The 57671-nt window shown below is 68.5% G+C and carries 43 protein-coding genes, 1 pseudogene and 1 other annotated feature (2 of these 45 cut by a window edge); of the genes and pseudogenes, 17 read left to right on the top strand and 27 right to left on the bottom strand.

The annotated features are described in order from the left end of the window. From ACUYTF_RS07180 to ACUYTF_RS07155, 6 genes are all read right to left on the bottom strand, one after another. Positions 1-895, bottom strand: the 5' portion of a protein-coding gene (locus ACUYTF_RS07180) for an LpqB family beta-propeller domain-containing protein (protein ID WP_449279557.1). It extends 773 nt beyond the left edge of the window; only the first 895 of its 1668 coding nucleotides appear in the window; it begins with the start codon at positions 893-895; its stop codon lies off the left edge, out of view. Between the two features lie 5 nt (positions 896-900). Next, on the bottom strand, positions 901-2697 hold the full coding sequence (mtrB, locus tag ACUYTF_RS07175; protein ID WP_449279556.1) for an MtrAB system histidine kinase MtrB: 1797 nt from the start codon (positions 2695-2697) through the stop codon (positions 901-903). A gap of 7 nt (positions 2698-2704) precedes the next feature. Beyond that, positions 2705-3388: an MtrAB system response regulator MtrA gene (gene mtrA / locus ACUYTF_RS07170; RefSeq protein ID WP_434141743.1), complete on the bottom strand. Its 684-nt coding sequence runs from the start codon at positions 3386-3388 to the stop codon at positions 2705-2707. A gap of 421 nt (positions 3389-3809) precedes the next feature. After that, on the bottom strand, positions 3810-4253 hold the full coding sequence (locus ACUYTF_RS07165) for a metallopeptidase family protein (protein WP_434141744.1): 444 nt from the start codon (positions 4251-4253) through the stop codon (positions 3810-3812). Positions 4254-4291: 38 nt separating this feature from the next. Beyond that, positions 4292-5695 carry a DUF5719 family protein gene (locus ACUYTF_RS07160; protein ID WP_449279555.1) on the bottom strand — a complete coding sequence of 468 codons (1404 nt, stop codon included), beginning with the start codon at positions 5693-5695 and terminating at the stop codon, positions 4292-4294. Next, the gene (locus tag ACUYTF_RS07155; RefSeq protein WP_449279554.1) at positions 5692-8787 is read right to left on the bottom strand and encodes a glycosyltransferase; all 3096 of its coding nucleotides are present in this window, start codon (positions 8785-8787) and stop codon (positions 5692-5694) included. Before ACUYTF_RS07155 ends, ACUYTF_RS07160 begins: the two co-directional genes overlap by 4 nt. 238 nt (positions 8788-9025) lie before the next feature. Between ACUYTF_RS07155 and ACUYTF_RS07150 the strand changes: the two genes are divergently transcribed. Then, complete coding sequence (locus ACUYTF_RS07150; protein ID WP_449279553.1) at positions 9026-10621, top strand: LuxR C-terminal-related transcriptional regulator; 1596 nt, start codon at positions 9026-9028, stop codon at positions 10619-10621. Between the two features lie 56 nt (positions 10622-10677). Here ACUYTF_RS07150 and ACUYTF_RS07145 read toward each other — a convergent pair whose 3' ends face one another. From ACUYTF_RS07145 to ACUYTF_RS07135, 3 genes are all read right to left on the bottom strand, one after another. Continuing rightward, the gene (locus ACUYTF_RS07145) at positions 10678-11556 is read right to left on the bottom strand and encodes a class C sortase (RefSeq protein WP_449279552.1); all 879 of its coding nucleotides are present in this window, start codon (positions 11554-11556) and stop codon (positions 10678-10680) included. A gap of 142 nt (positions 11557-11698) precedes the next feature. Continuing rightward, positions 11699-13252 carry a SpaH/EbpB family LPXTG-anchored major pilin gene (locus tag ACUYTF_RS07140; protein ID WP_449279551.1) on the bottom strand — a complete coding sequence of 518 codons (1554 nt, stop codon included), beginning with the start codon at positions 13250-13252 and terminating at the stop codon, positions 11699-11701. Positions 13253-13308: 56 nt separating this feature from the next. Next, positions 13309-15624: a prealbumin-like fold domain-containing protein gene (locus tag ACUYTF_RS07135; protein WP_449279550.1), complete on the bottom strand. Its 2316-nt coding sequence runs from the start codon at positions 15622-15624 to the stop codon at positions 13309-13311. Between the two features lie 682 nt (positions 15625-16306). On the opposite strand from ACUYTF_RS07135, the gene ACUYTF_RS07130 reads away from it, so the two are divergent. Continuing rightward, the gene (locus tag ACUYTF_RS07130; protein WP_449279549.1) at positions 16307-18847 is read left to right on the top strand and encodes a hypothetical protein; all 2541 of its coding nucleotides are present in this window, start codon (positions 16307-16309) and stop codon (positions 18845-18847) included. A 389-nt stretch (positions 18848-19236) separates the two neighbouring features. Here ACUYTF_RS07130 and ACUYTF_RS07125 read toward each other — a convergent pair. The 3 genes and pseudogenes from ACUYTF_RS07125 to manA form a co-directional block, all read right to left on the bottom strand. After that, positions 19237-20459, bottom strand: a pseudogene (locus ACUYTF_RS07125) (IS3 family transposase). Continuing rightward, positions 20086-20189, bottom strand: a sequence feature (AL1L pseudoknot). (Overlaps the previous pseudogene by 104 nt.) A 254-nt stretch (positions 20460-20713) precedes the next feature. Then, the gene (locus ACUYTF_RS07120; RefSeq protein WP_434142181.1) at positions 20714-21010 is read right to left on the bottom strand and encodes a WhiB family transcriptional regulator; all 297 of its coding nucleotides are present in this window, start codon (positions 21008-21010) and stop codon (positions 20714-20716) included. A 256-nt stretch (positions 21011-21266) separates the two neighbouring features. Beyond that, positions 21267-22577: a mannose-6-phosphate isomerase, class I gene (manA, locus tag ACUYTF_RS07115; protein ID WP_449279591.1), complete on the bottom strand. Its 1311-nt coding sequence runs from the start codon at positions 22575-22577 to the stop codon at positions 21267-21269. A gap of 44 nt (positions 22578-22621) precedes the next feature. Here manA and ACUYTF_RS07110 point away from each other — a divergent pair, with 44 nt between their 5' ends. The 3 genes from ACUYTF_RS07110 to ACUYTF_RS07100 all read left to right on the top strand — a co-directional run bounded on the left by ACUYTF_RS07110 (position 22622) and on the right by ACUYTF_RS07100 (position 25300). Further along, the gene (locus ACUYTF_RS07110; protein ID WP_449279548.1) at positions 22622-24037 is read left to right on the top strand and encodes an O-antigen ligase family protein; all 1416 of its coding nucleotides are present in this window, start codon (positions 22622-22624) and stop codon (positions 24035-24037) included. Further along, positions 24034-24399: a hypothetical protein gene (locus ACUYTF_RS07105; protein ID WP_449279547.1), complete on the top strand. Its 366-nt coding sequence runs from the start codon at positions 24034-24036 to the stop codon at positions 24397-24399. Before ACUYTF_RS07110 ends, ACUYTF_RS07105 begins: the two co-directional genes overlap by 4 nt. 169 nt (positions 24400-24568) lie before the next feature. Next, positions 24569-25300, top strand: a complete 732-nt coding sequence (locus ACUYTF_RS07100) for an META domain-containing protein (RefSeq protein WP_449279546.1) — start codon at positions 24569-24571, stop codon at positions 25298-25300. A 36-nt stretch (positions 25301-25336) separates the two neighbouring features. Here the strand turns inward: ACUYTF_RS07100 and ACUYTF_RS07095 are convergent, their stop codons facing one another. From ACUYTF_RS07095 to ACUYTF_RS07080, 4 genes are all read right to left on the bottom strand, one after another. Next, positions 25337-26560, bottom strand: coding sequence for a Fic family protein (locus ACUYTF_RS07095; RefSeq protein WP_449279545.1), 1224 nt, complete (start codon positions 26558-26560; stop codon positions 25337-25339). A gap of 542 nt (positions 26561-27102) precedes the next feature. Then, positions 27103-28959 (bottom strand): glycerophosphoryl diester phosphodiesterase membrane domain-containing protein, encoded by a 1857-nt coding sequence (locus ACUYTF_RS07090; protein ID WP_449279544.1) that lies wholly within the window; start codon positions 28957-28959, stop codon positions 27103-27105. A 91-nt stretch (positions 28960-29050) separates the two neighbouring features. Continuing rightward, a complete protein-coding gene (locus ACUYTF_RS07085) occupies positions 29051-30037 on the bottom strand; it encodes a glycosyltransferase family 2 protein (RefSeq protein WP_449279543.1) in 987 nt (328 codons plus the stop codon). Further along, positions 30034-31710, bottom strand: coding sequence for a DUF2142 domain-containing protein (locus tag ACUYTF_RS07080; RefSeq protein WP_449279542.1), 1677 nt, complete (start codon positions 31708-31710; stop codon positions 30034-30036). Before ACUYTF_RS07080 ends, ACUYTF_RS07085 begins: the two co-directional genes overlap by 4 nt. Positions 31711-31880: 170 nt before the next feature. On the opposite strand from ACUYTF_RS07080, the gene ACUYTF_RS07075 reads away from it, so the two are divergent. Together ACUYTF_RS07075 and ACUYTF_RS07070 are read left to right on the top strand one after the other, a co-directional pair. Next, on the top strand, positions 31881-33104 hold the full coding sequence (locus tag ACUYTF_RS07075) for a glycosyltransferase (RefSeq protein ID WP_449279541.1): 1224 nt from the start codon (positions 31881-31883) through the stop codon (positions 33102-33104). Continuing rightward, positions 33101-34366 (top strand): hypothetical protein, encoded by a 1266-nt coding sequence (locus ACUYTF_RS07070; protein WP_449279540.1) that lies wholly within the window; start codon positions 33101-33103, stop codon positions 34364-34366. Before ACUYTF_RS07075 ends, ACUYTF_RS07070 begins: the two co-directional genes overlap by 4 nt. 179 nt (positions 34367-34545) lie before the next feature. Here ACUYTF_RS07070 and ACUYTF_RS07065 read toward each other — a convergent pair whose 3' ends face one another. Then, the gene (locus ACUYTF_RS07065) at positions 34546-35706 is read right to left on the bottom strand and encodes an acyltransferase family protein (RefSeq protein ID WP_449279539.1); all 1161 of its coding nucleotides are present in this window, start codon (positions 35704-35706) and stop codon (positions 34546-34548) included. 91 nt (positions 35707-35797) lie between these two features. Here ACUYTF_RS07065 and ACUYTF_RS07060 point away from each other — a divergent pair, with 91 nt between their 5' ends. Beyond that, entirely contained in the window at positions 35798-36883 is a 1086-nt protein-coding gene (locus tag ACUYTF_RS07060) for a glycosyltransferase (protein ID WP_449279538.1), read from the top strand. 30 nt (positions 36884-36913) lie between these two features. Here ACUYTF_RS07060 and ACUYTF_RS07055 read toward each other — a convergent pair whose 3' ends face one another. Both ACUYTF_RS07055 and ACUYTF_RS07050 read right to left on the bottom strand, forming a co-directional pair. Then, positions 36914-38452 (bottom strand): LuxR C-terminal-related transcriptional regulator, encoded by a 1539-nt coding sequence (locus ACUYTF_RS07055; RefSeq protein WP_449279537.1) that lies wholly within the window; start codon positions 38450-38452, stop codon positions 36914-36916. Between the two features lie 91 nt (positions 38453-38543). Next, positions 38544-40022, bottom strand: a complete 1479-nt coding sequence (locus ACUYTF_RS07050; RefSeq protein WP_449279536.1) for a helix-turn-helix transcriptional regulator — start codon at positions 40020-40022, stop codon at positions 38544-38546. A 353-nt stretch (positions 40023-40375) separates the two neighbouring features. Between ACUYTF_RS07050 and ACUYTF_RS07045 the strand changes: the two genes are divergently transcribed. The 3 genes from ACUYTF_RS07045 to ACUYTF_RS07035 all read left to right on the top strand — a co-directional run bounded on the left by ACUYTF_RS07045 (position 40376) and on the right by ACUYTF_RS07035 (position 44735). After that, on the top strand, positions 40376-41647 hold the full coding sequence (locus ACUYTF_RS07045) for a cation:proton antiporter (protein ID WP_449279535.1): 1272 nt from the start codon (positions 40376-40378) through the stop codon (positions 41645-41647). 150 nt (positions 41648-41797) lie between these two features. Then, the gene (locus ACUYTF_RS07040; RefSeq protein WP_449279534.1) at positions 41798-43537 is read left to right on the top strand and encodes an alkaline phosphatase family protein; all 1740 of its coding nucleotides are present in this window, start codon (positions 41798-41800) and stop codon (positions 43535-43537) included. Between the two features lie 46 nt (positions 43538-43583). Next, positions 43584-44735 (top strand): glycosyltransferase, encoded by a 1152-nt coding sequence (locus tag ACUYTF_RS07035; RefSeq protein WP_449279533.1) that lies wholly within the window; start codon positions 43584-43586, stop codon positions 44733-44735. Between the two features lie 53 nt (positions 44736-44788). On the opposite strand, the gene ACUYTF_RS07030 is transcribed toward ACUYTF_RS07035, so the two are convergent. Both ACUYTF_RS07030 and ACUYTF_RS07025 read right to left on the bottom strand, forming a co-directional pair. Beyond that, entirely contained in the window at positions 44789-45460 is a 672-nt protein-coding gene (locus ACUYTF_RS07030) for a GCN5 family acetyltransferase (RefSeq protein WP_449279532.1), read from the bottom strand. 122 nt (positions 45461-45582) lie between these two features. Beyond that, entirely contained in the window at positions 45583-46323 is a 741-nt protein-coding gene (locus ACUYTF_RS07025) for an LmeA family phospholipid-binding protein (RefSeq protein ID WP_449279531.1), read from the bottom strand. A gap of 185 nt (positions 46324-46508) precedes the next feature. On the opposite strand from ACUYTF_RS07025, the gene ACUYTF_RS07020 reads away from it, so the two are divergent. Further along, a complete protein-coding gene (locus ACUYTF_RS07020) occupies positions 46509-47720 on the top strand; it encodes a glycosyltransferase (RefSeq protein ID WP_449279530.1) in 1212 nt (403 codons plus the stop codon). 33 nt (positions 47721-47753) lie between these two features. On the opposite strand, the gene ACUYTF_RS07015 is transcribed toward ACUYTF_RS07020, so the two are convergent. From ACUYTF_RS07015 to ACUYTF_RS07000, 4 genes are all read right to left on the bottom strand, one after another. Continuing rightward, on the bottom strand, positions 47754-48794 hold the full coding sequence (locus tag ACUYTF_RS07015) for a DUF4436 family protein (RefSeq protein WP_449279529.1): 1041 nt from the start codon (positions 48792-48794) through the stop codon (positions 47754-47756). 99 nt (positions 48795-48893) lie between these two features. Next, complete coding sequence (locus ACUYTF_RS07010; RefSeq protein WP_449279528.1) at positions 48894-50093, bottom strand: hypothetical protein; 1200 nt, start codon at positions 50091-50093, stop codon at positions 48894-48896. Between the two features lie 9 nt (positions 50094-50102). Further along, positions 50103-51896, bottom strand: a complete 1794-nt coding sequence (locus tag ACUYTF_RS07005) for an ATP-binding cassette domain-containing protein (protein ID WP_434141775.1) — start codon at positions 51894-51896, stop codon at positions 50103-50105. A 60-nt stretch (positions 51897-51956) separates the two neighbouring features. Beyond that, entirely contained in the window at positions 51957-53066 is a 1110-nt protein-coding gene (locus ACUYTF_RS07000; protein ID WP_449279527.1) for a DegT/DnrJ/EryC1/StrS family aminotransferase, read from the bottom strand. 44 nt (positions 53067-53110) lie between these two features. Between ACUYTF_RS07000 and ACUYTF_RS06995 the strand changes: the two genes are divergently transcribed. Both ACUYTF_RS06995 and ACUYTF_RS06990 read left to right on the top strand, forming a co-directional pair. Continuing rightward, positions 53111-53815 carry a glycosyltransferase family 2 protein gene (locus tag ACUYTF_RS06995; RefSeq protein ID WP_449279526.1) on the top strand — a complete coding sequence of 235 codons (705 nt, stop codon included), beginning with the start codon at positions 53111-53113 and terminating at the stop codon, positions 53813-53815. A gap of 10 nt (positions 53816-53825) precedes the next feature. Further along, positions 53826-54179 (top strand): DUF2304 domain-containing protein, encoded by a 354-nt coding sequence (locus ACUYTF_RS06990; RefSeq protein ID WP_208046016.1) that lies wholly within the window; start codon positions 53826-53828, stop codon positions 54177-54179. Between the two features lie 16 nt (positions 54180-54195). Here the strand turns inward: ACUYTF_RS06990 and ACUYTF_RS06985 are convergent, their stop codons facing one another. Next, positions 54196-54708 carry a DUF1990 family protein gene (locus tag ACUYTF_RS06985; RefSeq protein ID WP_449279525.1) on the bottom strand — a complete coding sequence of 171 codons (513 nt, stop codon included), beginning with the start codon at positions 54706-54708 and terminating at the stop codon, positions 54196-54198. 120 nt (positions 54709-54828) lie between these two features. On the opposite strand from ACUYTF_RS06985, the gene ACUYTF_RS06980 reads away from it, so the two are divergent. The 3 genes from ACUYTF_RS06980 to ACUYTF_RS06970 are packed head-to-tail and all read left to right on the top strand — an operon-like array spanning position 54829 to position 57247. Next, positions 54829-55827, top strand: coding sequence for a Gfo/Idh/MocA family oxidoreductase (locus tag ACUYTF_RS06980; RefSeq protein ID WP_449279524.1), 999 nt, complete (start codon positions 54829-54831; stop codon positions 55825-55827). Next, positions 55820-56542: a DapH/DapD/GlmU-related protein gene (locus tag ACUYTF_RS06975; protein ID WP_449279523.1), complete on the top strand. Its 723-nt coding sequence runs from the start codon at positions 55820-55822 to the stop codon at positions 56540-56542. The genes ACUYTF_RS06980 and ACUYTF_RS06975 overlap by 8 nt, the downstream gene beginning before the upstream one ends. A gap of 36 nt (positions 56543-56578) precedes the next feature. After that, positions 56579-57247 carry a hypothetical protein gene (locus ACUYTF_RS06970; RefSeq protein ID WP_449279522.1) on the top strand — a complete coding sequence of 223 codons (669 nt, stop codon included), beginning with the start codon at positions 56579-56581 and terminating at the stop codon, positions 57245-57247. A gap of 21 nt (positions 57248-57268) precedes the next feature. On the opposite strand, the gene ACUYTF_RS06965 is transcribed toward ACUYTF_RS06970, so the two are convergent. Beyond that, on the bottom strand, positions 57269-57671 hold the final stretch of the coding sequence (locus tag ACUYTF_RS06965; protein WP_449279521.1) for a glycosyltransferase. Its footprint extends 2081 nt past the window's final position; only the last 403 of its 2484 coding nucleotides appear in the window; its start codon lies off the right edge, out of view; its stop codon occupies positions 57269-57271.

Here is a 57671-nt window from a genome sequence, read left to right as displayed (position 1 = left end):
GCACCGACGGCTGTTCGGCCGCCCCGCCGACCTCGCGGATGGTGGCGCCGTTCGCCAGCACGTCGAAGCCGATGACCCCGGGCACCGATTTGAGGCTCTCGCGCAGCTGGGCGAACATCTCGGCCATCGCGTCGGGCCCCGCCTCGACCGCCTCGGCGGTGAGATCGATGCGGGCCCGACCGTCGAGCACGGTGACCGCCGAGGTGGCGAGCGCAGTGCCCGACGGGAAGCCGCTGTGCAGCACCTCGCCCATGCGCTCGCTCGGGCCCGCGAGCAGGCCGTTCACGATCTCGGTCGCGAGCGAGGCCCGGCTGAGGTACCAGCGCGTCTCGGGCACCATGAGCCCGGCCGAGGTCGCGAAATAGACCTGGTGAGGCGACCAGACCGCGGTGAACGTCGTGCGGTCGAGGATGATGCCCGCGGGCGCCGATGAGATGCGCCACTCGCCGTCGACCTGCTCGAATTCGAAGCGCATGTCGGTGCTCGGGCCGGGGCCGATCGGCAGCAGCTCCCCCTGCCCATCGACCTTCGCGATCGCCGACACCTCGAGCACCCCGCTCGACTCCCCCTCGGTCGAATAGAGACGTGCGCCCTCGTCGACGACGACGCCGAACGACGGGTCCCACTGCTCGCCGTATGCGGGGGTGAGAAACTCTCGGGCGACGGCGTAGTCGGCCTCGTTCGAGGAGGCGGCGAGCACGAAGCCGCGCACGATGTCCTCCTGGCTCGACTCCGCGACGGGCCCGAGCGGGTTGAACTGCACGAACTGCTCGGCCTGGCGCAGGTCGGCGAGTCCGGTCTCCACATCGCCCGAACCCGGAATGGCATTGCATCCCACCAGCCCGAGCGCGGCGACCGCGGCGAGCGCGGCGGCGAGCATCCGACGTCGTCCCATCGTCCTCAGCCCTCCTTCGGCGGTTTCGAATGCGGTTTCGAAGGCGATTGCGGTTTCGCGGGCGGCTGCGCTTTCGCGGGCGTCTTGACCTGCGACTTCGTGCCCTTCGGCACCCGTGAGGTCCAGAGCCTCGGCCGTCTGAGCCATCCGCCCGTGGCCTGCGGGTCGCCCTCCTCGGCGAGCACGTCGCCCGGCAGCAGCGGCAGCGGCGACATGAAGTCGGCGAGGCCTTCCTCGCGCGGCAGCGTGAGCCTGAAGACGGTGCCGACGCCGAGGCGCGACCAGGCATCGAGAATACCGCCGTGCACCGCCGCGTCCTCACGCGCGATGGCGAGGCCGAGGCCGGTGCCGCCGAGCGTGCGTTTGCGCGACGGGTCGGCGCGCCAGAATCGGTCGAACACGTGCTCGACCGATTCGGCGGCCATGCCGACGCCCCAGTCGCGCACGGTGACCGCGACGGCGCCCGCGTTCGAGTCGATCGTGACGACGATCGCCTCGCCCTCGCCGTGCTCGATCGCATTGCCGACGAGGTTCGAGATGATGCGGCGAATGCGGCGGGCGTCGACGTCGACGTCGACGTAGCCGCCGAGGGGCCGCACTTCGATAAGGCCCGGCGAGAGGGGCCGCAGGCCTTCGACGACCTCCTCCACGAGCGCGACGATCGAAGTGGGCTCGGTCTCGAGCGTGACCCGGCCGGCGTCGTAGCGCGAAATCTCGAGCAGGTCGGTCAAGAGCGACTCGAAGCGTTCGATCTGGGTACCGAGCACCTCGATGGCGCGCTGCTGGCCGGGCTCGAGTGCGTCGCTCGAGTTCTGCAGCACCTCGCTGACCAGGCGGATGGTGGTGAGCGGCGTGCGCAATTCGTGCGATACGTCCGAGACGAAGCGCTGCTGCATCTCCGAGAGCGTGTCGAGCTCTTCGATGCGGGCCTGCAGAGTGTCGGCCATCTCGTTGAAGCCTCGCGAGAGCACATCGAAGTGCTCGTCGTTCTGCAACGGCATGCGGGCATCGTTCTCGCCGGCGGCGAGACGGCTGCTCGTGCTCGCCGCGGCGCGGATCGGGCGGAAGACGATACGCGTCATGATCCACACGAGCACGCCGATGAACGCCATCATCGCGACGGCGGCGATGAAGAGGGTGCGCTGGATGAACGCGAGGTTCTCCTGCGTGTCGGCGAGGTTGTAGCCGATGAAGAGGTCGTAGACGCCGGCCCCGGCCGGCAGTGTGAGGCTCGACGCGACGATGATGCCCGGGGCGGGGTCGCCCTCCTCCGAGATGAACGTGACCGGCTGCCAGTACTGCGGGGCATCGCCGTCGATCAGGCTCGACGAGAGCTCGGGCGTGACCGCTTCGACGACCATGGGGCTCGTCGTCGAGGGCGGCGGCGCTTCGGGCAGGGCGACCTGACCGGCCTGGCGCCGCAGATAGACCATTTGGCTCGCCGACGTGTCCTGCACCGTGCGGCGCACGGAGCCGGCGAGGGTCGACAGGGCGCTGCGGTCCGACGCGTCGGAGGCGTCGATCAGCTGCTGCGCCGCGCGGGTGGCGCGAGCCGAATCCTGGAGCGCCTGATCCCTGCGCGCCGAATACAGGTCTTCGCCCACGCTCGTGAGAATGAAGACCCCCGACACGAGCACGACGAAGCCGGTCACGATGCCGGTGATGGTCATGGTGCGCACCATGAGCGAGGTGCGCCAGCGCCGACGGAACGGCCCCAGAACGGGCTGGGTGACCCGCAGCCACCGCAGGCGCAGCTTGCGGAGTGCGATGGAGAGCCGTGATCGGACGGCGGCGCGCGCCATACGCGGCCTAATCCGTCGGCGCGCCGGCGCGGTACCCGACGCCGCGCACGGTCGTCACGATCGTCGGGCGGTCGGGGTCGAGCTCGATCTTGGCGCGCAGGCGCTGCACGTGCACGTTCACGAGCCGCGTATCGGCCTTGTACTGGTAGCCCCACACCTTCTCGAGCAGCACCTCGCGGGTGAACACCTGCTGCGGTTTGCGGGCGAGGATCACGAGCAGGTCGAACTCGAGCGGCGTCAGGGCGATCGGCGCGTTGCCGCGGCGCACCTCGTGCGCGGAGACGTCGATCTCGAGGTCGCCGACGCGCAGGTTCTCGCTCGTCTCCTGCTGCGGCTCGCGCAGGCGGGCACGGATTCGGGCGGTGAGCTCGGCCGGGTTGAACGGCTTCACCACATAGTCATCGGCGCCGGCCTCGAGCCCGCGCACGACGTCGCGGGTGTCGGTGCGGGCCGTGAGCATGATGATGGGAGTGCCCGACTCGGCGCGGATGCGCTCGCACACCTCGATACCGTCGAGGCTCGGCAGCATGACGTCGAGCAGCACGAGGTCGGGCCGCATCTCGCGGAACGCTTCGACCGCTTCGGCGCCATCGGCCGAGTGGCGGGTTTCGAACCCCTCGGCCTGCAGCACCATGCCCAGCATCTCCGCTAGAGCCTTATCGTCGTCCACGACCAGAATTCGCGCACTCATGGTCCCATTATGGCCGTTCGGCTACGAGGTGGGCTGCATTGCGGCGCCGCGGCGCTGCGCGGCGGCTCGGAACCGGCCGACCGGCGTGCTCGACTACGCGTAATCCCGCACGGGCGGCGGCGCGGGCTCTGCGCTCGACGCCGAACTGAGCCTCGACGGTATCCTCGACGAGAGCGAGCGGGTGCTGCGCGTCTGACAGACCGTTTCTCGAAGCGAGCGTGCAGGCGATTCACCAGCGTGCAGGGTGCTCACCGTATTTCGGTTGCACGTTGGTGGATCGCCTATACGGTGGCGGGCGAATGGGCTCGCGGGAGAATAGGGTGACCGTCGAACACGGCCGCGCGAGCCGCGAGCCGCGAACGCGAGCCGCGCGAGCCCGCGAACGCGAACCGCGCGAGCCCACGACCCCGAACCGACGGGCTCAGAAGTGCTCGAAGCGCCCCGGCAGCAGATCCCACGGGTCGCGCCCGAGGTACTCGCAGACGGCGAGGTAGGCGCAGTGCTCGACGAAGTAGCGGCGGTGCTCCTCGTCGTCGACGTGCAGGCCTCGGGTGCGTTGGATCGGCAGGCGGTACAGCACGATCGTCTGCCCCGGGCGATCGACTGAGAACAGCATAGGGAACTCGCCCGTGCCGACCGTCGAGGGCACCGTCTGGAACCCGAAGTTCACGCCCTGCAACTCGTCGGGCAGCAGCGACTGCAGTAGCTCGACGGCACCGCGCGCGTACACCTCGAATCGGGTGACGCGGCCGTTCGGGTCGGGCAGTCCCGGCCCCGTGATCGACGAGCGGGCGTCGCGTCGGCCGTGCCGGCGCCCCCGATGGATCGGGGCGCGGCTCGTGGTCTTGCGGGGCCTGCCGAACATGGGTTCCAGTCTACTCGGGCGACCACTGCCGCCCCGTGCTAGCGGGTGTAGACCGTGAGGGACCCGTCGCGCTCGGCGGGCGCGAGGATCGGGTAGCCGTCGATGTCGCCGCCGGCGGTGTACCGGACGCCGGCGTGCACCGGCCTCGTGCTGGTGAGCGTGCCTCCGGCCGACGCGTCGACGGCGACAGCCGCCCCTGCCGCGACCTTCACGGTGCGCGTCTTGCCCGCGGCGGGCGCGAGCTCGACCTCGGCGTCTGCGTCGCCGGGGTTCGCGATGACGAGCTCGCCGCCGTCGACGACCGGCGCGGCGACCGTCGTGTCGGCCGCGATCACCGGGGCCGGCGCGAACCAGCCGAAGTCGTGATGGTCATCGGAGGTCGCGTGGCCGAGCGCACCGCCGACCACCGGCAAGTCCGATTCGACGACGATGGCGTCGACCTCGGCAGGCCACCGCGGCACGACGAACTCGGCTACGGCATCGCCGACGACCGACAGCGAGCCCAGGTCGATACGATCGCCCTTCTTCGTCAGGCCGAGAATGCGCGCCTCGCCGACATCGCCCTCTTCACCGAGCGGGTTGAGCAGGCGCACGTGCACGCCGAGCTCGCTCTCTTCGCCGACGTCGTTCGGGCCGTGATCGTGACCGTCATCGATGTGGGTGACGCCCGGGATAACGAGCGTGTTCGACGCTTCGATCTGCCGGGTCACTGTCGAGACGCCGAACGGGTCGAGGCCGACGATGCGGCCGATGCCGAGCGTCGCGGTGACCGGCGCACCGGTACTGACCACGTGCACGGCGAGGCTCGCTCGCTCGGGCGCGTAGCCGTTGATCGACACGATCTGCTCGGCGTGCGGCTGCACGAGCACCGCCTTGGTGCCGGCCGCTTCGACGCGCCCGTTCTCGTCGAAGAGCTCGATCTGCACGGTCGCGGGCACGTTGCCCGCGTTGCCGATGCTGAGGGTCGTCGAGACGCCCTCGCTCGTGTCGCCGCCGATCAGCCACTGCTCGTTCGTCGGCGTCGCGCACGCGCTCGCCACGGCTCCGACGGCGGTCTCGGTCGAGACGGCCTGCACCTGCGCTGCGCCGATCGCGGCACCGGCGGGCGCGGTGATCGCGGCCGGGGGCGCGTCGCCGCCTTCGCCTCGGGCGAGCGCCTCGACGGCGTCGGGCTCCCCTGAGATGACGGTCTCGGGCGCGCCGGTCGGAATCGCGGCCTCGGGACGGCTCGGGTCTGCGCCGAGCACGGAGTATGCACCCGCGCACACGAGGGTTTGCGTGCTGTTCTGGGTGGTGTCGACCGTCACCGACGGCGGGGTCTGATCGAATGCAGGGATCGACGATCCCTGCAGCACGAGCAGCGATGCGGCCGCGGCCGCGATGACCACGAGCCCGGCCGCGGCGCGGCCCGTTCCGCGCAGCACCTTCGAACCCTCGCTCATCGTGCACCGCCCTTCTCATCCGCGTCGGAGCCGGTGGCCGGTTCGGCTTCCGTTTCGGTCGCCGTGGGCGGTTCGGCCCCGGCCTCGGTCTCGGTCTCTGGCACGGGCTCGGCTTCGAGTTCGGTGCCGGCATCGACGTCGGGCTCGGTACCGGGCTCGGCAACGATCTCGGGCTCCACTGCGGCATCGACGCCGACCGCAGCACCGACAGTATCAGCACCGGCAGCGCCCGCCGCGCCGGCTGCACCGGCACCGGCCTGCTCGGCCTTCGGCGCCTTCTTCGGCCGCGCCGCACGCACCGAGCGGGGGGCACGGGCCGGCCGCTTGCGCCGCTCGGGCCGTTCGACGACCTCGCCGGTCGGCAGGGCGAGCAGCAGCAGGCCGAGCAGCACGGCGAGCTGCGCCGTCCAGATGGTCTTGCCGGTGAACGAGGTGCCGCTGAGCTTCACCTGGTCGTCGCCGAGGGCTTCGTCGCCCGACCCCGAATCGAGAATGCGCCAGAGCAGCCCCTGGTTCGTGACGCCCGCGCTCGTCAGCGACGCGTGCTGGTCGAAGACGCGCTGCAGGTCGGCCCGTTCGGCCTCGTCGCCGCCGGTGCGCAGCAGCACGAAGCCGATGCGCTCGGCGCGCAGGCGCTCGCTCAGGTCGGGCCCGCCGGTGCTGGCGAGGCCGCCGACGATCTCGGCGATGCTCTCGTCTGCCGCAGTGGTCTCGGGGGTCTGAGACGCGGTGCGCACCTGGTCGAGGCGGCTGCCGGTGCCGATCACGTTCTGCACGCGCACGGCGTGGGGGCCTTCTGCGGTGACGACGAGGGTGCGCACCCCGGGGTCGTTCTCGCCCGCGGCCTGCACGAGCGCGGGCATCTGCGAGGTGCCGGGGATGAGCGGGGTCTGCGCGGTCGCGAGCTGCACGAAGAGCGGACCGACCGCGATGAGCGCGGTGAGCAGCCCGACCGAGACGACGGGAATGCCTGCGCGGCCGATGGCGCCGGCGCCGACCGCGCCGAGGCTGAGCACGGCGAGCCAGTACACGGCCAGGCCCGAGCCGGCCCAGAGCGCGACCGTCTCGCCGCCCTGCATGCCGAGGTGCAGCTGGGCCGAGGCGAGGGCCGTGATCATGCCGAGGCCGCCGAGCAGCGAGCTGAGCACGGTGATCGCGACGCGGCCGGTGAAGAGGCCGAGCAGCGCGAGCAGCGCGATGGGCAGCATGAGCACGCCGACGAGCAGCGTCGCCGGCAGGGCGCCGAGACTGCCCAGGTCATCGAAGATGCGCGCCCAGCCTTCGAGCCCGAATTCGGGGAATCCGAGCAGCATATGCCAGGTGCTGCCGGGCTCGTACGCGTTCGTGAGGCCCGGGTCCATGAGGATGTCGAGGGGGCGCCCGGCGAGCAGCGAAGCGACGATCTTCGGCGCGAAGAGCACGGCTGACGCGAGGGCGGTCGTGAGTACCCGGGCGATGCCGCGCAGCGTCGTGAAGATGCCGACGATGAGCAGCAGCAGGGCCGCCGGCATGAGTACGGGGGCGCAGGCGAGCGCGATCGCGGCGAGCAGCGACGCGGTGCCCGCCCAGCTCCACGACTCGCGGCAGCGAGTGGCGGCGACGAGCAGCCACGGCAGCACGATCGTCAGGATGAGGGTCGGCAGGCGGCCGCTCGAGATCGAGTCGAGCAGCATCGGGCTGACGGCGAAACCGACGCCGACGAGCGCACGGCCCGCCTTCGATTCGGTGATCTGCGCAGCCCAGATCCAGCCGCCGAGCGCGGTGAGCGGAATCGCGGTGATGAGCAGCAGTACGACGGCGTGCGACGGGTTCCAGAAAGTGAGTGACCCGAGCAGGGCGAGCACCCAGGTGAAGGGGTCGGCGGGTACCCCGTCGATCGGGCGGGTGTTGCGCCAGAGCTCGCCGATGGGGCTGAGCGGCGCGATGCCGCCGCCCACGAGGCTCGTGTGCGCGAAAGCCCACCAGGTGCAGGCGACCGCGGCCACGATCGCGAAGACGAGCACGGCGAGACCGCCGGTCGAGATGAAGTGGAGCTCGTGGCGCTGCCGGCCGCTGTTCGCGAGAATCGCCTCGCGGTCGATCATGCGCGCTGTGCGCACGGTCTTGGGGTCGATGCGCAGCGGTCGGATCGCCGCCCACCCGGCCGAGGAGCCGCGTCTGATGCGGCGCCTCGAAGCGATGATGCGGTGCGGGCGGAAGAACACGGTGAAGGCGGCAGCGAGTTCGCCGACCATGTAGCCGGGCTGCTCGCGGATCAGCGCCCACAGCAGGCGCAGCACCCCGTACACCGGGAGCCCCAGCCAGGCGAGGAACGCGAAGAAGGCGGGGGCGTAGGCGATGCGCCGGTGCAGCTGCGCGGTGCGCGCCTGCCGATGCGAGGTGCGCATGATCGATCGTTTGCGGTCGACGTGCGGCCCGCCGACGCCGCTGCGGGCGAAGCGCACGCGCGAGGCCGGGGCGACCTCGACGCGATGGCCGCCGAGGCGGGCGCGCACGCAGAAGTCGAGGCCGTCGTCGTAGACGGGGTAGGCGGGGTCGAAGCCGCCGAGCTGCTGCCAGACGTCGAGGCGGGCGAGCATGCCGACGGGGCCGACGCCGAGCACGTCTTGCAGGTGGTCGTACTGCTGCTGGTCGAGCTCCTGGCGGCGCAGCAGCCAGCGCGAGCCGTAGCGGGTGAGGCTCTCGCCGAGTTCGACGATGCGCTCCGGGCGGTCCCAGTCGACGAGCTTCGGCCCGGCGACCGCGACCGAGGGCGAGCGCTGCACGCTGCTCACGATGTGGGCGAGTGCGTCGGGTTCGGGGCACGAATCCTCGGTGAGCAGCCACACCCATTCTTCGTCGAGCGCACCCGTCACGGTGGCGGCGTCGACTGCGAACTGCACGGCGCGGCCGAACGGCAGCCGGTTCGGCAGGTCGATGACGTTCGCGGCCCCGCTTTCGAGCAGTTGCGCGCCGACCCGCGTGCTCCCGCCATTGTTGATCGCAATGATCGTGTCGGGGGCGTGCGATTGCGCGGCGATGCCTGCAATGGTCTCGTCGAGCCAGGCGCCGCCCTTCTGGGCGACGAGAACGGCTGTTACTCTCGTGCGCATATCGCGCTCAGTCTATGCGCGGAAGGTGCGACCGGACTGGAGCCATGCCCGGCAAGCCGCCAATGCGGCCTCCGGAGCGCGTATCCCGGGGCCGATCGCGGCCGTGTCGGGTGCATCACCGGCCGACGTGATGACGCACCGGGCTCGCGGTGAGCGATCGAGCGGCTACGATGGGGCCTGTCGCGTCGATGGGGGTCGAGAGCACAGTGCGTACATCACGCATGGAAGGGTCACAGAAGTGGGCGATCTCCCTCGGGCGCTGAAGGCCGTCGGCTCGGCCGCCGCGCTGCCGGTCGCGCCGCTCACCGCGGCGCGGATCTGGGCATTCGCCGACGGCGACACCGCCGTAGCGGCGAGCGTCGCACGCGCGCTCACCGCAGCTCAGCTCCGCGGCGGTGCCGCTCTTCCCGACCCGCTGCCCCTGGGCGGCGATGCACGACCCGCAGAGCTCGCGGCGCTGAACGGGGCGGAACGGCGACTGCTGCGCATCGCCGCCTTGTCTGCCACCGGTCTCATCTCGGAGATCTTCGATGCCGCCGCCGTCGAGCCCGATGTGCTGTTCTTCGGGACCCCCCGCGACATCCTCAGAGTCGAGAGCGGGCGAGCCGAGTTCACCAGCCCGAGCACGCGCACGCTGGTCCTCGAGGCCGCGGCCCCGCTCGAACGTCGATCCGCGCACGAAGCACTCGCCCGCGCCGCCCAGAACAGAGACGACCGGGCCGCGGCCACTTGGCACTACGCGCACGCCGATCGCCTCATCAACGACCGTTCGATCCGCGCGGCCATTGCTGCTGCCGGTGAATACCTCCTGCGCGGCGAGAACGACAGAGCACGGGCACTGGCTCTCCTCGCCGCGCACAACGCCTCGCCCGAGCTCAGGGCCTCAGCTTCTGCAACTGCCGGGCTCGCCGCCTTCTGGGCAGGCGGGTTGGAAGAGGCCGCGGAGCACCTCGAGCGGGCAGCTGACTGGATCGTGCTCGCGGGCCGCGCTCCGTACAGAACAACGGCTTCTGAGATCGACGCTGCACTTATCGCCTGCCAGGGCCTCACTGCCGGCCCCACCGGAGAGATCTTCACGCGCGATGAGGCGGCTCAGATCTTCGGCGCGATGCGCCGGGCAGCGCGCAACCCGATCGACCGCGACGCGGTCTCGCAGCTCGCTGCGGTCGCCGACGCGGTATACCACAGCCCTCATGAGGCCGACCAGTTGCAGGCCAGACTCTTCCTGTCGCACGGACGCCTCGATGCGACGCGCGGGCCGCGTCTCGGCGCGCACGCCGAAGCCCACGTCGTGATGATGCAGGTCGCGTTTCAATCCCAGGGCGGCGACCGGGCCGGAGCCGCGCGGCTCCTCCGCAGGTCCGCAGCACGCCTGCCCCTCGCGCACGCCGCTGCCGGCGTCGTCTCCAGCTACGTTCGGCTCCTCGAGTCATTCGATTCCGGGCTGGATGAATCGATTGCGGATGCGTACGACGCGATCCGCGTTACCGCACCCCTGAGCTACGACGGCGATGGCGCTTCGATCGGCCACGGCCCGGATGTCGGCCGGCGTGCGTCGGCCGCCGCTGCGCTCCACGCTCCGACCGCGGGCTCCGGAAGCGGCATCGCCGCTCACAGTCCCGTCACCCTTTCCCCGCGCCAGCGCGAAGTGCTGCGGCTGATCGTGCAAGGCCACCGGAACAAGGAGATCGCGGAACTGTTGAGCATCTCGCCGCGCACGGTCGAAGTGCACGTCGCTCAGTTGCTGCGCAAGCACGAGGTACAGAGCCGCGCGTCGCTCATCGCACTCATCAGCGGGCTCGGCATGCGGCGGAGCAGCGCCGCGGAGGCATAGCCGCTCCGGCAGCGGAAGGCGGGGCCCGGCAAGCCGTGCACCGCGCCGCAGCTTCCTTAGCTCGCGGCGCGACGCACTCGCGCGTCACTCACTCCGCTCCTCCAGACGTACCCGGCCGCAGCGGTCACAGAGGCGGCGAAGCCGAGCGCCCACCAGGGGAAGCCCGGAATCTCGGATGCGGCGCCCGCCGCGTCGAGGTCCTGCTGCGGCGTAGGGGTGATCCTCTCCCCGGTCACGAGAATACGATGCGAGTTGATGCCAAGCGGCGTGCACGTGATGAGGGTGACGAGATCACGATCGGATTCTGCACGCAACGAGTCGGTATCCTCCGGCTGGACGACTTTCGTCTCCCGCACTCGGTAAGTCAGCACTTCGCCGAACGTTTCAATCGTGAATGTGTCGCCGACCTCCACACGATCGAGATTCGTGAACATGGTTGCGTTTGCCAGTCCACGGTGAGCGGTGATCACCGCATGAGTGCTGGGGCCACCGACCGGTAGATGCGAACCTTCGAGGTGCCCGGCGCCCCGGAGGAGTGTCTCATCGCTCGTTCCATGGTAGATCGGCAAATCCACTCCGATATTCGGGATCTTGATCCGAGCCATGAGTCCGCTCGGGTTCGCAGTGAGAATGCTCCGGTAGTCGAAGCGGTCGTCGCCGAGCGAGCCGGAGCCCGCAGGCACGTTGGCATTCGCGCGCAGTTCGACGCCCGCAGTGAGAGCCGCATTGTATGCACGCGCCTGCTGCAGCTGCTCCTCGGCGCCGGGATTCGCGTCGTCGACCAGTGCTCCGATGCTGTCGATGATGCGGGACTGGTTGACGGATGTGAGCCAGGCCGCAGTACTCGGATACAGCAGGACACCCGACCCGCCGATGATGAGGGCCGCGATGAGCCACGTCAGCAGGCCCGGCTTCCACGCACGGGTGTCAGCCACGCCAGAGGCTGTTTCCGCAGTCGCGGTGTCAGCGCGTGTTCCAGTCATTCAGACGCCCCTCTCAGCATTTCGCGAGCACGCAGGAGGCCGTGGCGACGAGGAGCTCTCGCTCGTTCGCCGCCACGGCCGAACCGTACGCGGGTTACAGCTGTGCTGCGCGGCGACGACGGGCCAGCACGAGGCCGGTCGCGATCGCGATCAAGGCTGCACCGCCGAGAACCATCAGGGTCTGGCCCGCTGCGCCGGTGAGGGGCAGCTCGGGCACGTCCTGCTTGGTGTTCGGCACGTCGACGTCGAAGGCCGTCGGGGTGGTCTGACCAGTCTTCACGGTCACCGCTGTCTTCGCGGCGTCTCCGGTCGGCAGCGTGTAGCCGGCGGGGGCCGCGGTCTCAACGATGACGTAGCAGCGCTGAGTCGCGCCCTTCGGCTCGTTCTCGGAGTCGCTGACGAACAGACCGTCGATGATGACCTTGCCGTCAGTGCCAGTGGTGAAGCTGTCCTCGCCGTTCACCGAGATGGCGGCACCGGTGGTCACCTTCGAAGTGCAAGGGGTGCCTTCGGCGACATAGGCGGGGTCTGCCGAGTAGACCTGGAAGGTCGCGCCCGAAAGATTCTTATCGTTCGCTGCGTCGGACTTCTGGATGATCACGTCGCCCCAGTGACTCTCGACCTCGTTCGAGGGAATCCCCGGGTTCGGGGTCGTATCGCTATCGGCATCGGGGTCGTTCACGAAGAGGGTCGCCTCGTTGGGAATGATGCCATCGCCGAGCTCGACGACAGTTCCGGCAAACACGGTGACGATCTGCTTGCCGCCCTGGGTCTCGAGCCAGTCGAGGCCCGCCTGGTTGAACACGACGCGGATATCCTGAGCGTCAGTCGCGTTGACCTTGATGTCGTAGAAGGATGCGTCGACGTCGTCACCGTCGACGGTTACCGACTTCACCGAGACCGGCGACAGCCGGTCGTCGAGACGGTCTCGCACGATGTAGCCGGTGAGCTCGTCGCCCTCCGCCAGATTCGGGATATCGGTGGTCACCGGGAAGGTGATCTCCGAGCCGAGGCCCAGACCGTCGGCGGGCTGGCTGTCGATCGTCTTGGTGATGCCTGCGACGGTGTTCTTCGGGTACGCATGGACTGCATACAGCCACTCGTCCTCGTATGGCATCGGCACCGAAACAACGAATGGCGCCGCCTTCTTGACGATGTTCACGGGTTCGCCGGCGACGGTCGCGCCGGAGGTGTCGGTCTCGCAGACGACGTACGCCTGACGCGCTGTCCCGGTGTTGTAGACGGCACTGCCGTCGACGGTCGTCGTGACGGTGGTCGCCAATGCCCCGAGCGAGTAGTCGCTCGGCGAGGCGACATCGCAGGTATCGGTGAGCTGCACGTCGGCGAGCCCCTCCCAGTCGTCGAACTGAGTGAGGTCGATGGGCTGGCCATTGTAGTTCAGCTCGTAGATCTCGAACTCGACGCCGGCGACGGCCGCGCCGCTGACCGAACCCGAACCGTCGGGTGCGGCCGGCGCAGAGCTGTTCTCGAGGTGCTTGTGAATAGTGACGGAGCCCGGCGTGGTCGTGTCGATATTGCCGGGTGCGGCCTGGGCCGCAGTGGCGCCGAAGAGGCCGATGGCACCGACTGCCAGGGCTCCGACGGCAGCCGCCAGACGGTACGACCGTCGAGTGGTTGAGGTGGTCATGTTGTTCCTTTCGTTTTCACAACACAGTTGGAGGTTTGTGATCCGGTCCGCCGGCGTCAGAGTTCGGACGCCGCCGAGATGAATGAGCGTGCTCGCCGTGCACGGACGATGGCGAATGCGCAGAGGAGACCGAGCAGGGCGCCGCCGCCGATCAGGAAGCCGTCCGCCCCCATCCCACCGGTGAGCGGGATCTGGAGCGGCGGTCTCGGTACGTTCTCGTAGGGGCCGAGGTCGACGGCGACCCCGAGTGCGCCGCTACTGCCGATGCTGAATGGGTGCTCCGTGGTATCCAGCAGATACCCGGCGGGCGCCTCCGTCTCGACGAGCACGTAGTCGCCCCACACGAGATTCACGACTTCGAAGTGACCGGACCGCGGATCCTTGTCGGGGCCGCTGCAGTCCGTTGCGGAGGCGGCGACGCAGTCGCTGATGTCCAGCCCCTGCGAACCGTCGCCCGCAGGGCCGGTGACCCTCCACTTCGATCCGGCGAGTCGCTCGCCGCCGCCATCGACCTTCTCCCAGATGACCGAACCGAGAATCGGGTTCTCAGTGCAGTTCGGATCCTCCGGTTCGCATTCCTCGGGAGGAGTTGTTCCGCTCTCGCCGAGGAAGTTCTGCAGCACGTAGTCGCCCGAGGAGTCCGCCAGACGGTCGGGGAAGTTCGCCTTCACCCGCACTTCGAAGGACACCGTGCGGATCTGGTTCGAGGGCACCGTGCCCGTGACCCGGATGGTCTGCGCGGTCGCGTCGAAGCTCGCTTGTATCCCTGGAACATACGGCCCGGTCTGCCCGGCAGGCACCGTCTCGCTGTCGCCGTAGCGGAAGTTGCCGAGCCATTCGGCATCATCGAGCACCCCCGCCAGGTGGTCGAGATGATCGACTGCGTAGTCGCCCGTGCTCGAGGCACGGAAATGCAGCGTGTACTTCACCGTCTGGCCCGGCTCAGCGAACTCTCCACTCTCGTTCACGATGCTCGGGCTCATGGGCGCCAGATCGACGGTCTTCCACGCGCTGCCGCAATCGGTCGAGTACTGCAGCGCCACGAAGCCGTCTGCGCCGTTGCGCTCGCTGAGCGCCTTCGGGCCGAGGCCGGAATCGATGCCGCGGACCGCACCGATCATGCCGTTGCCGGTCTCGATGCCGCCGGGTGAGACGAAGCTCGCCCCGCCGCCGCCGCCGGCGCCGGTGACTCCGCGGTTCGCGCTGATGCTCAGCCCGTAGCTGACCGTCGAGGCGCCCCCGCCGCCGCCGAAGTATCCACCGCCCCCACCGCCGCCGGAGTCGGGGTTGCCGGTGGTGCGTCGCAGCCCTTGCGGGTCCGAACCGCGGAAGAAGATCTGGTCGTCGCCACCGTTGCCGCCGATGCGGCCCAGGGCGTCAAAACCGTGGAGCAGCGAGTTGCGCTGGTTGCGCAGATACTGGCTGTTCGTCGGATAGGTGGTCCACCCGTTGGTCGAAATCACCGTGTCGGAGTTCCCGTTGATGCGGTGCAGGCCGCCGATGCCCGGACCGGCGGCCTGGCCGCCTTGCCCGCCGCCGGGAACGAAGCCCGGGTTCGGCTCGATGTACGGGTTCGTCCAGTAGATGATCCGGTTCCCTTGTCCGGAGTTCGCCAGATTCTCATTGATGTTTCCGACGTTGCTGTAGTTGGTGTGGCTCTGGTACCACTGGCTGTCTGCACCATTCGAACCGTCGAGCCCCGGGGTGACTCCGGGCCCGGTCGGCTGGCCGCCGTCTCCGCCGATACCGATGAGCGTCGAGTGCCCGCCGCCGTTGCCGCCGCCACCGCCGACCATGACGAGTTCCTCCCCGGCGATACTCACGAGCGAGGAGCCGCCGCCGCCGGCACCGACGTGGCGAATGTTGCCCCACCAGGCTCCGGGCATGCTGCCGCCGAAGCCGCCGTCCGGAGCACCGCCTGCAGCGCGCGCACGCGAGGAGTTCTGTGTGTTCTGATTGTTGTTGATATTCATCGTCGAGAAGCCGGCGATGTCTGTGGCGAAGGCCGCGTCAGTGTAGGCCTGTCCCAGATAGCGGCCGCCCTGGCCGACGTGCCCGGTGACCGGCATGCCCGGCCGCACGGGATAGGTCGCGGTCGCAGCTGCGCCCGATCCGTTCTTGTAGTTTCCCGCGCCCGCGTTGGTCGTATCGTTCACGTTGCCGCCCGCGCCCGCAAGGGTCGTGATCGTGACCGCGCACACCTGACCCGTGTACCCGGGTATCGTCTCGGGCACGACCGTCGAGAACTCACCGGGTGTCGTTCGAGTGAAGTGCGCCCCCGCGGGAGGAGCCGTGACGGTACCGAGCGCCAGAGGCTCGATGGCCGTCGGTGCCGAGAGCTCCTGTGCCGACGGGCCGAGCGGCTCGAGCACCGGCCCGAGAGCGTCGTCACCTTCCGCTGAGGGTGCTGACTCTCCGCTGCTACCGCCCGGTTCGCCTTGCTCCTCGGAGTCGCCGGCAGAAGCCCCGGTGTTCGGCTCTTCGTTCTCGAGCGGCGGCTCGTCCTCAATGGAAGACTCCGGTTCGTGAGGAGCCGGGCCCTCCACGACCTCCAGGCCTTCGGGAGCCTCCGACTGTGCACGCGCCTGCGACGTGTCCACCCACGGAAATGCCCCGACAACCAGCGTCGACGCGATCACAACTGCGGCGACTCTCGAAAATACTGTTCTGGCTCTCACCACAGTGCACCTTTCTTCCGGGCCGCTTAAACGCGGCGCCAGAATTCTTCGGCCGTGTCCGCGAAAGAACCGCAGGCCGGCATCGGTGTAAATGTAGATAGCGCACGTCTGCCCCGAGCTCGCGATGCTAGGAAATAGTGCAGCGTACTAGTGGTTTCGCGGATGGTTCACGCAGATATGCGCACCCCCTGCCATAGTTCTAACCCAAGAAGCGCATTGGTACACCAGATCAATTGCGCAGCACACCACTAAGCAGAGCAGAGCTCTCAACTAAAATCGGTCGGTCAGGGGGGAACTGATCGCACTGTTGATCTGTTCAGGGGGAGGACGGTGGACACCGTTGAGAACTTTTGGGGTACCTCGGCATCGTTTCGACATGCTCGACAGAGGGGGGATCCTGCATCGCGTCGAGCGCGCCGCAGCGGCGCTCCTCGTCCTGGAAGGCGGGCTGGGCACGGGCAAGACCGCACTCGCATCGGCGGTCGCCCGCCGACATATCGATAGCGGAGATTCAGTGGTCTGGCTCGAGTTCGAAGCCGGCGAGACGGGAACTCAGTCGTTCTGGTCCAGGGTGCATAACGCATTTCGCGGCGACGAAACGCAGGATACTGCACCCGCGATCGACGCCCCCATCTCCTGGGAAGAAGCACCGGCAGACCTCCGAAGCATCCGGAACGAGCTCGGCGCCGCGGCAGGCGACCACTGCCTCGTCCTCGATGAGCTGCATCTCGTGTACGACGACGAGGTCGGCAACAGTCTCATCTCCTTCCTCGAGATATTCACGCACTGGAAGGCAGTGGTAACGACACAAGTCGAGCTGCCGGGGCTCTCAGGGATCGATGCTCGAGTACGGGTTCCGGTTCTGCACCTGACCAGCGACGATCTCGCTTTCACCGAGGATGAGATCGCCACCCTGATCTCGATCCGCACTCAGGCCGATAACCCCGACCGCACACCGCTCTCATCGGCGCAGGTCTATCACGCCACGAAAGGCTGGCCGCTGGCTGCGCACGCCTACATCGAGGAATGGCGGGCCGGGTCGACCCCGGATGCCCTCGAGCGCGGAAGCGAATGGATCCGCAGCTTCATCACTCGTTCAGTTGCGACATGGGACGACCATGTTCGATCGGTCGTCGGCGCGCTCGCGCTCGTCACCGCGGCGCCGACCTGTGTACTTGCTCGTATGCTCGACCAGCCAGAGAAGTCGATCGCACGGGCTTTGTCATCCGCGACCTTCCCCTATCTGACCTACCGCATGGATGCGCAAGGGGCTCGCTGGTACCGTTTTCCTGAGGCCGTACGGCGAGAGCTTCTCCGCGATGTCGAGGATCGGACTCCTGCGAATAACCTCCGCAGCCGCTACCGTCGAGCCGCCCTCGCCCTCGCCCCTTTCGATCGCCTCGAGGCCCTTCGCGCGGCGATTCGAGGCGAGGCCTGGGACGCACTCAGCGAACTGCTCCTAACAGGGCCAATATCCGATCTCGTCGGAGAACCGGAGGACCATCCGCGGAGCATGCTGCTCCGACGCATCCCGCTCGAGGTACGCAAGAAATATCCTGTGATCTACGCCTACGCGGCGTTTCAGGCCTACGCATATCCTGACGGGCAGTTCGGGGAGATCCTGCAGGAGTTGCGTATGCTCTCGGGCCCGTGGCTCGCCGAAGCTTCGAAACGCCCCGGCCTGCCCGGCCTGTACACCGCCATGCTCCGCATGATCGCCGCGCGTCTCTGCGGCGACGAAGCGCTCGGGCGGGCAGCCGCGAAACGCACCTCGCAGTCGCTCGCCGACCTCAGCGAGCAAGAATCCGAACTGATCAGCATGAAGATTCCGAACATCTATCTGCAGCAGGCAATCACCTACTTGCATGGGCACCATTTCGCCGACGCAGAGGATGCGCTCGGTCAGATGCAGGCGTTCGAGAGCCGCTCCCGGCCGATCGAGCAGGCGCATCGCATCTCCCTGCAAGCTCTGATATTCGCAGTGCGCGGTCAGATCCCAGACTCTCGAAGACACCTCGAACTCGCTGACTCGCTGATATTGCCGGCGGGCTGGAGGACATCGTATGCAGGTTCGGGTTTCCGCATCGCCACAGCGCTCTGCTCTTTGGAAAGCGACGACGCTGATTCAGCGGAACATCAGATGCGCGAGATGCGGCGGCATTGGCTGAAGATCGAGTACTGGCCGTACCTCGTGATGATCAGCGCGTTGCTGGAGGAACGGTATCACGACGCTTCCACCGCCCTCGACTATCTGAATCAGGAGCTCGAATTTCGGAGTTCCCGCTTTCCGGCTGCTCCGTCGCTGCAGGCCGAGCTCGACGGACTCCGCGGACGGCTCGAGTACATCTCCGGGAAGCATGGGCAGCTCAGTCCTGCACGACGCGCCTCCAGCCTGGCCGACCTGTACGCGCTCATCGGGCGGAATGAACGCAATCGGAGCCGAGCGCTCGTGAGCCGGCTGCTGAGCCTCCCCGGATACCTCCACCACCCGCGTCGACATGTCGAGCTGCTCCTCCTGCAGGCGCATCTCGCGCATCTCGACGGTGACGCGGACCTCGCCGGCAACGCGACGAAACTCGCCTATCGTCGGGCTTCGTCGAACGAACTGGCACTGCCGTACCGAACGCTTACTTCCGAAGCACTCGCGCAACTCACGGTGTATCAACCGCTGCTCGATCCCTCGGACGGCGCTGCCGGGACCGCGGCTCAACGTATGCCCCTCTCGGAGGCGGAGCTGCGTGCGCTAGCTGCCGTTGCTCGTCATGGGAGCACTCCGCGCGCAGCGGAGGCCCTGTTTCTCAGCCGCCACACCGTCCGCAACCAGCTGACCTCCGCATACCGGAAACTCGGCGCCCACAGCTTCGACGATGCACTCCGCATCGCGCGAGAAACGCGTCTGCTCAGCGAGTTCGAATGATCGCGCCGGTAAGCACATGGTGCACAGCACTAAAACAGACCGAGAAGCGACTGCGGGCGCGCAAGTGGAGGGAAGATGGTTCAGATTCCACACCGTTGGAGTCCACCAGCACGATTCTTCACCATGAAAATCGCGCACAGGTGAACGGGTCGATTCTGGCGTTGCTCCCCCAACGACAGACGACTCGTCGAGCCGGGCCCCTTTCCTCCCCCAGTTGACGGTCCCCCACCGTAACGTCCGAAAGGGGCCCGACCTCACCACTGCTTCCTAGGTGTAGTTCCCCGTGAGGTTGTGAACACGATCTGACGGAGTCTGCCCACCGATCCCGGTATGGGGTCGGTGATGATTGTAGTGATTCGCCCTGGGTTTAGTTCCGACCCGTTTGCCCGTCACCGATTCAGTGCCGGAAGCGATTCAGTGCCAGCATAATACGCAGCCTCGACTTCCATCGGGGTGCGCATATCGAGCTCGCCATGGAGCCGTTCGTGGTTCCACCACCACACATACTCAAGCGTCGAAAGCTCGACCTCCTCAACAGTCTTCCAAGGACCCTGCATTCTGATGAGCTCGGTCTTGTAGAGCCCGTTCACCGCCTCCGCGAGAGCGTTATCGTAACTATCGCCAACGGTTCCTGTCGACGGGATCGCACCCGACTCCTCAACCCGGCTGGTGTAGACCGTTGCCATATAGTTCGACCCGTGGTCCGAGTGATGGATCGCACCATCCAGGTCACCACCCAGCTGCCAGGCCGCCATCTCAAGCGCCTGCATCGGCAACACGTCAGCTTTCAGGGTTGACGCAACATTCCAGCCCACGACTCTGCGCGAGTACACGTCAGTCACGAACAAAACATACGCGACCCCGGACCAAGTCGTCACGTACGTGATGTCACACACGAGTAGCTGCTTCGTGCCAGCAGCGATGAACTGCCGCTCAACCTTGTCACCAGGCAGCGCATCCTTCGGGTCGCTCTTCGTGGTGTACACCTTCTTCGAGCGACGTACGCCACGCACCCCAGCGAGCTTCATCAGGCGAGCGGTCTGATCGCGGCCGATCACCCATCCCTCACGCTGTAACTTGGCGTGCATTTTGCGTACCCCATAGACGCTGTAGTTCTGCTTATGGGGCCGCTGAATCTCAGGCATCAGTAGCTTGTCACGAAGCTGGCGAGCAGAGGGCTGACGATGCTTTGCTGCTCGATACCCGCGCGAGGTGAGAAACCCACGAACTGCGGCACGCAGGGTGCGGCAGAGGAACTCGACCCCGAAACGATCACGATACTTATCGATGAATCGGATCATTTCGTTCGTGGCTGGTCGAGTTCCTTCGCGAAAAATATGCTCGCTGCTTTAAGGACCTCGTTCGCTTTACGCAGCTACTCAACTTCACGTTGGAGCCGACGGTTCTCAGCAGCCATGTCGGTAGTCACACCGGGCTTATCGCCAGCATCGATCTGAGTTTGTCGATACCAGATCCGCAGCGTATCGGGCGAGATGCCAAGCAGCCCGCCAACATGCTTGCTCTCGGCATGGACGCTGCCACGCTCGGGCAGGGCTTCAGCGAGCATCCGCAGTGCTCGGTCTTTGAAGTCTTGATCGTATGGTTTGGGCATGATGCTCCCTATCTCCCTGGTTGAAAGATCGGAACTCAACCCAGGCCAAATCACTCCTGCGTGAGCGACTGCTCTTCAGCCCTGATGCCACATCACTCATTGAGAAGCCGGCGGTCGCGCACTCAACTTGAGCGCACGGCCGCGGTTCTGTTCCGGGAACCGGTCTCAACGATCCCGCTCACGCCGGCGACTCCGGTTCGCGTTCGGATGCCGCCCTCGAGAGGCGGGCTGCTACCGACTCGAGGCGTGAGCTGTTAGCCGGCTTCGCGGCGCAGCTTGCGGCGCTCGCGCTCGGAGAGCCCGCCCCAGATACCGAATCGCTCATCGTTCTCGAGCGCGTACTCGAGGCACTGCGAACGCACTTCGCAGCTTTCGCAGATGCGCTTCGCTTCGCGGGTCGAGCCGCCCTTCTCAGGGAAGAAGGCTTCGGGGTCGGTCTGGGCGCAGAGCGCATCGCCCTGCCATGAGAGGGCCTCGTCTTCGGGCCGCATCGCGGGCATGCCCAGATTGACGGGATCGACGAACCAGTTGCTCGGCACTGCACTCGGCATCGAGGAGGGTGACGGGTGTTCCACGTTCTCTGTTCTCCTCTCGAGCGAAAAACAACGGCAACTGCGCGATGTCTCACACAATTACACCGTTGTCATTCGTTCAAGTCAAGCCGGCCGAGTGTAAACCCTCAACGGGCGCTTGAGGTTCCATGACACGCTGGCGTGTCTGAAATGTTCTTCGCGCGCCGTCCACGACCCGCGAATCGCACCATCGCGCACCCCGCGCTGCGGGCGCCGGGCGAGCCCTGCCGATCCCTTACTCCGCCTCGACCCCGACGGTCGCGAGGAAGACTTCGCCCTCGCCGGTGAGCCTGATCGAGGAGCCCGCCGATATATACAGCGACTGGCCGCGCCGCACGCTCGCGACCTCGGCGAACTCCGCTTCGAGCCGTTCGACGCGCACGCGCCCCGACGTCGCGATGAGCACCAGCGGGTACTCCGCGTCGAGCACCACCTCCTCCGCGCTGCCCGGCAGGGTGCGACCGGGCCGGGTCGCCTCGATGTCGAAGAGGCGCGCGCGCACGAGCCGGAAATCGGGGATGGCGGGCTGCCAGGCGCATACCCCTCGGGCGACGGCCGTGCCCGAGAACCGGGGCTCGACGAGTTCGCCGAGGTCGAGGATGCGGCGCAGCTCGGCGATGTCGACGTGCTTCCCGGTGAAGCCGGCGCGCAGCACGTTGTCGGATGCCGCCATGACTTCGACGCCGACGCCGCCGAGGTATGCGTGCAGCTGCCGCGCACCGAGGTAGACGGCCTCGCCGGGCTGCAGCAGCACGAGGTGCAGCAGCAGCGAGATGATGAGGGCCGGGTCGCCCGGGTAGGTGCATGCCAGGGATCGCAGCGCGTCGAGCCGCTCGGCGCCGGGCGCTGGGGCCTCGCGCGCGTGCTCCTGGCCGGCGGCCTCCCCGTCGCCCGCCGCGTCGGCGCCGACGACGGCTTCGATCGCGGCGAGCGCCGCCTGCACCCGCGGGTCGTCGCCGAATGCCCAGTCCATGCAGGCATCCCGCGCCGCCTCCGCGCCGACCCCGTGCAGCAGCGACACCGCGTGCGCCAGCCCGGCCGCACCCGCCTCATCGCCGAGCGCCCTCGCACGGCGTTCGAGGCCGCGCAGGTCGTCGCGCACCTCCGAGATCGGGCGGAAGCCGCTGAGCGCGCTGAGCGGAGTGAGGGCGACGAGCAGCTCGGGCTTGTGGTTCGGATCGCCGTAGTTGCGACCGCTGGCATCGCGCGGCACCCCTGCCGCTTCTTCGCGTGCGAAACCCTCGCGCGCCTGCTCGATGTCGGGGTGCACCTGCAGCGACAGCGGCGCCTCGATCGCGAGCACTTTCAAGAGGAACGGCAGCGGGCCGCCGCGCACTCCGTACAGTTCGGGGTCGCTGTCGACCAGGTCGATGAGGGTGTGCGGGTCGTGCGTCGCTTTCGCGACACTCGCGGGACTGCCGGGATGCGTGCCGAGCCAGAGCTCGGCCTGCGGTTCTCCCGTCGGCTGCTCGCCGAGCAGTTCGGGAATCGCGTTGCGCGAACCCCACGCGTAGGTGCGCGGGGTGTTCTTGATGAAGATGAGCATGGTCTCCACTTCGTCAGCATGCGCGATGCTCTACCATACCGACTATGGCGGAGAGCAAGACCCGGTTGGGCATAAGCGCGTATGCGATCTGTGTCTTCATCTTCACCCTCGGCAGCAATGGCGTGCGCAATCTCTTCGGCTGGCCCGCGTTCCTGATCCTCTCAGTCGCCATCACCGGCGGCGCGGTCATCCTCTTCATCCATGTGAAGCCCGAGAGGTTTCGCTGGTACCGCCTGCCGTCGCCGCTGTTCTGGTTTCTCGGGCTGGCGGTGCTCTCGGTCTTCTGGTCGCAGTACCGCTTCGAGAGCGTGCTCGGCGTCATCGCGCAGCTCGCCACCACGCTCATCGCGGTGGTGCTCGCCTTCGTACTGACCTGGCACGAGGTGCTGCGCACCCTCGGTACTGCGCTGCGCTACCTCATCGGCCTCTCGTTCGTGCTCGAGCTGTGGGTCGCGCTCGTCGTGCAGCACCCGCTGCTGCCGTGGTGGATGGCGGAGCCCGAGGGGTCCGAGAAGACGCCGATGCTGCTCTTCTGGAGCCGCGACCTGCTCTTCGCGGGCGGCCCGATTCAGGGCGTCGTGGCGAGCTCCGTGCTCTTCGGCTTCATCGGTCTGCTCGGCCTCATCATCTTCGGCATCCAGCTGCGCGCGGGCCTCGTGAGCCGGCTGAACGGCTGGTTCTGGGTCGCGCTGTCGGTGCTCACGCTGGCGCTCACCCGCGGCGCGACCGTGACGGTCGCGCTCGTCGCCGTCATCGCCGGCCTCGCGATCGCGCTCTGGGGGCGCCGGCTCGGGCCCGAGCGGCGCGTGCCGCTCTACATCGTCTCGGCGGTGCTCGCGGCGGCAGTCGCGTCCGCCGCGCTCTTCGCCCGCGAATTCACCTTCGGGCTGCTCGGCAAGAGCGGCACCCTCACCGGCCGCCTCGAGACCTGGCAGAAGGTCGCCGAGCTCGCCGACCAGCGCCCCTGGTTCGGCTGGGGCTGGGTGAGCTACTGGGCGCCCTGGGTCGAACCGTTCAAGTCGCTCGACACGAAGGGCGGCATCCAGGTGATGAGCGCCCACAATGCGTGGATCGACGTCTGGCTGCAACTCGGCATCATCGGCGTGCTCGCGTTCGCCCCGCTCGTGGTGCTCACGCTGTGGCGCACCTGGTTCCGCGCCGTCGACCCGCCCCGCCGCGGCTACGGCCCGCCCCTGCCGTACGCGACGAGCGCCCTGTGGCCGTGGCTCGTGATGATCGCGCTGGTCGTGCAGTCGCTCACCGAGAGCCGCATCCTCATCGAGGGCGGCTGGCTGCTGCTCGTGCTGCTCGCCGTGAAATCTCGGGTCGATTTCCAGCTGCCGTCGCTCGATGCCGAGCCCAGACGCGAGCCGTGGCGGCGGGTGCCGATCCCTCGCGAGAACACTGTGACGGCCGCAGCGGCCCCGGCGGCCCGGGCCCGGAAGCCGCGCGACTCATGATCGCCGTCACCTCGGAGCGTCTCGAGCATCTGCGCATGTTCGCGAAGCTCGAGCGCGACACCATTCTCGAGCACATGATGCGCGATGGGCGCGACCCCGCCGAGGCCGTGGCCGAGGTGCCGGGCGTCGACGAGTTCGTCGTCACCGCGCTGCGCGACGAGATGCTCGAGGATCGCGGTCGTCTGGCGGAGTACTCGATGACCCGCCTCGCCGCCCGCGGCTCCGGGCCCGACGCGGCGGAGCACCGCCGCAATGCCGACCGGGCGGAGTTCGCACTGCTGCGCGAGATCGCCGAGCAGGTGCCCGAGCTCACAGCCGCCGTATGGCGCTTGTCGGGGTCGCTCGACGTCGACGACGAGTAGTAGGCCCGGGCGCCGGGCCGTTCGTCATTCCCGGCTGCCGAAGGTAGCATCTGCCCTAGGCAGAGGCGACACCGCTGATTGTGCTCCTCAGCAGAGGCGTCAGCTCCGCAGGGCTCGCGCCGTCGATAGCGCAAGCCCCTCGGCCGACCGTGAGCAAAGGAACCGCGCCATGGCACGCAGGACTACTCGCTTCCCATTCCCCGGTCACCGCATTGGCGCGGGCGTCACGGCGCTTGCGGCCACGACGCTACTGTTTGCCGGATGCGCTTCGCCGAGCCCCATCGAACAAGACTCGACGACCGCCTCGATCGATGGCACCTGGGGCGACCCCACTGCGACTGGCTCCCCGTACCTCGAGTTCGATGCCAACGGCTCGGTGTCGGGCACTGATGGCTGCAACAGATTGATCGGCACCTGGACCGGCACAGCCGAGGCGATCGAGTTCGGCGAGTTCTCCTCAACCCGCATGGCATGCGTCGACACGGATGACTGGCTTTCGGGTGCATGCTCAGCGACCATCTCGGGATCGACTATGACCGTGCTCGGTGCCGGAGAGCAAGAGCTCGGTTCTCTCGAACGGCCCGCCGAGCAGGATGCTTCCCTCAGGGCTGAGACCCTCGGGCGCTGGGGCTCTTCCGACGACACGAAGCCGTACCTTTCGATCGCGGGCGACGGCAGTTTCGTCGGCAGCGATGGATGCAACAGTCTTACTGGTACGTGGACACCGGCCACGGGTCAGAACACTGGCATCCAGATCGGCGGGGCCTCGACCACGGACGTGGCGTGCCCCGACCTCGTTGACGGGTTCTGGCGGCTCACGTCGGCAGACGTTGACGGCAATGCGTTGAAAGTGCTCGACTCGAACGGCGACGTGCTCGCGAAGCTCGACCGAGTCGGCTGAAACCATGGCCGCAGCGGGCACCTGACAGGCCTCGAGCTAGGCGGCGCCGGTGCCCATGCGCTTGTGAATTCGTCGGTCGAGTTCGTCGAGTTCAGCAAGCAGTTCTGACGCAACCCATACCCGGTCACGTTTCCTGCCGGTCATTTCCCGCAGAATCCCGACGGCTTCCATTGCGGAGATCGCCGCGTTCCGAGCCGGGTCGGACGCGCCGACTACCTGCTCGATCGCCTCTGCCGACATGACCGGATGATCGATGAATGCTTCGAGCAGCGCACTTCCGGTCGACCCTGCACGCGGGTTGTATTCGGACCGCCACTCTTGCTGAATCTCGGCCATGCGCGCGATCGCTCCCCGCGCTTCTTCCGCCGCAATTCGCGCCGACACCGAGAACAGGTGAATGATCGGGCCGGGGTCGCCGACTCGATAAGCGGTGAGTGCGTCGAAATAGTCTTCGCGTCGAGCGAGCAGACCACTGGCGAGCGGAACAATGACGTTCTCAGTCACTCCGCGGCGGCGCATCGAAGCGCTGACCAATGCACGACCGATACGTCCATTGCCGTCGGTGAATGCGTGTATGGATTCGAACTGCGCATGCGCAATCGCCGCTTGAACGATCACCGGCACATCATCGCGGTTGAGATAGGCGACCAGATCGTCGAACAGCTCGGCCAATCGTTCAGGCCTGGGTGGGACATGCAGCGCTCCCCGCGGCGAATAGTCGCTACCACCCACCCAGTTCTGCATATCGCGCACTCGACCCGCGTACTCCGCCTCGTACGGGTCGTCCTCCATCAGGTGGCGGTGGGCGGCCAGAATCCTGTCCGAGCTGAACTTTTCGGCGGCGCCGACCTCTTCGATGAGCCCGACCATCGCACGGCTCGCAGCCACCATACTCGTCGCACTCGAGTTACCGCGACCTCCTGCCAGTGCTCGCGCGAAGTCCTCGGCGCTCGCGCTGATGCGTTCAATCTTCGACGACGCGACGGACTCGCTACGGATCATGAAACGGGACAGGGCTGCGCTGTGCCCATCCGCTGTCGCATCGGCTTCCGCCCGGGCCACTGCGATCAAGGCGCGCTCGCTCTCGGCCTGCGTCAGGGGCGAAGGGAAGTAGTCGAGTTCAGCGATGGCGGGCGGGATGCTGGCCTCGACGCTGCGCAGCATGCGGTCTTCGCGCGTGCCGCCGCGAGCCTTTTGCTGCCAGGGCAGAACTTCCGCACCGTGCGGGGGCCATGCTCCCGCAGTCGCGAACTCACTCATCTTTCAACCCAACAACCTTTACCACCACGATCGATAGTTAAGTTTAAGCACCATAACTTTAACTATCAAGGCCGATACTTCAGGTTGTCCGCCCGCGAAGGGTCGCCGTCAGCGCTTCGGTCGGCGGGCATCGCCCTTCGATATGGTTTCGGCCGTATATCTGAGATCTCGCCAGGGATCAGCCATACCGTTGGCCGGTCGCAGACGGGAGGGCGACGTCGCGACTCGCGCCGGGGCTGAGCCTGACGCGAGGGGTCTGCCCCCAAACCCGGCGCTGACTGGGTTTCGGGGCAGACCTGCACGTTGGTCGCGCGGCCAGGGGGTGCGACCGCGCGACCGGGTATTGAGCGGCCGGCAGCGATGCGATAGGTGCACGCCAGTGCGGTACTGCCGGCCACCGGTCACAGGCTATCCCGATCGCGAGAACATCGGCCTTCGGGTACGTGCTGCCCCGTATCGGGCAACACCTCAGAACCGCGCAGCACCGTCAGCACCGCCGTCGCCGCGGGGCATCGGCCGGCACGCCCTGCTGCCCCGCGCGGCTACAGCTTGATGAGGTCGCGCAGATCGTCGAGCAGCACGGGCAGCACCCGGGCGTCGGCTTGCACCCGCTCGAGCTCGGCGAGGCCGAGGTCCGGGCGATCCGAGATGATGCCGTCGACCCCGTCACGGAAGAGGTGGCGCATATCGCGCGGATCCTCGACCGTCCAGACGTAGAGCTCTTTGCCGCTCGCATGCACGGTGTGGAGCACGTCGTGCGAGTAGACGGCCTGCTCGACGACGAGGAAGTCGGCGGACGACTCGACGGGCGCCCCGCCGTACGACAGCGGCACGATGTACCCGATCGCCCGGTCGGGGTACTGCTGCTTCATCTCGTCGACGACCTTCGCGCTCAGCGTGTGGAAGTAGTGATCATTCTGCCCACCGTGCCCGTCGACAGTCGCGATGAGGCGGTCGAGGTAGTCGGGCGTCTCACCGCCGTGCACCTTGACCTCGATGAGCAGTGTCTGCCCGCCGTCGCTCGCCCGCTGCAGGTATTCCTCGAGCGAGGGGATGGTCGCAGTGTTGCCCGCCTCGTCTTTCACCTCGATCTGCGTCGCATCTGCTTGGGCCAGGTCCGCGATGCGAGTATCGAGACCCGCGAGCCGTTTGAGGTCGGGGTCGTGCATCAGCACCCATTCGCCGTCGGCGGTCTGCTGCACGTCGAGCTCGACGACATCGGCCTGCGCATCGATCGCCGCTTCGAGCGCAGGGACCGTGTTCTCGACGCCGCCTTCGGTGAAGCCGCGATGGGCGAGAATCGTGGTCTTGCCCGTGCTGCGTTCGTCGATCACCGCGTACGAGTGCACCGCGAGCGCGGCGACCACGGCGAGACCGCCGACGATGATCGCGAGCCGCAGCGGTCGCCCGTTCGGCGTGCGACCGGAAGGTGTGCTCGCCGGGGATGCGCCAGGGGATGCGCCGGCTGCCGCCGTCGCGGGTTCCGCGGTCCGGGGAAGCGCTTCGGGCGAGGGCTCCTGCGCGACGGGCGAGCGCTGTGCTGCGCGCCCGCGGTACGCGGCGATGAGCAGGTGCGCCTGCACCCACAGCATCAGCCCGGTGACGAGGAAGACGAGGAGCTGCGCGAGTCCGAACATGATCGCTGCGGTCACCGGCGAGGCGACCGGCAGCACGCTATCGGTCAGCCAGACCGGCAGCAGGGCGACGCCCCCGATGAGCGCGGTGAGCGCCATGAGCGGCAGCACGATCGCAGCGAACAGCAGCAGCACCTGCACGCTGCGCCATCTGGTCGACCGCCAGCTCGCGGCGAACGCGCCGAGTACGCCGACCTGCGTGGTGACGATCGCCGGCATCACGAATGCGAGGCGCAGATTGAGGTAGGCGATGCCGAGCATGACCGCCGTGTACAGCACCGCGTGCAGCGGCTCCTTCAGCAGTTCGTCGCTCACGAAGGCGGGCACGGCGACCCAGCGAGTCAGGGCCGAGTTCACACCGATGTGCGCGAGCGGCACGACGATCACGATGTAGGGGATGAGCATGAGCGTGCCGGGCTGCCGACGGAGCCGATTCGCGATCGAGAGAATCGCATGCGTGATATTGCGTAGCCCGGGGGTGATGCCTGCCTGCCGCAGGTTCGCCGCGACGAGGAAGACCATGATCTGCAGCGCGATCGCGATGACCGCGCACACGAGCGATGCGATGACGATACCGAGGCCCCAGGGGCTCGTGACGAGGCTCGAGATGTCGTCGGTGGTGAGCGACCTGAGGCCGGCGGATCGCACCCCTTCGGAGAACATGAACGCCAGCGCCGGCACCGCGACAAGCGCCACGGCGCCTTGCACCAGCACGACCAGCAGGGCGCCGCGCCCGATGCGCCGCAGCGCATGGCGGTACCCCACGACGATTCCAGTCTTCGCAGAGATGCGCGCTTCACGCTGCTCTCGTCGCGGCGTCTCCTGTCGCATGCGGCCTCCCCGTGCGCAGCCCGCGCTACACGGGCTGCAAGATGTTGCGCACCGCATCCTTCAGGCCGGTGCCGTACCGACCATAGCGCCCGAGCCGCAGCTGCCTGAGCACGGGCACGATGCGCAGCACTCGCGCTTCGGGGTACGCCTGTCGCGCCTCCTCGAAGAGGTACTTCTCCTGCGCCTCGGCGATGCGTTCGGGGCTCGCCCCGGGAAGCCCGGAGATGCGCGATGCGAGCGCCGCGGCGCGCAGGTAGAGGCGACGGTTGCGATCGGTGCGGGGCTCGGCGAACATGCGCAGCTTCTGCCGCACGCCGAGCCGCGTCATGCCGACCTCGTTGCTGTCGTGCTGGCGGTAGTCGGTGAGTTGCTCGTCGTGCATGCGCACGCCATCGCGCAGCGAGGCGACAAGGGCGAGCCATTCGTCGTGCAGCCACGAATCCGGGAACGGCAGGGCAGCCTCGACGACCTCGCGGCGCAGCACGACGGTCGCGCCGGTCGCGAGGTTGCGGCGCAGCAGCTGCTGATAGACGCGGCCGGTCTCGACCAGGGATCGCTCCTCGGCCGACATCGCGAGCGCCGTGAAGAGGTCGTGCCCGAGCGGTGCGCCGGCCGCGTCGACCTGGCGCGCATTGCTGAACACGTAGAGCGCGGCGGGGTCGTCGAAGCGGGCGGCGAGACGCTCGATGCGTTCGGGATGCCACACGTCGTCCTGATCGCAGAGCGCGATGAGGTCGCCGGTCGCGGTGCTCAGTGCCTGCTCGAAGTTCTTCGTGACGCGCAACGGCGGGTCGTTGCGCAGCACGACGAGCTCGGGGGCGGTGCCGTGCGCGTCGCGGTGGGCCGCGACAGCGTCCTCGACGATCGCGACGGTGCGATCCTGGGAGGCGTCGTCGCTGAGCACGACCTCGTCGACCGGCCGCGTCTGCGCGAGGATCGATGCGATCTGCTCGCCGATGAAGCGCTCGCCGTTGCGGGTGCCGAGCGCTACCGAGATGCGGGGCGTGTTCACGGTGCGACCTGCTTCGCGGGCTCCTCCTCGGCGGCTTCGGGCCCGGTCTCCGAAGCGGCCTCGGCGGCCGTCTCAGGAGCGGCCGTCTCGGGTGCTGGCTCGGGTGCGGGCCCGCCCGCGATCGCCGGCCCGGTCACCGTGTCGGCCGCCGGCGCTGCGGCGAGCGCCGGCACCACCGCCGCGGAGCTCGTGCCCGGGATGAGCCGCTGCCCGCGCTTCGTGAAGAGCAGCAGGTAGAGCCCGAAGAGGAACAGCCCGAACGCCGCGCTCGAGACGAACCAGACGGTCAGCGGCGGCAGGGGTACAGTGCTCCACCACCACTCGTAGCCCTGATTGAGGTTGCCGTTGGCCTCGTCGACGCCCGTGAGGTAGCGCTGCATGTTGGTGTGCATCGCCTGCGCGTTCATGACGCCGACGCCGAAGAACACGGAGAACGCCTGAATCTTGTTGAGGCCGAGGTTGTCGGAGTCGAAGCCGCTCGTGGCGAGTCCGATGAAGATGAGCATGAGCGGCAGGATGTAGCGCGGCTGCACCTCGAGGCCGACGTTGGCGTGCTGGCCGTGCAGCACGTAGAGCGGCAGCACGACGAGGGCTGCGAGCGTCAGTGCGAGCGAGAGGGTCTTGCGCCAGCCGAGCTTCTGCAGGCCCCACATGAGCAGTGCGACGAACACGCCGATCATGACGACCATGACGCTCGGCAGCACCGGGGTGTCGAGCCAGCCGAGGCGCCAGGCGCCGAGGTTGCCGGCCCAGAGGAAGGGCAGCTGGGTGATGTTCGAGATGAGCAGCTTGATCTGGTCGCCGATGCCGTAGCTCGGGGCGGTGATCGCCTCGGCGCCGGCGACGACGGCCCAGCTGGTCTGGCCGGAGGTGAGCACGGAGTAGCCGCCGACGGCGATGAGGCCGAGCGGCAGCAGGCACAGCGCCAGCCACTGGCGGCTGCGCCGGAAGCTCATGATCATGGCGATGACGGCGGCGAAGGCGACGTAGCTGGCGGCGTCGCTGCGGGCGCCTGCCCCCATGATGCCGGCGAGCGCGCCGAGCGCGCCGAGCCCGATGCGGGGGCCGAGCCGGTCGGTTCTCAGGTATTCGGTGAGCGCGACCCACACGAGCAGGCCCGAGAGCACGGCCCAGCTGCTCGGGTTCGAGCTCGCGATGAAGAAGACGCCGACGGGCACGAGGGCCACGGTCGACGCCCACAGGACCGGCCCGCGCCGCCCCGGCCTGATGAGGGCGAGCACGGCGATGGTGAGCCCGACGAACACGGCCGCGTTGAAGAGGCGCATCGCGATGACGGAGCCCTCGATGCTGTCGGTCACGAAGACGCGCATCACCGAGTAGAAGACGGGCGGATAGCCGCCGCCCGCGTTGGTGCGGGTGGTGCCCATGAGGTCTTCGTCTTCGGGTACGCAGGCCGCGCTCTGCTCATCGTTCGCGGCGTAGCAGTGCGCCGAGAGCACGAGCCAGCTCGGCACCTCCTGCACGAGCGCCTCCGAGCCGGGCTCGCACACGTTCTCGGTCTCGCCCCAGGCGCACCAGATGCTCGCGAGGTGGTAGTCGTCGTCGGGGGCGGCGCCGACGGGCGAGGCGAGCGCCCAGCCGCCGAGCCCGACGAACGCGAAGAGGCCCAGCGCCAGTGTGATGACGATGCGCTTCCAGCGGCTCGACTCCATGTGCGTGCGTGTCCTCTCAGCCGCGGATTCTCCCGATGAATCCTACCCGAGGCATCCTCCATCGCCGCGGGGCGCACCGCGCGGCGCCCGGGTGCCGTTCGGGCGGCGATCGGGTCGGGTCGAAGCCCCCGCGCAGCTTTCACTACGTCTTTCCACGTACACTCGCACGCATGACTTCGGTCGAACGCTTCGCCATCGCCTCCCGCATCTACCGCCCCGAACCCGCCGCCGCTTCCCTCTTCCTCGGCAGCGTCTCCGATGCGCTCGCTGAGGCCGGGCACGACATCGAGGTGCTGACGGTGACTCCCCCGCGCTCGCTGCGCGGGCGGTCGGGCGGTTCTCGCCAGGGATCGCCGAGCAGCACCGAGCGGGTGCGCACCTTCCCGGTGCTGCGCGACCAGAGCGACTACGTGCGCGGCTACCTGCAGTACCTGTCGTTCGACGTGCCGCTCGCGTTCCGTCTGCTCTTCGTGCGCCGCCCGTCGGTGGTGTTCGTGGAGCCGCCGCCCACGACGGGCGCGGTCGTGCGGGTGATCTGCGCGCTGCGCCGCATACCGTACGTCTACGACGCGGCCGACATCTGGTCGGATGCGGCGGGGCACGCCACCGACTCGTCGCTCGTGGTGCGGGCGCTGCGCTGGGTCGAGCGCTTCGCGATGCGGGGCGCCGCCGCCATGACGACCATCTCGGAGGGCGTGGTCGGGCGCGTGCGCGAGCTCGGCGTAGACACGCCGATGACCGTGACCGGCTTCGGCGCCGACACCTCGGTCTTCTCGTACGAGGAGCGCCCGCTCGAGAAGGTCTTCCTCTACGCGGGCACCTTCACCGAGCTGCACGGTGCCGGCATTCTCATCGACGCGTTCGCCCGCTTCAACGAGACGCACCCCGGGTACCGCCTGAAGTACGTCGGCCACGGCACCGGCGTCGAGGCCATGCGCGCGGAGGCCGCCCGTCTCGGCGTCGCGTCGAGCGTCGAGTTCACGGAGTCGATCCCTGCGGCCGAGCTGCGCCCGCAGCTGAACGGCGCAGTCGCGAGCCTCGCCACCCTCGACCCCGATGGCGGATACGCCTACGCGTTCACGTCGAAGGCGTACTCGTCGCTCGCGAGCGGCTGCCCCGTCATCTTCGCGGGCGTCGGCCCGACGGTCGATTTCATGGACGAGGCGGCCGGCACTCTGCCCGTCGGGCGCGCGGTCGTCTACGACGCCGACGCGATCGCGGAGGCGATGCGGGCCGCGGCCGACCACCCGCTGCCGGCAGACGAGCGGCGGCGGGTCGCCGAATGGGCGGCCGAGGAGCATTCGATGCTCGCGACGGGCCGCAAGGTGCGCGATGTGCTGCTGCGGGTGGCCGCGTCAGCGCCGACGCGCAGGCGGTACTCTCGGAAGCCATGAGCATGAAGCAGTTCTTCGCATCCGCCGCCGACTGGGCGGTCAAGAACAAGTCGCGCATGCCGCGCTGGATGGGGCGCCTCATGGAATCGGCCGCGCGCAACCCCGACGGGTTCATCGGGCGCGTGAGCGGCAAGCTGCTCGGCGGGGGCGCGGCGAGCACGAACACCGAAGTGCCCGGAGGCGATGTACGCGTCTACATCGCGCCGACGAACTACTCGGGCCAGGGCTACCTGTGGGCGCGATCCCTGGAGCAGTTCGGGGCCGGGAACGAAAGCGTCGACGGCGAACGCGAGACGATCGCGGCCCGCAACTGCGCCGTCCTGCTGCCGGGCGGCTACGCCTTCCCCGCCGATACACCGGTATCGATCGCGACGGTGAACGCGTCGGCCGAGTGGGCCGAAGCCGAGTGGCAGGCCGCGAAGCGGTTCACGCACGTGCTGGTCGAGGCCGAGCGGCCCATGTTCGGAAAGCGCTTCGGCCGCGACCTCGAAGCCGAGGTGCGGGCGCTCGAAGCCGAGGGCCTCTCGGTCGCGTTCATCTGCCACGGCACGGACATCCGCGACCCCGAGCGGCATGCGGCACTGACCCCGTGGTCGCCGTACCCCGAAGACCCGCGCACCGCCGACCTGCAGAGCGACGCCCGCGAGAACGCGGCCCTGCTCGAGCGCATAGGGCGGCCCGTGTTCGTGTCGACGCCCGACCTGCTCATCGACGTGCCCGATGCGACGTGGTGCCCGGTCGTCGTCGACGCCGAGCGCTTCGCCACCGATGCGCCGCTCCTGCCCGCCGCGCGCAGCAGCCGGCCGCGCGTCATCCATGCGTCCAGCAACCACCTGCAGAAGGGCAGCGGCAGCATCGAGCCCGCCCTCGCACCCTTGATCGCGAGCGGCGCGCTCGAGTACGAGCTGATCGGGTCGACCCCGTCGGCCGAGATGCCCGGCGTCTTCGCGGGCGCCGATATCGTGCTCGACCAGTTCCGCCTCGGCTCGTACGGGGTCGCGGCGTGCGAGGCGATGGCCGCCGGCCGGGTCGTCGTCGGGCACGTGCTGCCGCAGGTGCGCGAAACCGTCGAACGCGATGCCGGTTTCGCTCTGCCGATCGTCGAGGCGACGCCCGACACGCTGCACGACGTGGTGGCCGAGCTCATCGCCGACCCGGCGCGCATGCGCGGGCTCGCAGCGGCCGGCCCCCGCTTCGTGGCACGGATGCACACGGGCGAGGCGAGTGCCCGGGCGCTCACGTCGCGCTGGATCCGAGCGTAGCCCGGGCTCACGCACACGCGTGCGGAGCTCGGATCTCCGTCACGCACCTCGAACACGGGCTCACTTCATCGAGCTCGCCGGCACAGCGCCCCCAGTGTGGAGCCTCATGCATCACCGGCATGCCCTGGGTGGTGCATCAGGCTCCACGCCTCTTCGGGAGCGCACACCTCCCCCGAGGCTCAGGCAGCAGCTGCGCGGCGCCCGGCACCCCGCTCGGCGCGGGTCTTATCGCGGGCGTCCTTCCAGCGGCGCATGCGCCCCTCGACGGGGTGCTCGATGAGGCGGTAGAGCAGCCAGGCGAGCAGGATGTCGACGGCGAGCAGCGCGAGGTTCCACCCGATGTTGCTCCACGAGGGGGCCTGCGGGCCGAAGACGCGCAGGGCGAGGTAGATCGCGGTGGCGTGCACGAGGTAGAAGGCGAACGACCAGGTGCCGAGCCTCACCTGCAGCTTGGTCTCGAAGATGGAGCGGCGCCCGCGCAGCGTGTTCAGGCTGAACACGAGAATGGCGAGGCCGGTGGCGACCGTGAAGATCTCGTTGCCGAAGCCCGCGAGCACGCCGAGCGGGCGGATCCCGTTGAAGAACTCGGAGCCCATGATGACGACCAGCGCGGCGCCGATCGCGGCGACGCCGACGAACGGGTGCAAGCGCGGGCGCCAGCCGCTGCGCACGGCCCAGGCGAGCCCCATACCGAGCAGGAACTCGGGCACGCGGGTGACCGGCACGGGCACGGCGGCGAGCCAGGATTCGGGCCAGAGCGTCATGCCGAGGCGATAGGCGAAGGCCCACGCGATCGCGGCGAGCGAGAAGAGCAGCGCACCGCGCTTCGTGAGGGGCAGCAGGATGCGCGACACCCACGGGTGGATCGCGTAGAAGAGCGCCTCGACCGAGAGGGTCCAGGCGGCCGGGTTGCCCGAGAAGAGGATGACGGGGTTCGCCCACCATGCCTGCAGCACGACGACCGAGAGCAGCAGGATGCCGAGGTCGAACGGTTTCAGGAAGCTGCCTTCGGGAATCGGCGCGAAGGTGTAGAAGACCGGGATGGCGACGAGCAGCGCGACCATGTGCGCGGGCCAGATGCGGGCGAAGCGGCGCCAGTAGAACGTGCTCGTCGGCACCTGCGGCCGCATCGACCAGGTGAGCACGAAGCCCGAGAGCACGAAGAAGAAGGTGACGCCGAAGTAGCCCTGGTTGAAGAGGAGGTTGATCTTGCCCGGCAAGGGCGCGAAGACGCGCATGTGGTACAGGAAGACCATGAATGCGGCCCACCAGCGCAGCCCGGTGAGCACATCGAGGCGCGGCGTACGTTCTGCGAGGATCGCTGCGGTTCTCGGATTCATAGTCTCGGTTCTGCGTCGGAAAAGGGCCGCGGTCAACTCTACTGCCTCGCGCGCGCACGACCGGAGTACGTGTTTTCCGTAAGATGGCAGGGTGAACGAGTATGCAGTCGACGTCGTCATCGCGGTGCACTCGGCGGAGCGTCCGGTGGCCCGCGCGGCCGGTTCGGTGCTCACCGGCACACAGGCCCCGGTGCGCGTGACCGTCGTCGCGCACAACATCGACCCCGAGATCATCCGCGAGCGGCTCGGTGACCTCGCCGGCGATCCGCGGCTGCGGCTCATCGGTCTGGCCGACGGCATCCACTCCCCCGCCGGCCCGATGAATCTCGGCTTCGCCCGCGCCGAGGCGCCGTTCGTCGCGCTGCTCGGCTCCGATGACGAGCTCGCACCGGGCGCGATCGATTCGTGGCTGGCGCTGCAACGCGAGACGGGTGCCGACGCAGTGCTCGCGCGCATCCTGCTCGCGAGCGGCGGAGTCGATCCGTACCCTCCCGTGCGGCTCGGGCGGCGGATGCGCGACCTCGATGGGGCCAGGGATCGACTCGCGTATCGCAGCGCGCCGCTCGGTATGGTGTCGTGCGAGCGCTTCGGCGATCTGCGCCTGACCACCGGTGTCGGCTCGGGCGAGGATCTCGCCTACTCCTTGACAGTGTGGTTCACGGGCGCGCACCTCGCGTACGACCTCACGGGGCCGGCATACGTCGTCAACGGCGACGCCGGCGACCGAGTCACCTCGGCGGTGCGGCCCTTGGCCGAGGATTTCGCGTTTCTCGATCACCTCGAGACGATGCCGTGGTTCGCGCAGGCCCCGGCGCGGGTGCGCGAGGCGATCGTCGTGAAGCTCATCAGAATGCACGTGTTCGATGCGCTCGCGATGCGTGCGAACTCCGACGAGCAGCTGAGCGAGAACCGCGACGCGTTCCGCACGGTGCTCGCCCGCCTCGCGCGGCTGTCGCCGTCGGCGCCGGGGCTGCTGTCGATCGCCGACCGCCGCGTACTCGATGCGCTGGCTTCGCAGCAGAGCCTCGATGCGGCAGCGATGCGCTCGCTGATCGCGGCGCGCAGCCGCTATAAGTCGCCCGCGGTGCTGCTGACGCGCAACCCGCTGCGCTGGTTCCATGCGCAGGCGCCGTTCCGCACGCTGCTCGCCGGCTCGCTGATCGCCCGGCGCGGCTGATCGCCCGACGCCGCAGCGCGCCTTCCCGGCCTACTTGCGGGTGAGCGCGAGCAGCCGGCTGCGGGATGTCACGCCGGCCTTGCGGAGGATCGCCGCGACGTGCACTTCGACCGTGCGCTCGCTGATGCCGAGCGATTCGCCGATCTCCCGATTCGAGAGCCCGCCGGCGAGCAGGTCCCAGACGGCGCACTGCCGCGGGGTGAGCAGCGACCGGAGCTCGGGCGCAGAGTCGGACGTCGGCGGCCCGCTCGGCCGACCGCCGCTCGCCCGCATCGCGGCGACGGCGCGTTCCGCTTTCAACGGCCCCTTCGGCACGTATTTCACCGACGCCGTCCGCAGCAGGCTGTCGTACTGGTCCGCGAGCGCCACATCGATATCCGTGCCGGAGGCGCCGATCGTACGGACGAATTTCGGCACCACCCCCGCCGCCGCGAGCTCCATCGGCAGTTCGCGCACGCCTGCGACGAGCACCCGCGCAGCCTCCGCCATGGCTCCTTCCCGCATGCTCAGTTCAGTCCGTATCACGCAGACGTGGGCCTGGAGCAGAGGCGTGGGCCGGGCGGTTCCCGGCTCCCACCCCGTATTCTCCTGCGGCGCACCGGCGGTGAGGAGCATGCGAGCGTGCAGGTCGTCGGCCTCGTCGGCGTTCCCCGCGTACCAGAACTGCTCGGCGGCCATCACGGTCTCGAGAATCCTCAGGTCGTTGCGGGCTTCGGCGGCCTCGAGCAGCCATTCCTTCACGCGCAGCGCGCGCAGGCGGTCATCGCCGCCCGGTTCGGGCCCCGCCTCGATCTTCTCCATCAGCCGTGCGAGTTCGACGAGCTGCGGGTCGTGCGACGCGGCGTCGCCGATCATCGCCCGGGCGTCGTCGAAGCAGCCGTGCCAGAAAGCCGCGCGCGCCAGAAGCGATCGCGTCGCCGTGGCCTGTTCCGGCGCAGCGGTGCGAGCCTGCCGCGCGAGCATGATCGCATTCCCAGTGAAGCCGCGCTCGAGCTGCGTTGCGGCCTCCTGCACCAGGCGCCGTGCGAGCGAGCGCTGCACGCCCGACTCGGCGGCTCGCGCCTCATGCAGCAGTGCGGCGCTGGCGTAGCCCGCTCGCTCGGCGGCGCGTCCGAGCTCCGCATGAGCCCGCCGCCTCTCGAACGCACCGGTCTCCTCGATGATCAGGGATCGCATCCGCTCATCGACGAACTCCGCGCGCCCCTGCTCGATGCGCAGCACACTGCTCAGCGGGCCGAGCAGCAGCACGGAGGTGTCGACGGCGGAGGCTGAGAGCAGCACCTCCGCGCTCCGCGTCGCATTGAGCGACGCACGCAGCAGCACGCGCCGTTCCGCCGCGTTGTACCGCTCGAGCGATACCGCCTCGCGCATGGATGGCACGATCGGCAGCACTTCGGGCAGTGCGCTGCGGCCGCCGAGCGCTGCGGGCGGGATCACCGAGGCCAGTTCTCGCAACGCCTCGGTCGCGTCGCACGCGAAATCGCCCAGGGTCACCGCCACGCGAGGCGACACGGCGACGCCGGCCTCCGCGCTGAGAAGTGCCGCCCGCCGGGCTGTCGTCGTTCCCACGTCGTGCATTGTTCTCTCGTATCGATCTTCCGCTTCGCGCTGCGGTACCGGCAGTCTGCTTCTCGCCTACGACGATCCGCAGGCGATCGAGTCAGGGCGATAGCCGGTGGATACGCGCGATCATCTTACTGCGCGAGTCGACCTCCATCTTGCGCAGCAGCGCCGCGACGTGCACTTCGACGGTGCGCTCGCTGATGTGCAGGACTTGGCCGATCTCGCGGTTTGTCATTCCGCGGAGCACGAGACCCAGCACCGCCTTCTGCCGCGGGGTGAGCGCGGGCACGGCCTCATGGCCGTGGGAGGAGTCAGCGCCGTCGACCGCCTTCTGAGCGATGGCCTGAGCGGCCGCCACGAAGCGTTCGCCGGTGATGGGGCCGAAGGCGACGTGCTTCTCGGGCGGGGCCCCGAGTATCCCCTCGAGGCGCTCGGCTCGCACGAGGTCGACCGGCATGCCGGCCTCCGCGAGGAGTCGGATGAACTTCGGGATCACTCCTGCCGCGGCGTGCTCGAGCGGCATCCGGGGCATGTCTTCGGAGATGGTCTGGCTCGCATCCTCCAGCTTCCCCGCCTGTATCTGAACGCCGGCTTTGAGCGCGCATATCTGCGCGCCGGCGAGCGGCGTGAGGCGATGATCCTGGGTCGTCCATCCGTTACCCCTGCCCAGGGCGGCCATCGTCAGCAGCAGCTGGGCGCCGTAGCTGTCGCACTCGTCGAACTGCTCCGAGTACCACAGCTCGGCGAGCACGCCGATGCCGTTCATGGCCTGCTGGTCGGCGTGCGCTTCGGCGACTCCGGCGAGCCACTCGGCGACTTCGACACCGCGTTTCCGATTGTCGGGGTGGGGCGCGGGGCCCCGTTCGATGCGGCGGCTCAGTTCGATGAGATCGCAGTCGTCATCCGCGCACGCCAGCAGTTCGCGGGCCTCGTCGAAGCAGCCGTGCCAGAACGCTGCCCGCCCGCAGAGCGCGGCGGCCTGCGCCCGGAACTCACGATTCGCTTCGAGCACGCTGTGCGCCAGCGCGTAGGCGTTGCGCGTGTATCCCCGTTCGAGCTGCGACTGCGCCTCTTTCAGAATGGACAGCACCAGTGGGCGCTGTTTGCCGAGGTCGCTCGAGCGGGCCATATAGAGCAGAGCCGCCTCGCGGCATCCCGAGCGCTTCGCCGCGCGGGCGAGCTCCGCATAGGCTTCTCTGCGTTCGAACGGACTCGAGTCGAGCACGACCCTCGAACGCACGCGTTCGTCCGCGAAACGCAGCAGCCCGTCGACGATCCTGAGCTCCTGCTTCAACGGCCCGAGCAGCAGCACCGATGCATCGACCGCGGAGGCGGCGAGCACGATCTCCGGCCTGCCAGTGACGTCGAGAGCGGCGCGCAGCAGGAGGCGGCGAGCGGCGGGGCCGCTGTCGCACGGCACGACGCTGCCGCTCATGGCGGGTACGAATGGCAGGATCTCCGGCAGCATGCTCCGGCCGGCCAGCTGCGCCGGTGTCAGGGCTTCTGCGACCTCGCGCAGGCACGTCGCGTCGCCTCGGGTGAACTCCGCGAGTCTGATCGCAACTCTTGGCGACATCATTGCACCTTTCACCCGCCCTCGCGCGTACTCGACTCGTGGAATGCCAGCACATTCTCCCCTGCGAATTGTCTACCACGGCGGTCAAGGCGCGCCCGGCCCGCAGAAGGCCCGGCGCGGCGCACGGTGCGAGCGGGTGCCGCGATTGGTGCAGACCATTGAGATTCTCGAATCGCCGTTCGCACAGCTCCACGACCGACCGCATACGTGAAACCACGCAGAGGCGACGGCATGGGCCTCCCCGACTACGGTCGCCGCAGCACCGCGATATATTCTGGTCGGGCTCGCGTCGGCGCCTCGACCGCACGACTCGGGCGCACCACCCGGCATCGCGGTTCACGGAGAGGACGCATATGGCCATCCTCCTCGTGTGCAATACGATCGCGATCCTGCTGTGGACGGTCATCAGCAAGCGGCTGCGGCGCTGGCACATCTCGGGCGCCGTGGCGATGGTGCTGTGCGGCACGATCACGGGCTTCTTCCTGCGCGATGAGATCAGCGAGCATCTGAACACGAGTCTCGCCGAGCACATCGTCGAGCTCATCCTCGCGGTGCTCCTCTTCGTCGACGCGACCGAAGTGCGCGGCGGCTTCCTCGCCGGGGAGCGCTCGGTCGTCACCCGACTCCTCGTCATCGCCCTGCCGCTCTCGCTGGTGCTCACCGGCGCCGTCGCGATCCCGCTGTTCGACCTGCCCCTGCTCAGCACGACGTCGATCGCGCTGGCGCTGGTGCTCGCCTGCATCGTGCTGCCGGTCGACTTCGCCCCCTCGCCCGAGATGATGCGCGACCGGCTGGTGCCCCGCCGGCTGCGGCACGGCCTCGCCGTCGAGAGCGGCTACAACGATGGCATCTTCTCGCCGATCTTCGCGTTCGCGCTGCTGCTGCTCGGGGCGAGCAACGACGGCGAAGTACTCACGCCGATCGAGGCGCTCGAGAATGCGCTGCCGGCGGCCGGCTGGGCATTGCTCGTCGGCATCGGCGTCGGCGGCTTCATGGGGGCGGCCGTCCGTCTCGCCCTCGCGCGCGACTGGGTCGATGCGCACGGCGTGCGCGTCGCCATGCTGCTCGTGCCGTTCGTCACCTACGAGTGCACGGTCGCGCTGAACGGCAACGGCTTCGTCGCCGCGTTCCTGGCAGGGATCGCCTACAAGCTGCTGCGCACCCGGAGCGGCGGCGACGACCACGACGTGCCGCACGCCGAGCTCGCACTGGTCGATGATCTCGGCGCCGTGGCGTCGCTGTTCATGTGGTTCATCGTCGGCTCGGTCACCGCGCTGATCTTCACGATGCCGGCCAGCTGGCCGTGGATCCTCTTCGCCCTTCTCGCGCTCACTGTGCTGCGCATGGTGCCGGTCTACATCGCGTTCATCGGGAGCCGGGTCTCGCTCCGCGAGCGCACCGCCCTCGGGTTCATCGGCCCGCGCGGCACCTCGAGCATCGTCTTCGGGCTGCTCGCCTTCAACGCATTGAACGACGACGACGCGAACGCCGCGATCTACGTGACGGTGATCACGGTGCTCGGAAGCATTATTCTGCACGGCTGGCTCGGACCGCGCGTGCTGCGAGCCCTCCGCCCGGGAGGCGTCGGCGCGGCGGGCGCCGAACCGGCACGGGAAACCACGTAGGCGCCTGATCCCTGGCGAGGTTTCGCCGCTCGGCCGGAGGCGCTCTGCTTCCACCGTCGAACGCAGGGGCACGCTGCTAACGTAACGCTCGGGCACGGCACGCCCTCGTGGCCGCCGACCCGCTGCATCGCCGCCACGAAAGGACCCTCTGTGAGCAAAGAAGCCGGCGCACCCGAACCGACACGGCGCAACCTCCTGAAGTGGGGCGGGGTCGCCGCCGCGGGTGCGGTATTCGCGGGAGGCGGCGCGGCCGCCGGTGCTGCGGCGGGCTATCGTGCGGGCTTCCAGGCCGGCACGGACAACTTCGCCAACCTTTCGCCCCGCAAGACCCCGGGCTTCGACCATCTCGTCGTCGTCATGGGCGAGAACCGGTCGTTCGACAATCTGCTCGGCTACCTCTACACCCCCGACACGCTGCCCGAGGGCAAGAGCTTCGAGGGGCTCGCGTTCGGCGACTACAGCAACACCGGCCCCGACGGCACGGTCTACAGCGCCCACGTCTACGAGGGCAGTACCGACGACATCATGGGCCAGCCGAGCCCCGACCCGGGCGAAGAGTTTCCGCATGTCAACACGCAGCTCTTCGGCACCGTCGCTCCCGCCGGCAACTCCGAGCTGTGGGTCGAGCACATGGAGCACCCGTTCAACAGCCCTGCGCCCGGGCTGCAGCCCGACAACTCGGGGTTCGTGCAGGACTACTACATCAACTACCGGCGACTGCAGAAGGGCACCGAGCCCCCCGCCGATGACCTGAACACCATCATGGGCAGCTTCTCGCCCGACATGCTGCCGGTGCTGTCGACGCTCGCGCAGGAGTTCGCGGTGTTCGACCACTGGTTCTGCGCAGTGCCGTCGCAGACGTTCTGCAACCGTTCGTTCTTCCACTCATCGACCTCGCACGGCTTCGTCACCAACAAGCACGGCGGCGGGTACGAGAAGTGGATCGACTCCGAGCAGTCGCCCACGATCTTCAACCGCCTCGACGACGCGGGCGTCGACTGGCGCATCTACTACGACGAGCTGCAGCTGCTCTCGTTCACCGGGGTGCTGCATGCGCCGGTACTCGAGAAGTTCTGGAAGTCGGAGCACTTCGCGACGATGGACCAGTTCTACATCGATGTCGAGAACGGCGACCTGCCCGCCTACTCGTTCGTGGAGCCGCGCATGGCGTTCAACCACAACGATTTCCATCCGCCCTTCGGCAAGCTGAAGGAGACGGAGCTCGAGGGCATGGACGTCATCGACAGCGCCGTCTCCGATGTGCGGGCGGGCGAAGCGCTCATCCACAGCATCTACTCGGCGGTCAAGAACTCCGCCTCGGCCGAGGGGTCGAACGCGGTGAACACGATGCTGCTCATCACCTTCGACGAGCACGGCGGCACCTACGACCACGTGCCGCCGCCCGCGACGGTCGCGCCGCACGGCGACGCCGCCGCCGGCGAGATGGGCTTCACTTTCGAGCGCCTCGGCTGCCGCGTGCCCGCGATCGCGGTCTCCGCATACACTGCCCGCAACACGATCGTGAACGACGTGATGCATCACGGTTCGGTGATCAAGACGCTCAGCGAGCAGCATGGGCTCAAGCCGCTGTCGCGGCGCGACGAGAGCGCGAACAGCCTGTCGCTGGTCGTGAACCTCGAACAGCCGCGGCACCCGGACGACTGGCCCGAGACGAGCCCGCAGTGGCTGCCCGAGAACCCGCAGGAGGCGCCGCCGCACCCCGCGCACAAGCACAAGGACAAGCCGCTGAGCCCTCCCGGCCGCGGTCTCGTCGGTCTCGTGCAGGCGAAGTTCGGGCTGCGCGATGTGCCGGAGGCCGAAACCTATGAGGAGGCCTACACTCATTTGAAGACGCACGGCGCCGGCGTCATGGGGGTCGAGCGCAAGTAGCGTCGCCCCGGCGCCCGGCCCCACCCCCACTTTTCACAGGAGTATCTTGCGCATCGCAGTCGTTTCACGCATCTACCGCCCCGAACCGGCTGCCGCCTCGCTCTTCCTCGGCGCCGTCGTCGACGCGCTGCTCGCCGAGGGGCACGAGGTCGACGTGCTCACCGCGACCCCGCCGCCAGGGATGCGGCCGGATTCGCGCGGCGAGCGCGTGCGCAGCAGGCGGGTGCTGCGCGACGCATCGGGCTACGTGCGCGGGTACGCCGGGTACATGAGTTTCGATATCCCGCTCGCGTTCCGCCTGCTCGTGCTGCCGAAGCCGCACGTCGTGCTCGTCGAGCCGCCGCCGACGACCGGGGCCGTCGTGCGCCTGGTGTGCGCGCTGCGCCGTATCCCGTACGTCTACGATGCCGCCGACATCTGGTCTGATGCCGCGCAGCTCGAGGATGTGCCGGGCTGGGTGATTCGCGCGCTGCGCGCCGTCGAGCGCTTCGCGCTGCGCGGAGCGTCGCACATCGTGACGGTATCGGAGGGGGTCGTGCGCCGCGTGCGCGAGCTCGGTGCGAAGCGCGCGGTGACGGTCACCGGGTTCGGCGCCGACGTCGACGAGTTCCCGGTCACGGTCGGCGAGCGCGAGCCCGTCTTCGTCTATGCGGGCAGCTACTCGCCGTACCACGGCTCCGACATCTTCATCGACGGCTTCGCCCGCTTTCTCGAGACCCATCCGGGCCACCGCCTGCGCTTCATCGGCAACGGAGTCGAGCGCCCGAGGCTGCAGGCGCGGGCGCACGAGCTCGGCATCACCGGCAGCGTCGACTACCTCGACCCGGTGCCGCCGAGCGAACTCGTGCCGCACCTCGCGAGCGCGGCCGCCAGTCTCGCGTCGATCAAGCCCGACACCGTGTACGAGTACTCGTACGCGTCGAAGGCGTTCTCGTCGCTGAACGTCGGCTGCCCGGTGCTCTTCACCGGCCCGGGCCCGACCATCGACCTGCTCGAGAACGCGAACGAGCACGTGCGCGCGGGCGAGGCCTGCGCCTACGACACCGACGCGGTCGCAGCCGCAATGGCGCGGCTGGTCGACGAGCCGGCATCGTCGGATGAGCGCGAGGCGCTCGGGCGCTGGGCCGCCGAGCACCACTCGCTGCAGGCGGTCGCGCGCTATGTCGCCGATGTCGTCATCGCGACCGGCGGGCGCTGAGCCGGGCCGAGGCAGCAGGATAGGCCAGGCAGGACCGGCTCGATCGAGGCTCGTCAGTAGTTCTCGGCGGGTACCTGCTCGAACCACCAGAACGGGTGGGTCAGAATCTGCATGACGGGTTCGCGACCCACCCAGTCGCCGAAGTGGCCTTCGCGCCAGCGGCCGCTGGAGTCGCTCAGGTACTTCATGGTGGGCATCATGAAGCGGCTCTCGTAGGCGTGGTAGCGCACGGTCGGAGCCCAGCGGGCGAGCAGCGAATCGGCGAACTCCACCCCGCCCATGCGTGCGGGCTCGTGCGAGCTGAATCCGGTGAGCGGCCGGCCGACCGCGGCTTCGAAGACGCTGCGCTGCCGCTCGGCCCATTCGAGGTTGTCGCCGCCGACCACATCGCACAGCCCGCCTTCGAGGTGCAGCTGCACCTCGTGCCCAAGGGCTTCCAGCTCGCGGATGGTGCGCAGCGACGGCAGGCTCAGCAGGTTGTACCCTCGGGCGTGCACGCGCAGGAAGTACGAGGCGGTGCAGCCGGCGCGCGCTTCGAGCCGCGCGACGCGGGCCGCGAGTTCCAGATCGTTGTCGATGTCGTGGCGCAGGATCAGATGCTTCTCACGCGGGTCGTCGAGAAAGCCCGCGAAGTGCGTGGCCTCGTAGCCGGCCTTTCGATAGGCCTTCAGGGTCTCCTCATAGGAGTGGAGCGAAAAATCCAGCGGATACGACGGCAGAGTCATGAAATCTCGGGCTCCCAGGGCGCGGTCGGGCGCCACGACGGGTCGCAGGCGCAGAACAATCAAACATTACAGCAGGCAATGTCAACCCCATTGACAGACTACGAACTTACCCGTAGGTGCTCCTAGTCGCAGGTGCCGGCGCGCATCTCCGCCGGATCGGACAGGATGGTCGGCGCGAGGTCGACCGTGACGAGCAGCCCGCCGTCGGCGGTGACTTCGACGCCGGTGATCGTGAAGCCCTGCGGCAGAGAATCCCGCATGCAGACCGTGCTCGGCTGGGCGAGCTCGGCACCGCCCATCGCGAGCAGCTCGTCGAGCGATACCGGGGAATCGGGGTTCTCGCGCAGTTCAGGCGAGATCTGCAGCTCGTTCGCGTCGCCGGGCGTGATGGCGATGGCCGCCGAGATCGGAATCTGCATGCCGCCGACGTCGAAGCTCGAGCCGACGAGGATCTCGCCGTTCTCGATGGTCGCCGACTGCCAGGCGTCGCCGGCCATGAGCCCGAGGATCGTGCCCATCTCGTCGGCGGGGAAGGTGAGCTGCATCGATCCCTGCTCGATCTCGCCCTTCGACGGGTCGAAGGGCGCCGAGTGCGCGTGCAGCACGACGTCGGGCACGATGCCCTCGCCGACGGGCAGCTCGGGCACGTGGATGCGGGTGTCGGGGATGCGCCCCTGCACTGCGGAGACGAGCGCGATGCCCTTCGTGCTCACCTCGACCGGGTGGGCGGTGTCGAGGTGGAACTGCGAGCGCATCGCCTCGGCGATCTGCTTCGGGATGATGATGCGCAGCGCGACCTCCCCCGCGCCGACGATGAGAATCGCCACCAGTACCCAGATCGCGATCTTCTTCATTGCAGACATGCGTCTCGTCTCACCACTTCTCTCGATTTCGAATGTGCCCCGCAAGACTGTAGTTTCCGTACCCGGTGCGGCGCCGCGGCGTACGAGCTTGCACCTAGTGGTGTTCCGCGAGTTCATGCCGTTGCGGGCCTCTTCGGCCGGCCTCGCCCGGGGCGGCACTCAGCGTTCGCCTACACTCCGGGTGCATGAGCGCACCACGAGTTGACGTGACGATCGCTGTGCATACGAGCACGCGACCCATTGCACGGGCTGTGGGTTCCGTGATCGACCACACTGCGGCCCCCGTGCGCGTCATCGTCGTCGCGCACAACATCGATGCCAGCATCATCCGCGCCAACCTCGGCGCGTACGCCGCCGACCCCAGAGTCGAGGTGCTCGAGCTGCGCGACGGCATCCCATCACCCGCCGGGCCGATGAACTTCGGCTTCGCCAGCTCGACGGCGCCCTTCATCTCTCTGATCGGCTCGGACGACGAGCTCGAACCCGGGGCGATCGACTCGTGGCTCGCGATGCAGCGTCGAACGGGCGCCGAAGCGGTGCTTGCCCGCATCATCGACCACGGCAGAACCGACCCCTATCCCCCGGTGCGCGGCGGCCGCCGACTCGAGGGCCTCGACGCCGTGCGCGATCGTCTGGCCTACCGCAGCACCCCGGTCGGGCTGCTCAGCCGGGAGCGCTTCGGGCAGCTGCGACTCGCCGAGGGGCTTCCTTCGGGCGAGGACATTCCCTATTCGCTCTCGGTGTTCTTCACCGCGCAGAAGCTCGCGTACGATCTGCACGGCCCCGCCTACGTGCTGAACGAGGATGCCGAGGACCGGGTCACCGCCGAACCGCGCGAGGTCATGCTCGACTTCGGGTTCTTGCGCGAGGTCGAGCGCCTCGACTGGTTCGCGCAGGCGCCCGCCGACGTGCGCCGCTCGATCGTGCTCAAGCTCATCCGCATGCATTTCCTCGACGCCGTGCGCGCACGCACGCAGAACGAGCAGCAGTTCTGGGCGAGCGAGCCCGACCTCGCTGCCGTCGCCGAAGAGCTGAAGGCCCTCTCGCCGGGCGTGCTCGGCTGGCTGTCGATGTCGCACCGGGCGCTCGTCGATGAGATCACGGCCGCCCGCCCGTCGTACGCACGCGTACGGCAGCTCGTCGACGCCACGGCTCACTACAACCGCCCCACGGCCCTGATCAGCTCGCAGCCGTTGCTCGCACTGCACAGCCAGGCCCCGTTCCGCACGCTGCTCGCCGGGTTCCTCGCCCAGCGCACCGCGCGCCCGCGCCCCGTGGCCGAGCGTTCGGCTGCCGGCAGGGCCGTCGATGCCGTGAAGCCCCGCCTGCTGCAGCTGGCCGGCGGGTTCACCGCGGTCTCGGTCGGCGCCTCAGAACTGCAGACGATGTTCGTCTAGCTCCCGACCCGAGTCGGCCGGGCGGCTGCTCACTCAGCGCCCGGCCGACTCGACCAGCGTCTGCGGTTGTGGCGGAGCCGCGGCCTGCGGCTCGGGCTCCGCCGTGCGCTGGCGGTACCAGGCGACCACGCTGAACAACAGTGCGAGAATGAGGCCCGCGATGACCCAGAGCACCACGAGGTAGTCGACCCACGACCCGACCGGCGGCTGCCCGGGCAAGAAGTTGCGCAGCGTCGGGGTCGCGAAGAGCATGCCGGCGTTCCAGGTGAAGAAGGCCGGTTCGGCACGGAGCTTGCCGCGCAGGCACTGAATGGCGACGGTCAGCCCGAGCACGGGCAGCATGACCATCAGCCCGAGCAGCACGATGCCGAAGACGATCGTCGCGGGCTCCCGCTGCGCCTCGATCAGATAGGTCTGCACCACCGCACCGCTGTCGGGGTCGGTGAACGCCAGCTCGGGGTCGGAGCGCAGCGAGATACTCCACCCGGGCACGTCGTGGTCGCCGAGTGTGAGCACGGCCGGCAGCGACTGCTCGTACGCGGCGAGCTCGGCGTCGTCGGCGCCCACCGGCGCCCCGGAGTTCGGGGCGGGCCGGTAGACGTCGACCATGGTCTGCGCCTCGTGCCGGTCGAACGGCCATAGCTCGATCGAACCGGTCGTGTTGAGCGAGACCTTCGTCGGGGCGATGGGGCGGTTCGCCTCGAAGCTCAGCTCCTGCCCGCTGTGCTCGGAGGTCATGTACACCTCGAGGTCGGTCATCACCGACAGGCCGTCGATGGCCGTCATGAGCCCGCCCTCGCGAAAGCTCAGATCGGCGATCAGGCGATCACCCGCCGCGTCCACTTCGCTCGGCGTGATCATGAGCTCGATCTGTTTCTCCGACACCGCATACTTCTCGGCGTCGCCCCGGGTGCCGCCGGTCGCGTGCAGCGTCACCACGAGCGCATACAGCATGAGCACGACGAGCGATGCGGTGATCACGAGGGTCTTGAACGGCGGAGGCGAGTAGTCGGCCCCGAGTGCATGCGTTCGCCGCTCCTTGCGCGGCCGCGCGCGCGGTGTCTGAGGGTTCATCTGCTCCGAGGGTCGAGGCCGAGGGGTCGTGTCGACCCAGAGTAGAGTCGCACACGAGCACCCGCGGCGCCCTTCAGTGAAAACCCGTAATCGACGGGGTCAGTCGAGCCAGTGCTCGCGCAGCACGCCGGCGGCCATCCGCCCGTCGTGCACTTCGCTCACGAACTCGACGCCAGTGCGGCTCAACGCGTCGAACTCGGCGTCGGCCGCGAGCCCGCGCAGCACGGTCTCGAGGGTGTCGGGGTTCGCCTCGACGATCGGCAGCTCGCGGCCGCTCGCTGCGGCGACCGCTTCGCGCACCTGCGCCGAAACCTGCCCGACGACGGCGCAGCCGGCGGCCATCGATTCGCAGGCGGCGACGCCGTACGAGCCGAGGCGGAACTGGTCGAGCAGCACATCGGTCTCGGCGAACACCGCGGGCATCTCGGCCGACGCGATGCCCTGCAGCACCCGGAACTCGATGACGCCTTCGGCGGCGAGCTTCTCGAGCGTCGGCATGATGAGCGGAGTGCCCTTGAGCACCGGGTTCGACGGCGCGTGCACGACCCGCAGCGGGGCGGCCGGGTCGCGGGGCGGCCGCTCGGTCGCGGCCCAGCGCGCGGTGTCGACGGAGACGGGGCACCAGGCGGCCTGCGGCACGTCGAGCAGCAGATCGGGGGTCGAGACGAAGAGCTTGCGGGCGCTCGCCTGCAGCAGCTCGATGTTGCGCGCGGCGACCTCTTCGAGGCGCGGCAGGTAGACCGACTCGTCGCGGTAATACGACCACTCGCTCTGCTCGCGGTGCCGCGACGGCAGCCGCGCATCGGTGCCGTGAGCGAGATAGGCGACGTCGACGCCGCGCTCGAGCAGCGCCTCGGCCTGGCGTTCGACCGATCGGCCCATGAGGCGCCCGAACGGCGGCTCCTCGGCCTCGATGAGCACGTGGGTGGCGTTCTCGGCGACGGCGTCGAACTGGCGCTGCTGCCAGTCCGCGTCGTTGTGGTACGTACCGGTCGGCACGAGCAGGTCCGATTCGAAGGCGAAGCCGCCCGGCATGGTGACCGCCATGTTGCGCGCCGAGATGCGATCGCTCGAGCGCTCGAGCGACTCGGCCCAGGCCCGCCCCTGCGCCGCATAGTTCACGGGCGCGATGAGCAGCCGGGTCGGCACGCGGAGGTCGAACTCGGTGACCCCCACGCTTCCGCGCGGCTCGGGGCGACCGAGGCGGCGCGCGGCGAGGCGGCCGAGCGGGCTCATCGGCGCATCGGCGATGCCGTCGATGACCTTGTTCGCCCAGCCGGGAAGCCGGTTCCGATCCATGGGTGCGCGTTACCTCTCGTTCGGGCCCGGTTCACCGGCCGCGCGGCCAGTGCCGAGCTCGCCGGCGAGCCCGGCGAGCAGCACCTGTTCGCCGAACGCCGAGTGCCCGGCGGCGACCTCGGCAAAGGTGCCCTGCGCGGCGATGCGGCCGCCGTCGAGGTAGCAGATCTTGTCGTAGTCCTTGATGGTCGACAGGCGGTGCGCGACCGAGATGAGGGTCGTCTGACCCTGCAGCTCCTTGATCGCCTTCGTCACCTCGTCTTCCGTCTTCGTGTCGAGCGAGCTGGTCGCCTCGTCGAGCACGAGCACGAGCGGGTTCGTGTAGAGCGCGCGGGCGATGCCGAGGCGCTGCTGCTGCCCGCCCGAGAGCGAGACGCCGCGTTCGCCGATGCGCTCGTCGATGCCGTGCTCCCGGCCGGCGACGAGCGTGGCCAGCTGCGCGCGTTCGAGGGCGTACTGCACGCGTTCCCGGTCGATGTCATCGGACCAGGTGAGCGCGACGTTCTGGGCGATGGTGCCGTCGAAGAGCGCGACGCGCTGCGGCACGTAGCCGACGCGGCCGCGCCACTGCTGCAGCACCGTGCGCAGCGGGTCGGCGTCGATGTCGATCGAGCCGCTGCCGGGCTGGCTGAGGCCGAGAATCAGGTCGATGAGCGTCGACTTGCCGGCGCCCGAGGGGCCGACGATGCCGAGGGAGCTGCCGAGCGGGATGTCGAGATCGAGACCGCGGATCACGTCGTCGGGCGAGCCGGGGTACCGGAAGTTCACGTCGGTGAAGCGCAGATGCTGCGGCCGCTCGTCGAGCCGGGCGGTGTCGTCGGGCACCTGCGAGGTGAGCAGGTCGTGCTCGGCCGAGGTGAGGTCGGTGATGACGTCGCGGGTGGTGGCGACGCCCTGGCCGGCTTGCACGAGCGCGGCCTGCATGCCCGTCAGGGCGGGGATCATGCGGAAGCCCGTTGCTGCGAACAGCGCGACCGAAGCGAGCGCGGCCGTCATGTTGCCGTTCACGACGAACGAGCTGACACCGATGAGCACGACACCGCCGATGAGGGCCGCCTCGAAGGCGAAGCCGGGCACGACGCTCAGGAAGGAGATGTTCGCCCGCGCGCGCACGGCGTGGGTGCGGTTCTTGCTGACGAGGCCCGCGACCTCGCCCAGCCGACCGCGCAGGCTGAGCTCCTTGAGCGCCTCGATCATCTCGGTCATGAGGTTCGCGACACGGTAGGTGTAATCGAGGCCCACCTGGCCGGCGACGAGCGCCCGCTTCGTGACGACCGCGTGCACCAGGTAGGCGACGAGACCGAGGTATACGAGGGCGACGAGCGAGGTGACGGGGTCGGCGAAGACGAGCACGCCGAGCACCGCCACGAAGGTGAAGAAGAGGCTCGGTACGCGGGCGATGGGCAGCACGAAGTTCTGCATCGACATGGCGATGCCCTGATCGGCGATGCGGGTGACTTCGGCGACGGTGCGCTTCGAGCGCTGCTCCCAGCTCGAGTTGATGTAGGCGTGGAAGAGGCGGTCGCCGATCTCCTGCTCGTAGCGCGCGAAGCGGCGGGTCGCGAACCAGTGCAGCGTCACCGCGAGCACCGACTTCAGAATGACGAGGCCGATCGCGGTGCCCGCGAGCAGCGGCACCGAGTCCTGGCCGAGCTCGCCGAGCAGCGGCACCGTGAACGTGCCGCCCGACAGCGCCGGGCCGATCACGATGGCCAGGAGGCCCATGGCGACCGCGTCGAGCGCGGTGATCGCGGTAGTGGCGATCACATAGCCGATGAAGTACCGGCGTGCGCCTGCCGGCATGATCGGCAGCAGTTCGCGAAGAGTTCTCCAGATCTCCTTCATGAGGCCCGCAGGTCGGCGTTACGCGCCCGCGCCGAGCACGGCGGTCATCGCCGACACGATGCGCTCGATGTCGCCATCGGCCAGCGACGGGTGCACCGGCAGCGAAAGCACCTCGGCTGCAGCCTTCTCGGTCTCGGGCAGATCGAGGCCCGGGGCGAAGCGGGTGAGCGAGGGCAGGCGGTGGTTCGGGATCGGGTAGTAGACGCCCGAGCCGATCTGATGCTCGTCGTTCAGTGCCTGGCGGATGCGGTCGCGCTCGCCGGCGTCGACGCGGATCGTGTACTGGTGGTAGACGTGCACGGCGCCCTCGGCGACCTTCGGCGTCTGCACGCCGGCGAGGCCTGCGAGGCCTGCGGTGAGCGCGGCGGCGTTGGCCTGGCGCTGCGCGGTCCACGCGTCGACCTTGGTGAGTTGCACGCGGCCGATGGCGGCGTGGATGTCGGTCATGCGCGCGTTGAAGCCGATGACCTCGTTCTCGTACTGCTTCTCCATGCCCTGGTTGCGCAGCACGCGCACGTTGCGGGCGATCTCGGCGCTGCCGCAGGTGACCATGCCGCCCTCGCCCGAGGTCATGTTCTTGGTCGGGTAGAGGCTGAACATGGCGAAGTCGCCGTAGGTGCCGACGGGGCGACCGTTCCACGAGGCGCCGTGCGCCTGCGCGGCATCCTCGTAGATGGCGAGGCCGTGCTCCTGGGCGATGGCGTCGATCTCGTCGACGAGGTAGGGGTGGCCGTAGAGGTGCACGCCCATGATGCCCTTGGTGCGCGGCGTGATCGCGGCGCGCACGGCGTCGGGGGCGATGGTGAAGTAGTCGGGCTCGATGTCGACGAACACCGGCGTCGCGCCGGTGAGGGCGACCGAGTTCGCGGTGGCCGCAAAGGTGAACGACGGCACGATGACCTCGTCGCCCGCGCCGACGCCCGCGGCGAGCAGGCCGAGGTGCTGGCCGCTCGTACCCGAGTTCACGGCGGCGGTTTCGCGTCCGTTCACGAAGTGCTCGGCGAACTCGCGTTCGAAAGCGGCGACCTCGGGGCCCTGTGCGATCATCCCGGATCGCAGCACCCGGTCAACGGCGGCGCGTTCTTCGTCGCCAATAATCGGCTTCGCCGCGGGAATGAACTCGACCATGGAGGTGACCTTCTTTCGATTCGTCCGTCTGCCAGAATAGTCGTATGAGCTTCAATCCGGCCGAGCACCCCGCTGCCAGCGCCGACAATCGCGATGTTTGGGTGGTCATTCCGCTCTACAACGAGGCGACGGTCATCGCTGAAGTCATCGCGGGTCTGCTGCCGGTCTTCCCGAATGTCGTCTGCATCGACGACGGTTCGCGCGACGGTTCGGGGGCTGTGGCGCGCGCCGCGGGCGCCCGCGTGGTGTCGCATCCGATCAACCTCGGCCAGGGAGCGGCGCTGCAGACGGGTTTCGAGTACGCCCTCGAGCACGACGCGCGGTTCGTGGTCACGTTCGATGCCGATGGCCAGCACCGCGTCGTCGACGCCGAGGCGATGGTCGCGCGGGCCCGTGCCGAAGACCTGTCGATCGTGTTCGGTTCGCGCTTCCTCGACGACCGCACGAAGCCCGGGCTCTTGAAGCGCATCGTGCTGAAGACCGCGGTGGTCGCGACGAACTGGTCGACGAAGACGAAGCTCACCGACGCGCACAACGGCCTGCGTGTGATTCGCGAGGATGCGCTGCGCCAGGTGAAGCTGCGTCAGGATCGCATGGCGCACGGCACCGAGATCGTGATGCAGCTGGGCCGCACGGGTCTGCCGTACGCCGAGCAGCCGGTCGAGGTGCTGTACACCGACTACTCGCGCAGCAAGGGCCAGTCACTCTTGAATTCGATCAACATCCTCATCGAGCTGGTCATCCGGTAAGGGGGACGCCATGACTGTTTTCCAGCTGCTGCTCATCGCCGTCATCGCCATCGGTGCGATCTTCGCGTTGCGCCTGCTGTCGGGCGATCGCTCGCTCGCGGTGAAGCGCATGCTCGCGATCCTCTTCGCGGTGTGCGCGGTGCTCGCGATCCTCTTCCCGCAGCTGCTCACCTGGGTGGCGAATCTGTTCGGCATCGGCCGCGGCGCCGACCTGCTGCTCTACGTGTTCGTACTGGCGTCGCTCGTATTCGCGCTGATCTCGGTGCGCACTCGGGCCCGCCAGGATGCCCGAGTGACCGAGCTTGCCCGGTCGGTCGCGCTCATGGAGGCGCGGCTCTCGGAGCGGCAGGACGAGGGCCGGTAGGACGCCGTTCAGCCTTCTATGCGCCTACGCCGCGCATCGGTTCGCCGAGCACGGCGAGATAGCGGCGGGTCATGCGCGCCTGCACGAGGCGGGCGATCGGCCCGCCGAGGCGCGTGTACCAGCGCGCCGGCTGCGAGAACGCGGTGATGCGGAACACGACGTCGCCCGACGCGTCGAGCCGGAGTTCGAAGCGCTCCTCGCCGCGTTCCGGGTGCCCCTGCAGGGTGCCGTAGGCGAATCCGCAGAGTTCGGCGCTCCGCTCCGCCCATACGACAAGGCACGGCGCCGTGAACTTCAGCGGACCGAAACGCAGGCGCATCTCCACGCGGCTCCCGAGGCGCAGCGGCGCCTGCGACAGCTGCACCTCGGCGCCCGCGCGCCGCTGCACTTCCCCTGCGAAGAGGTCTGCGCCGGCACGCTCGAACGCCTCGCGCCCGTGCCCGATGACGCGTTCGGCGCGCACATGGTGGAAGCCTGCGGGCAGATCGCCCGCGGTCGCGCCGACCTCCGAATAGGTGAGGGTGAACACGCGTCAATCGTAGGCCAGCGCCCTCCTGCGGAGCCGGAGCACCGCGGGCGGTAGAATTCTTCTCATGCATTGCCCCGCAACCCTGCGGGCGCAGAGACTACTTCGGAGGTTCTTCGCACTATGACCATCAGAATGGGCGTCATCGGGCTCGGCATGATGGGGCGCCACCACGCACGTGTGGCGCGCGAAGTAGAAGGGGTCGAACTGGTCGCCGTCGCCGACGCGATGGGCGACCCGCACGGCGTCGCGGGGTCGCTGCCCCGCTTCGAGAGCGTCGCGCAGCTCGTCGAGCACGGCATCGATGCGGCCGTGGTCGCCGTGCCCACGCAGTTCCACGAGGCCGTCGGCCTCGAGCTCGCGGAGGCGGGCGTGCACGCGCTCATCGAGAAGCCCATCGCCGAGTCGATCGATGCGGGCCGGCGCCTCGTCGAAGCGTTCGATTCGCGCGGCCTGATCGGCGCAGTCGGGCACATCGAGCGCTTCAACCCGGCGCTCGTCGAGCTGCGCAAGCGCCTCGAGAACGGCGAGCTCGGCCAGGTGCACCAGATCCACACCCGCCGCCAGGGCCCGTTCCCCGGCCGCATCGCCGACGTGGGCGTCATCAAGGATCTGGGCAGCCACGACATCGACCTGACCTCGTGGCTCGCGAAGTCGGCGTATGCCGATGTCGCCGCGCAGACCGCCTTCAAGAGCGGCCGCGACCACGAAGACATGGTGACGATCTCGGCGAAGCTCGAGAACGGCATCATCACGAACCACCTGGTGAACTGGCTGACCCCGTTCAAGGAGCGCATGACGCTCGTCACTGGCGAGCGCGGCGCCTTCGTCGCCGATACATTGAATGTCGATCTCACCTTCTTCGAGAACGGTACCTTCGACACCGAGTGGGAGGCTCTGCATAACTTCCGCGGCGTGAGCGAGGGCACGATGACCCGCTTCGCGATCGAGAAGCGCGAACCGCTGAAAGCCGAGCACGAGGCCTTCCGCGATCGCATCCTGGGCAAGGCGACCGAGGCAGTCAGCCTGCAGCAGGGCCTCGAGGTGCTGCGCGTCTGCGAGGCGTCGATCGAATCGGCGAAGACCGGTGCGACCGTACACCTCGGCGGCTCCGGTGAGTGATGGTCTGATCAGCCCGGTGGCATTCGTCGGGCCGGGCGTCGAGCTCGGCGCACGCGTCTCGATCGGCCCGGGCGCGATCGTGCTGGGCCCGTGCACCATCGGCGACGACGCATTCATCGGCGCGGGCGCGCAGATCGGTGCACCGCCCGAGATGACCGACCAGCCCCAGAACGCCGCCTGGTCGGGCGACCTCGCCCATGCGGGCGTGCGCATCGAAGCTGGCGCGGTGATCCGCGAGGGCGCCGTCATCCATCAGGGCAGCTACCGCGCGACCACCGTCGGCGCGGGCGCCTGGGTGCTGAACCGCGCCTACCTCGCGCACGACGTGCTGCTCGGGGCCGGCAGCACCGTGAGCGCCGGGGTCAGCATCGGCGGCCACTGCGTCATCGGAGCACGCGTCAACATCGGCATGAACGCATCGATTCACCAGCGGGTGTTCGTCGGCGCGGGTTGCATGGTGGGCATGGGCACTCCCCTCGCCCGCGATCTGCCCCCGTATGTGAAGGCCTTCGGCTCGCCGGCGCGCATTCGCGGCCTGAACTCGATCGGCATGCAGCGCCACGGTATCGATGAGGCGCAGATCGAGGCACTGCAGCAGGCGTACACGCAGGGCGATCTGCTGCTCGACGGCATCGTCGAGTGGTCGGGCGACTTCGCGGCCGACGTCGCGCAGTGGCGCGAGCGCGACCACCGCCGGCCCGCGGCGCAAGCGTAGCTTTCGGGAGCTCCAGTTCTGGGATAGCCTCAGGCCATGAGCAAGCAACGTGTCGTCAAGGCCTTGGCCGCAGCCTGTGCGGCGGCACTCCTCGTCGGTCTGAGCGCCTGCTCCACCGAGACTCCTCCGCAAGCGAAGCCCACGACGCCACCAGTCGCAACGCAGTCGCCCAGTACGCCGAAGGAGACATCCGAGGAGTCCCCGACCGAAACGCCGGCTGCCGATCCCGTTCCGATCCAGCTTCTAGACTGCGCAGACCTTATCCCCGTCGAGACGGTCAGGTCACTCACCGGCCATACGGGGTTCGAAGTCACTCCCTCTGAGGCTTTTCCGCAGGCCTCTCCATATGAAGGACCGGTCGCCAGCGATACGTTCATGAATGCCGTGCAATCAAAGGTGTGCGTCTGGGGAGTGCCCGCCACCGACGGTCTCACGCAGGTAATCGTCACCGAGATCACGGATACAGCACGGGCAACTCTTACGTCGGCGCTCGACGACTCTGTGTTCACCAAGACAGCCACTGGGAACACCGTGGCATACATGGAGCCGTACGACCGCGGTCTTGGCGGACCCTGGTATCGGACCTATCTGTTCAACGGCAACATCTGGGTGTCCGAGTTCAGCAATTACCCCGAAGCGCCTCTCGGCAGCTTTGCTCTCGAGCAGACTCTGGCAGCGAACCCGCATCCGTTGGCCCGCCCGTAAGAATCCCGGAGCGAACTGTTCCTACTGCCCGAGCCGCTGCTTGACCTTACGGACGACAGCACCCGGCCCCTGACGCACCAGCAGCAGGCTCGCACGGCGCACGTCCTCGACGATGCCGTTCTGGCCCGCAGGGCGCCGTCGCTTCTGCCGCTTCGCACCTGGGGCATCGACGCGAACTTCGCCGCGACGCACTCGATCGGCCGCATAGTGCGCGTTGCCGACGAAGTCGACGAGGGGCTCGAGCACATTGCCCCACTCGTATTCGCCGCGTACATTGCGGATTGCCTTCTGCGCGGCGGCCAGCTTGCCCTTGCCGAACAGCAGATCTTCGATCGCTGCGGCGAGCGCATCCACATCTCCCGCTGGCACGGCGCGGCCGAGACCGCGGTCGTCGACGAGCTCGGCGAAGTGGTCGCCCTCGGTA

The organism is Leucobacter sp. GX0328, assembly GCF_053567315.1.
This window is presented reverse-complemented; position numbering and strand designations above follow the sequence as displayed.

Coding starts and splice junctions, on each gene's coding strand:
- ACUYTF_RS07025 (WP_449279531.1), bottom strand. CDS start 46,323: ATGTCTGCAATGAAGAAGATCGCGATCTGGGTACTGGTGGCGATTCTC.
- ACUYTF_RS07095 (WP_449279545.1), bottom strand. CDS start 26,560: ATGAGTGAGTTCGCGACTGCGGGAGCATGGCCCCCGCACGGTGCGGAA.
- mtrA (WP_434141743.1), bottom strand. CDS start 3,388: ATGAGTGCGCGAATTCTGGTCGTGGACGACGATAAGGCTCTAGCGGAG.
- ACUYTF_RS07005 (WP_434141775.1), bottom strand. CDS start 51,896: ATGCCGGCAGGCGCACGCCGGTACTTCATCGGCTATGTGATCGCCACT.
- ACUYTF_RS07130 (WP_449279549.1), top strand. CDS start 16,307: ATGCTCGACAGAGGGGGGATCCTGCATCGCGTCGAGCGCGCCGCAGCG.
- ACUYTF_RS07045 (WP_449279535.1), top strand. CDS start 40,376: ATGGCCATCCTCCTCGTGTGCAATACGATCGCGATCCTGCTGTGGACG.
- ACUYTF_RS07105 (WP_449279547.1), top strand. CDS start 24,034: ATGATCGCCGTCACCTCGGAGCGTCTCGAGCATCTGCGCATGTTCGCG.
- ACUYTF_RS07065 (WP_449279539.1), bottom strand. CDS start 35,706: ATGAATCCGAGAACCGCAGCGATCCTCGCAGAACGTACGCCGCGCCTC.
- ACUYTF_RS07015 (WP_449279529.1), bottom strand. CDS start 48,794: ATGAACCCTCAGACACCGCGCGCGCGGCCGCGCAAGGAGCGGCGAACG.
- ACUYTF_RS07050 (WP_449279536.1), bottom strand. CDS start 40,022: ATGTCGCCAAGAGTTGCGATCAGACTCGCGGAGTTCACCCGAGGCGAC.
- ACUYTF_RS06995 (WP_449279526.1), top strand. CDS start 53,111: ATGAGCTTCAATCCGGCCGAGCACCCCGCTGCCAGCGCCGACAATCGC.
- ACUYTF_RS07160 (WP_449279555.1), bottom strand. CDS start 5,695: ATGAGCGAGGGTTCGAAGGTGCTGCGCGGAACGGGCCGCGCCGCGGCC.
- ACUYTF_RS07110 (WP_449279548.1), top strand. CDS start 22,622: ATGGCGGAGAGCAAGACCCGGTTGGGCATAAGCGCGTATGCGATCTGT.
- ACUYTF_RS06970 (WP_449279522.1), top strand. CDS start 56,579: ATGAGCAAGCAACGTGTCGTCAAGGCCTTGGCCGCAGCCTGTGCGGCG.
- ACUYTF_RS06990 (WP_208046016.1), top strand. CDS start 53,826: ATGACTGTTTTCCAGCTGCTGCTCATCGCCGTCATCGCCATCGGTGCG.
- ACUYTF_RS07010 (WP_449279528.1), bottom strand. CDS start 50,093: ATGGATCGGAACCGGCTTCCCGGCTGGGCGAACAAGGTCATCGACGGC.
- ACUYTF_RS07155 (WP_449279554.1), bottom strand. CDS start 8,787: ATGCGCACGAGAGTAACAGCCGTTCTCGTCGCCCAGAAGGGCGGCGCC.
- ACUYTF_RS07020 (WP_449279530.1), top strand. CDS start 46,509: ATGAGCGCACCACGAGTTGACGTGACGATCGCTGTGCATACGAGCACG.
- ACUYTF_RS07000 (WP_449279527.1), bottom strand. CDS start 53,066: ATGGTCGAGTTCATTCCCGCGGCGAAGCCGATTATTGGCGACGAAGAA.
- ACUYTF_RS07120 (WP_434142181.1), bottom strand. CDS start 21,010: ATGCCGAGTGCAGTGCCGAGCAACTGGTTCGTCGATCCCGTCAATCTG.
- ACUYTF_RS06980 (WP_449279524.1), top strand. CDS start 54,829: ATGACCATCAGAATGGGCGTCATCGGGCTCGGCATGATGGGGCGCCAC.
- ACUYTF_RS07030 (WP_449279532.1), bottom strand. CDS start 45,460: ATGACTCTGCCGTCGTATCCGCTGGATTTTTCGCTCCACTCCTATGAG.
- mtrB (WP_449279556.1), bottom strand. CDS start 2,697: ATGGCGCGCGCCGCCGTCCGATCACGGCTCTCCATCGCACTCCGCAAG.
- ACUYTF_RS07140 (WP_449279551.1), bottom strand. CDS start 13,252: ATGACCACCTCAACCACTCGACGGTCGTACCGTCTGGCGGCTGCCGTC.
- ACUYTF_RS07080 (WP_449279542.1), bottom strand. CDS start 31,710: ATGGAGTCGAGCCGCTGGAAGCGCATCGTCATCACACTGGCGCTGGGC.
- ACUYTF_RS07165 (WP_434141744.1), bottom strand. CDS start 4,253: ATGTTCGGCAGGCCCCGCAAGACCACGAGCCGCGCCCCGATCCATCGG.
- ACUYTF_RS07070 (WP_449279540.1), top strand. CDS start 33,101: ATGAGCATGAAGCAGTTCTTCGCATCCGCCGCCGACTGGGCGGTCAAG.
- manA (WP_449279591.1), bottom strand. CDS start 22,577: ATGCTCATCTTCATCAAGAACACCCCGCGCACCTACGCGTGGGGTTCG.
- ACUYTF_RS07075 (WP_449279541.1), top strand. CDS start 31,881: ATGACTTCGGTCGAACGCTTCGCCATCGCCTCCCGCATCTACCGCCCC.
- ACUYTF_RS07100 (WP_449279546.1), top strand. CDS start 24,569: ATGGCACGCAGGACTACTCGCTTCCCATTCCCCGGTCACCGCATTGGC.